At 66.8% G+C, this 57,178-nt stretch carries 47 protein-coding genes (1 of these 47 cut by a window edge); 22 read left to right on the forward strand and 25 right to left on the reverse strand.

Annotated features, from left to right (window positions below):
* The first annotated feature begins 53 nt into the window (after positions 1-53).
* Genes GKC28_RS17635 through GKC28_RS17645 form a run of 3 tightly spaced genes read left to right on the forward strand, consistent with a single transcriptional unit; the run spans position 54 to position 2,549 of the window.
* Positions 54-674 (forward strand): HAD family phosphatase, encoded by a 621-nt coding sequence (locus GKC28_RS17635; protein WP_174148310.1) that lies wholly within the window; start codon positions 54-56, stop codon positions 672-674.
* 31 nt (positions 675-705) lie between these two features.
* Positions 706-1,623, forward strand: coding sequence for an ornithine cyclodeaminase family protein (locus GKC28_RS17640; protein WP_174148311.1), 918 nt, complete (start codon positions 706-708; stop codon positions 1,621-1,623).
* Complete coding sequence (locus GKC28_RS17645; protein ID WP_174148312.1) at positions 1,620-2,549, forward strand: alpha/beta fold hydrolase; 930 nt, start codon at positions 1,620-1,622, stop codon at positions 2,547-2,549. Before GKC28_RS17640 ends, GKC28_RS17645 begins: the two co-directional genes overlap by 4 nt.
* Positions 2,550-2,647: 98 nt before the next feature.
* On the opposite strand, the gene GKC28_RS17650 is transcribed toward GKC28_RS17645, so the two are convergent.
* The 3 genes from GKC28_RS17650 to GKC28_RS17660 form a co-directional block, all read right to left on the reverse strand.
* Positions 2,648-3,901: an MFS transporter gene (locus GKC28_RS17650; RefSeq protein ID WP_174148313.1), complete on the reverse strand. Its 1,254-nt coding sequence runs from the start codon at positions 3,899-3,901 to the stop codon at positions 2,648-2,650.
* 157 nt (positions 3,902-4,058) lie between these two features.
* A complete protein-coding gene (locus GKC28_RS17655) occupies positions 4,059-4,556 on the reverse strand; it encodes a GNAT family N-acetyltransferase (RefSeq protein WP_174148314.1) in 498 nt (165 codons plus the stop codon).
* 7 nt (positions 4,557-4,563) lie between these two features.
* Positions 4,564-4,827: a YjhX family toxin gene (locus GKC28_RS17660; protein ID WP_174148384.1), complete on the reverse strand. Its 264-nt coding sequence runs from the start codon at positions 4,825-4,827 to the stop codon at positions 4,564-4,566.
* A 267-nt stretch (positions 4,828-5,094) separates the two neighbouring features.
* Here GKC28_RS17660 and zapE point away from each other — a divergent pair, with 267 nt between their 5' ends.
* On the forward strand, positions 5,095-6,171 hold the full coding sequence (gene zapE, locus GKC28_RS17665; protein WP_174148315.1) for a cell division protein ZapE: 1,077 nt from the start codon (positions 5,095-5,097) through the stop codon (positions 6,169-6,171).
* Entirely contained in the window at positions 6,168-7,073 is a 906-nt protein-coding gene (locus tag GKC28_RS17670) for a bestrophin family protein (RefSeq protein WP_174148316.1), read from the forward strand. Before zapE ends, GKC28_RS17670 begins: the two co-directional genes overlap by 4 nt.
* A 169-nt stretch (positions 7,074-7,242) precedes the next feature.
* On the opposite strand, the gene GKC28_RS17675 is transcribed toward GKC28_RS17670, so the two are convergent.
* From GKC28_RS17675 to GKC28_RS17685, 3 genes are all read right to left on the reverse strand, one after another.
* Entirely contained in the window at positions 7,243-8,511 is a 1,269-nt protein-coding gene (locus GKC28_RS17675) for a folylpolyglutamate synthase/dihydrofolate synthase family protein (RefSeq protein ID WP_174148317.1), read from the reverse strand.
* A gap of 142 nt (positions 8,512-8,653) precedes the next feature.
* Positions 8,654-9,604, reverse strand: coding sequence for an acetyl-CoA carboxylase, carboxyltransferase subunit beta (gene accD / locus GKC28_RS17680; protein ID WP_174148318.1), 951 nt, complete (start codon positions 9,602-9,604; stop codon positions 8,654-8,656).
* A gap of 63 nt (positions 9,605-9,667) precedes the next feature.
* A complete protein-coding gene (locus tag GKC28_RS17685) occupies positions 9,668-10,558 on the reverse strand; it encodes a CPBP family intramembrane glutamic endopeptidase (protein ID WP_174148319.1) in 891 nt (296 codons plus the stop codon).
* Positions 10,559-10,781: 223 nt separating this feature from the next.
* On the opposite strand from GKC28_RS17685, the gene GKC28_RS17690 reads away from it, so the two are divergent.
* The 3 genes from GKC28_RS17690 (at position 10,782) to GKC28_RS17700 (ending at position 12,784) form a co-directional block, all read left to right on the forward strand.
* Positions 10,782-11,552, forward strand: coding sequence for a hypothetical protein (locus GKC28_RS17690; RefSeq protein WP_174148320.1), 771 nt, complete (start codon positions 10,782-10,784; stop codon positions 11,550-11,552).
* Between the two features lie 82 nt (positions 11,553-11,634).
* On the forward strand, positions 11,635-12,396 hold the full coding sequence (locus GKC28_RS17695) for a DUF6478 family protein (protein ID WP_174148321.1): 762 nt from the start codon (positions 11,635-11,637) through the stop codon (positions 12,394-12,396).
* A gap of 10 nt (positions 12,397-12,406) precedes the next feature.
* Complete coding sequence (locus GKC28_RS17700; RefSeq protein WP_174148322.1) at positions 12,407-12,784, forward strand: hypothetical protein; 378 nt, start codon at positions 12,407-12,409, stop codon at positions 12,782-12,784.
* Positions 12,785-12,802: 18 nt separating this feature from the next.
* On the opposite strand, the gene GKC28_RS17705 is transcribed toward GKC28_RS17700, so the two are convergent.
* The 7 genes from GKC28_RS17705 to GKC28_RS17735 form a co-directional block, all read right to left on the reverse strand.
* Entirely contained in the window at positions 12,803-13,546 is a 744-nt protein-coding gene (locus GKC28_RS17705) for an isocitrate lyase/phosphoenolpyruvate mutase family protein (protein WP_174148323.1), read from the reverse strand.
* Entirely contained in the window at positions 13,543-14,607 is a 1,065-nt protein-coding gene (locus GKC28_RS17710; RefSeq protein WP_174148324.1) for a bifunctional transcriptional activator/DNA repair enzyme AdaA, read from the reverse strand. The genes GKC28_RS17705 and GKC28_RS17710 overlap by 4 nt, the downstream gene beginning before the upstream one ends.
* Positions 14,608-14,689: 82 nt before the next feature.
* Positions 14,690-15,331 (reverse strand): LysE family translocator, encoded by a 642-nt coding sequence (locus GKC28_RS17715; protein ID WP_174148325.1) that lies wholly within the window; start codon positions 15,329-15,331, stop codon positions 14,690-14,692.
* Between the two features lie 472 nt (positions 15,332-15,803).
* Positions 15,804-17,138 (reverse strand): S41 family peptidase, encoded by a 1,335-nt coding sequence (locus GKC28_RS17720; protein ID WP_174148327.1) that lies wholly within the window; start codon positions 17,136-17,138, stop codon positions 15,804-15,806.
* 7 nt (positions 17,139-17,145) lie between these two features.
* Positions 17,146-18,279 (reverse strand): murein hydrolase activator EnvC, encoded by a 1,134-nt coding sequence (locus GKC28_RS17725; protein ID WP_174148329.1) that lies wholly within the window; start codon positions 18,277-18,279, stop codon positions 17,146-17,148.
* A complete protein-coding gene (gene gpmI, locus GKC28_RS17730) occupies positions 18,276-19,793 on the reverse strand; it encodes a 2,3-bisphosphoglycerate-independent phosphoglycerate mutase (RefSeq protein ID WP_174148331.1) in 1,518 nt (505 codons plus the stop codon). Before gpmI ends, GKC28_RS17725 begins: the two co-directional genes overlap by 4 nt.
* Before the next feature lie 210 nt (positions 19,794-20,003).
* A complete protein-coding gene (locus GKC28_RS17735) occupies positions 20,004-22,931 on the reverse strand; it encodes an error-prone DNA polymerase (RefSeq protein ID WP_174148385.1) in 2,928 nt (975 codons plus the stop codon).
* Positions 22,932-23,154: 223 nt separating this feature from the next.
* On the opposite strand from GKC28_RS17735, the gene GKC28_RS17740 reads away from it, so the two are divergent.
* Together GKC28_RS17740 and GKC28_RS17745 are read left to right on the forward strand one after the other, a co-directional pair.
* Positions 23,155-23,619 carry a DUF1203 domain-containing protein gene (locus tag GKC28_RS17740; RefSeq protein WP_174148332.1) on the forward strand — a complete coding sequence of 155 codons (465 nt, stop codon included), beginning with the start codon at positions 23,155-23,157 and terminating at the stop codon, positions 23,617-23,619.
* Positions 23,620-23,902: 283 nt separating this feature from the next.
* Entirely contained in the window at positions 23,903-25,072 is a 1,170-nt protein-coding gene (locus GKC28_RS17745) for an aminotransferase class V-fold PLP-dependent enzyme (RefSeq protein ID WP_174148334.1), read from the forward strand.
* A gap of 81 nt (positions 25,073-25,153) precedes the next feature.
* Here GKC28_RS17745 and GKC28_RS17750 read toward each other — a convergent pair whose 3' ends face one another.
* Positions 25,154-26,083 carry an ABC transporter ATP-binding protein gene (locus tag GKC28_RS17750; protein WP_174148336.1) on the reverse strand — a complete coding sequence of 310 codons (930 nt, stop codon included), beginning with the start codon at positions 26,081-26,083 and terminating at the stop codon, positions 25,154-25,156.
* Positions 26,084-26,154: 71 nt separating this feature from the next.
* On the opposite strand from GKC28_RS17750, the gene GKC28_RS17755 reads away from it, so the two are divergent.
* Together GKC28_RS17755 and GKC28_RS17760 are read left to right on the forward strand one after the other, a co-directional pair.
* The gene (locus GKC28_RS17755) at positions 26,155-26,337 is read left to right on the forward strand and encodes a zinc-finger domain-containing protein (RefSeq protein ID WP_174148337.1); all 183 of its coding nucleotides are present in this window, start codon (positions 26,155-26,157) and stop codon (positions 26,335-26,337) included.
* A gap of 43 nt (positions 26,338-26,380) precedes the next feature.
* Positions 26,381-26,866, forward strand: a complete 486-nt coding sequence (locus tag GKC28_RS17760; protein ID WP_174148338.1) for a flavodoxin family protein — start codon at positions 26,381-26,383, stop codon at positions 26,864-26,866.
* Positions 26,867-26,911: 45 nt separating this feature from the next.
* Here the strand turns inward: GKC28_RS17760 and GKC28_RS17765 are convergent, their stop codons facing one another.
* Positions 26,912-27,349 (reverse strand): hypothetical protein, encoded by a 438-nt coding sequence (locus tag GKC28_RS17765; protein WP_174148340.1) that lies wholly within the window; start codon positions 27,347-27,349, stop codon positions 26,912-26,914.
* Between the two features lie 153 nt (positions 27,350-27,502).
* Here GKC28_RS17765 and polA point away from each other — a divergent pair, with 153 nt between their 5' ends.
* A complete protein-coding gene (gene polA, locus GKC28_RS17770) occupies positions 27,503-30,313 on the forward strand; it encodes a DNA polymerase I (RefSeq protein ID WP_174148342.1) in 2,811 nt (936 codons plus the stop codon).
* A 342-nt stretch (positions 30,314-30,655) separates the two neighbouring features.
* On the opposite strand, the gene GKC28_RS17775 is transcribed toward polA, so the two are convergent.
* From GKC28_RS17775 to GKC28_RS17785, 3 genes are all read right to left on the reverse strand, one after another.
* Complete coding sequence (locus GKC28_RS17775; RefSeq protein ID WP_174148344.1) at positions 30,656-30,892, reverse strand: DUF2798 domain-containing protein; 237 nt, start codon at positions 30,890-30,892, stop codon at positions 30,656-30,658.
* A 90-nt stretch (positions 30,893-30,982) separates the two neighbouring features.
* On the reverse strand, positions 30,983-31,219 hold the full coding sequence (locus tag GKC28_RS17780) for a DUF2798 domain-containing protein (protein ID WP_174148346.1): 237 nt from the start codon (positions 31,217-31,219) through the stop codon (positions 30,983-30,985).
* 111 nt (positions 31,220-31,330) lie between these two features.
* Positions 31,331-32,083 carry a hydroxypyruvate isomerase family protein gene (locus tag GKC28_RS17785; protein WP_174148347.1) on the reverse strand — a complete coding sequence of 251 codons (753 nt, stop codon included), beginning with the start codon at positions 32,081-32,083 and terminating at the stop codon, positions 31,331-31,333.
* A gap of 208 nt (positions 32,084-32,291) precedes the next feature.
* Between GKC28_RS17785 and GKC28_RS17790 the strand changes: the two genes are divergently transcribed.
* Positions 32,292-32,606, forward strand: coding sequence for a cupin domain-containing protein (locus tag GKC28_RS17790; protein WP_174148348.1), 315 nt, complete (start codon positions 32,292-32,294; stop codon positions 32,604-32,606).
* A gap of 4 nt (positions 32,607-32,610) precedes the next feature.
* On the opposite strand, the gene GKC28_RS17795 is transcribed toward GKC28_RS17790, so the two are convergent.
* Positions 32,611-33,195, reverse strand: a complete 585-nt coding sequence (locus GKC28_RS17795; protein WP_174148349.1) for a DUF1285 domain-containing protein — start codon at positions 33,193-33,195, stop codon at positions 32,611-32,613.
* A 64-nt stretch (positions 33,196-33,259) separates the two neighbouring features.
* On the opposite strand from GKC28_RS17795, the gene GKC28_RS17800 reads away from it, so the two are divergent.
* The 4 genes from GKC28_RS17800 to GKC28_RS17815 are packed head-to-tail and all read left to right on the forward strand — an operon-like array spanning position 33,260 to position 40,014.
* Positions 33,260-34,267, forward strand: a complete 1,008-nt coding sequence (locus tag GKC28_RS17800; protein ID WP_174148350.1) for a MoxR family ATPase — start codon at positions 33,260-33,262, stop codon at positions 34,265-34,267.
* Complete coding sequence (locus tag GKC28_RS17805) at positions 34,264-35,157, forward strand: DUF58 domain-containing protein (protein WP_174148351.1); 894 nt, start codon at positions 34,264-34,266, stop codon at positions 35,155-35,157. The genes GKC28_RS17800 and GKC28_RS17805 overlap by 4 nt, the downstream gene beginning before the upstream one ends.
* Entirely contained in the window at positions 35,154-37,961 is a 2,808-nt protein-coding gene (locus tag GKC28_RS17810; protein WP_174148352.1) for a DUF4159 domain-containing protein, read from the forward strand. The genes GKC28_RS17805 and GKC28_RS17810 overlap by 4 nt, the downstream gene beginning before the upstream one ends.
* Positions 37,962-37,971: 10 nt before the next feature.
* Positions 37,972-40,014, forward strand: a complete 2,043-nt coding sequence (locus GKC28_RS17815; RefSeq protein WP_174148354.1) for a hypothetical protein — start codon at positions 37,972-37,974, stop codon at positions 40,012-40,014.
* 149 nt (positions 40,015-40,163) lie between these two features.
* Here GKC28_RS17815 and GKC28_RS17820 read toward each other — a convergent pair whose 3' ends face one another.
* The 3 genes from GKC28_RS17820 to GKC28_RS17830 form a co-directional block, all read right to left on the reverse strand.
* Positions 40,164-41,012, reverse strand: a complete 849-nt coding sequence (locus GKC28_RS17820; RefSeq protein ID WP_174148356.1) for a 2-keto-4-pentenoate hydratase — start codon at positions 41,010-41,012, stop codon at positions 40,164-40,166.
* A 27-nt stretch (positions 41,013-41,039) separates the two neighbouring features.
* Positions 41,040-42,998 carry a penicillin-binding protein 1C gene (pbpC, locus tag GKC28_RS17825; RefSeq protein ID WP_174148386.1) on the reverse strand — a complete coding sequence of 653 codons (1,959 nt, stop codon included), beginning with the start codon at positions 42,996-42,998 and terminating at the stop codon, positions 41,040-41,042.
* Between the two features lie 209 nt (positions 42,999-43,207).
* Entirely contained in the window at positions 43,208-48,655 is a 5,448-nt protein-coding gene (locus GKC28_RS17830; protein WP_174148358.1) for an alpha-2-macroglobulin family protein, read from the reverse strand.
* 150 nt (positions 48,656-48,805) lie between these two features.
* Between GKC28_RS17830 and GKC28_RS17835 the strand changes: the two genes are divergently transcribed.
* Entirely contained in the window at positions 48,806-51,109 is a 2,304-nt protein-coding gene (locus tag GKC28_RS17835) for a response regulator (RefSeq protein ID WP_174148360.1), read from the forward strand.
* Between the two features lie 338 nt (positions 51,110-51,447).
* On the opposite strand, the gene yaaA is transcribed toward GKC28_RS17835, so the two are convergent.
* The 3 genes from yaaA to GKC28_RS17850 form a co-directional block, all read right to left on the reverse strand.
* Positions 51,448-52,212, reverse strand: a complete 765-nt coding sequence (yaaA, locus tag GKC28_RS17840) for a peroxide stress protein YaaA (protein ID WP_174148362.1) — start codon at positions 52,210-52,212, stop codon at positions 51,448-51,450.
* A gap of 41 nt (positions 52,213-52,253) precedes the next feature.
* Positions 52,254-54,311 carry a DNA helicase RecQ gene (gene recQ, locus GKC28_RS17845; protein WP_174148363.1) on the reverse strand — a complete coding sequence of 686 codons (2,058 nt, stop codon included), beginning with the start codon at positions 54,309-54,311 and terminating at the stop codon, positions 52,254-52,256.
* A gap of 189 nt (positions 54,312-54,500) precedes the next feature.
* Positions 54,501-54,788 (reverse strand): YggT family protein, encoded by a 288-nt coding sequence (locus GKC28_RS17850; RefSeq protein WP_174148365.1) that lies wholly within the window; start codon positions 54,786-54,788, stop codon positions 54,501-54,503.
* A 134-nt stretch (positions 54,789-54,922) separates the two neighbouring features.
* Here GKC28_RS17850 and GKC28_RS17855 point away from each other — a divergent pair, with 134 nt between their 5' ends.
* The 3 genes in view from GKC28_RS17855 to mepA are tightly spaced (at most 17 nt apart) and all read left to right on the forward strand, a layout consistent with a single transcriptional unit that may run on beyond the window.
* Positions 54,923-55,471 carry an acyl-CoA thioesterase gene (locus GKC28_RS17855; RefSeq protein ID WP_174148367.1) on the forward strand — a complete coding sequence of 183 codons (549 nt, stop codon included), beginning with the start codon at positions 54,923-54,925 and terminating at the stop codon, positions 55,469-55,471.
* Between the two features lie 17 nt (positions 55,472-55,488).
* On the forward strand, positions 55,489-56,886 hold the full coding sequence (locus GKC28_RS17860; protein WP_368041142.1) for an MFS transporter: 1,398 nt from the start codon (positions 55,489-55,491) through the stop codon (positions 56,884-56,886).
* A 14-nt stretch (positions 56,887-56,900) separates the two neighbouring features.
* Positions 56,901-57,178, forward strand: the beginning of a protein-coding gene (gene mepA, locus GKC28_RS17865; protein ID WP_368041143.1) for a penicillin-insensitive murein endopeptidase. 574 nt of this gene lie beyond the right edge of the window; the window shows 278 of its 852 coding nt (coding positions 1-278); its start codon is at positions 56,901-56,903; its stop codon lies off the right edge, out of view.

Below are 57,178 nucleotides of genomic sequence, written 5' to 3' on the forward strand. Positions count from 1 at the left end.
GGGTCTTATCCTTCTGCTCGCGGCCCCGCCCGCGAGCAGAAGGATAAGACCCCATGCCCATAGATGCCGTCGTCTTTGACATTGGCCGTGTGCTGATCGAGTGGGAGCCGGAGCGCTTCTACGACAGCCGCATCGGCACGGCCCGCCGCCAGCAGCTGTTCGAACAGGTGCCGCTGCACGAGATGAACCTGAATGTGGACCGCGGCCACCCCTTCCGCGACAGCGTCTATGCGCTGGCAGAGCAGCACCCGGAGTGGCGCGAGGAGATCCGCTGGTGGCACGACTGCTGGCTGCAGATGGTGCCGCAGGCCATCCCCCGTTCCGTCCGGCTGATGCAGATGCTGCAGGCCAAGGGCGTCCCGGTCTTTGCCCTCAGCAACTTCGGCACCGAGACGTTCGAGATCGCCTGCGGCGCCTACCCGGCCTTGCGTGGCTTTGACCGCACATTCGTCTCTGCACATCTGAAATGCATCAAGCCAGAGCCGGAGATCTATGCCATTCTCGAACGCGAAACCGGGGTGGCGCCGCAGTATCTGCTGTTCACCGACGACCGCCCCGAAAACATCGAGGCCGCGGCCGCGCGCGGCTGGCAGACCCACCTGTTCACCGCCCCCGCGCCATTCGCCGCGCGGCTGGTGCAGGCGGGGCTGCTGACCGAACAAGAAGCCGCCTGAGACGGCCCGCAGAAAGAAGGACAACAGGCCCATGACCATACCGTTCATCAGCTTTGAAGAAGGTGAAGCCCTGCTGGACTGGGTCAGCTTCACCCGCGCGCTGGCCGCCAGCCACGACCTGCCCAAGGCAGAGATCGGCGACACTTTCCTCTACCGCGATCCCGACACGCTCCTGAGCCGCTCCGCCTGGATTGACGGGCTGGGGCTGGCGGTGAAGACCGCCAATATCTTCCCGCGCAATCCCGATGCGGGCAAGCCGATGATCAACGGCTCGGTCTGCCTCTACTCGGACACCGACGGAACGCTGGAGGCACTGGTGGATTTTCACCTGGTGACCAAGTGGAAGACCGCCGGCGACAGCCTGCTGGGCGCGCTGCGGCTGGCCAACCCGGGCGCACAGGAAGTGCTGATCGTTGGCGCCGGCACCGTCGGCGCCTCCCTGATCGAGGCCTTCGGGGCCGGCTTCCCGCAGGCGCAGATCCGGGTCTGGAACCGCACCGGCGCCAAGGTAGAAGAGCTCTGCGCCCAATACCCCGGCACCATGCACGCAGCAGATCTGGAACCGGCGGTGCGCGCCGCCGACATCATCGTCACCTGCACCATGTCGTCCCAGCCGGTGATCAAGGGCGAGTGGCTCCGCCCCGGCCAGCACCTCAACATGATCGGGGCCTACCGCCCCGACATGCGCGAGGCCGACGACGAGGCCCTGAAGCGGGCGCAAATCTACTGCGACAGCTTCGACACCACCCTGGACCACATCGGCGAGTTCAAGATCCCGCTGGCCGCGGGCACCATCCAGCGCAGCGACGTGCTGGCGGATTATTACAGCCTTGGCAAATTCCCCTCCTATGACCCGGCGCAGATCACCCTGTTCAAGAACGGCGGCGGCGCCCATCTCGACCTGATGACCAGCCACCACATCCTGCAGAAGTGGAAGGCCCAGGCATGATCTGGCTGCTGGCCCTCGCCGTTCTGGCCATCGCCCTTGCGCCCTTCCTGCGCGAGCGGCTGCGCAAACCGATGGATGCCAAGGCCCGGCAAACCGCCCCCGGGGCGCTGGCGCAGCTGCCCGGCGGCTGCACCCATTACCGCTGGACCGGCCCCCTGCGCGGCCCCGTCGCGGTCTGCGTGCACGGCCTCACCACGCCGTCTTTCGTCTGGAACGGCATCGCCAAGGGGCTGGGCGCCATGGGCTACCGGGTGCTGACCTACGATCTCTACGGGCGCGGCTACTCGGACCGCCCCTCCGGCCCGCAGGACCGCGCCTTCTTCCTCACCCAGCTGGAGGAGCTGCTGGCGGATCAGGAGGTCGGCGACGATGTCACCCTGATCGGCTATTCCATGGGCGGCGCCATCGCCACCGCCTTTGCCGCTGCTCACCCGGAACGCCTGCGCGAGCTGATCCTGCTGGCGCCGGCCGGCTTCGGCCGCAGCCCGGACCACGTGACCTGGATCATCCGGCATGTTCCCCTGATCGGCGGCTGGCTGATGCACGCGATTTACCCCGCGCTGCACATCCGCGGCACCGAGGCGGAGCGCAGTCTGCCCTCCTCCGTTCCCGGCATTGCCGACCTGCAGCAGCAGGAACTGGGATACCGCGGCTTCATCCCCGCCGTGCTTGCCTCGCTGCGCGGCATCCTGAACGGGGATTTCACCGAAGAACTGCGCAGCCTGCACAAGAAAGGCGTGCCCGCTTTGGCGATCTGGGGCCGGGACGACGCGGTGATCCCGCCCAGCTCTGCCGGCCGCCTGGCCGAACGCGCCCGCTCCGTCCGGCAGGAGGAGATCGCCGGGGCCGGCCACGGGCTGCCCTATACCCACACCGAGGAGGTGCTGGAGATCATTGCGGCAAACCATCGCCGCGGGTTGCTCTGACACCCACGCTGGTGGCTGTTTGCTTCTTCTTTGAAAATTACTCCGGGGTCCGGGGCTGGCCCCGGCTCCTCAGCCCGCCACGCAGCACGCCGCCTGCGTTACGCCGCCACCGGAGCCGCCGCTGCCTGCCCCAGCGGGCGTTCCTTCACCGGCAGATGCACGATGGCGCTGAACGCCCCGACGCCGACCCCGATCCACCAGACCAAAGTGTAATCGCCATAGGCGTCATACATCCGCCCGCCCAGCCACACGCCCAGGAAGCTGCCCAGCTGGTGGCTGAAAAACACGATGCCGTATAGCGTGCCCATGTAGCGCAACCCGTAGATATGCGCGACCAGGCCGGAGGTCAGCGGCACCGTCGCCAGCCACAGCGAGCCCATGGCGACCGAGAAGATGATGACGCTGAGGGGCGTGATCGGGAACAGGATAAAGGCCGCCGCCGCGATCGTCCGCCCGGCATAGATCGCCGCCAGCAGGTATTTCTTGGAATAGCGCTTGCCCAGGTAGCCCGCCAGCAGCGTACCGCCCACATTAGCCGCTCCAATCAGTGAAATCGCCGCCGCGCCCAGCGCCGAGGTGGTGGTGATGCCGATCGAATGCAGCGCCCCGCCGGGCAGGATCGGCCCGCACATCTCGGTAATAAAGGCCGGAAAATGCGCGGTGACAAAAGCCAGCTGATAGCCGCAGCTGAAGAAGCCGAGGAAGATCAGCGTGTAGGACGGGTCCTTGAACGCCTTCCTCAGGATCGCCCCCATGCTCTCTTCCAGTTCCAGCTTCGATGCGGCCTCCGGCGCGCGCATCAGCGGCAGCAGCGCGATCAGCGCCAGCACCACACCGGCAAACAGCAGGAACACCGTCTGCCAGGGCAGGAAGCCCAGCATCCACTCCGCCGTCGGCGCGCCGAAAATCTGCCCGGCGGACCCGGCCGCGGTGACAATCGCCAGCGACATCGAGCGGTTCTCGTCGGAACTGGCGCGCCCGACCACCGCCAGCACCACGCCGAACCCGGTGCCCGCGATGCCAAAGCCCACCAGCCACTCATAGGCCTGCATCTCGAACGGGGTGGTAGACCAGGCGCTCAGCACCAGCCCGGCGGCATAGACAATCGCCCCCATGATGATCGCCTTGCGGTCGCCGATCTTCTCGGCAATGGCGCCGAAGATCGGCTGCCCGATGCCCCAGGCCAGATTCTGGATGGCAATCGCCAAGGAGAACTCCGCACGCAGCCAGCCGAACTCCTCGGCAATCGGGATTTGGAAGACACCAAAGGAGGCGCGCACCGCAAAGCTCGCCATGATGATGATGCAGCCCACGATCAGAACGGGGGTAAACAGCGGCGCGGAACGGTCCATGGGGTCTCTCCTGACAAGCTGCGAAATTTTCAGTGAAATTTGCCAGGTGGTCAAATCAGGATTTTTGCGCGCATCATTAAGAAAATTTGATGTGAAGGGGCCGCACAAACAAATCCGCCTGCTGCCCCGTTCCGACGGGGCAGCAGGCGAACTTCTCTCACGCGGCGTAGAAGGGGGGCGCGTAGGTCACCTCCCCAGACGGGACGCCCGCGGTGAACGCCAGCCTCAAAAAGTACTCCGGCGGCACCCCGGCAAAACGCATACGGTCATCTGCCGCAAAGCCGAACCGGCCGTAATAGGCCGGATCGCCCAGCACCACGCACCCCTTGGCCTGTAATGCCTTGAGACGTTGCAGCCCCTCGCCAATCAAAGCCTGGCCGATGCCCAGCCTCTGGCGGCCGGGCAGGACCGAAACCGGCCCCAGGCCAAACCAGCCCTGGTCCCGGCCTGCGATCAGCACCGGAGAGAAGGCCGCATGGCCGATGATGCTGCCATCGGCCACCGCCACCAGTGAAAGCGTCAGCCTGCCGCTCTCACGCAGCCCGTCTATGATTGCGCCTTCCGTGCCGGAACTATGCACTGCCACAGCAAAAGCGGCCTCAGTGACCCGCCGGATCAGAGCAATGTCTTCTTTTCTTTCCTTGCGGATATCCATGGGATCCTCACGCTGTGCGATTGTTGAGTTGAGGCCTGACAGACCGGCGGCCAAGAGCCGAGATCCGGTACGGGGCCGAATTGCGCGATTCAATCAGCCGTTTGCGGCGCAGTTTGGATACGACTTCCAGGCTGCAGTCTGCCAGCAGCATTCCGTCATGCGTACAGCAATCGACCTGCAACAGCTTGCCATTGGAACCGCGTTCAAAGCGGATCAGCCCGCCCTGAGCCAGCACGTGCAGCACGCGCTGTTCCAGTTTTGAGATATTCATTGATTTACCTGTTCGTGAAACACAGAAAAACCGGCGCCCGGCATTGGTTTGCCTTGGCCCGGTTTGTTGGATCACCCCGGCATACCGGCGATGATCAGTGTTTCAGAACAAGCTCCAACATCTACAATTCCTGCATCAGAGGATTGGCGAACATGTGCCAGATAGGAATTTTCCGCGGCTGGGTCAACGCCCCTCCGCTGCAGTATTCCGGCAGCCGCCTCTATGCCCCGCTTCCCATCCCCCGCGCCCCGCGCTATCCCTGTCCCCATGACCCATTTGAGTGCGCTTTACCGGCAGAAAATCGACGCGGGCGAATTGAAGCCCGACCCGGCCCAGGAAGCCGTGCTTCCGCATTTCGACCGCATCGCCCAAGGCCTGATGGCGCCGCCGGTGAAACGCGGCTTCTTCCGCAAGGCGGAGTTTGAACCGGTCCAGGGGCTCTACCTCTGGGGCGGGGTCGGACGCGGCAAGTCGATGCTGATGGACCTGTTCGTGGACAGCCTCGACGGCATCCCCTCGCGGCGGGTGCATTTCCATGCCTTCATGCAGGAAATCCACGCCAAAATGCATGAGGCCCGCCAGAACGGTGTCGAGGATGCGCTGGCGCCGGTGGCGGCTGAGGTGGCGGAGTCGGTGCGCCTGCTGGCCTTTGACGAGATGCAGATCACCGACATCACCGATGCGATGATCGTGGGCCGCCTGTTCGAGGCGCTGTTTGCCGCCGGCGTCACCGTGATCACCACCTCCAACCGGGTGCCGGGAGACCTCTACAAGAACGGCCTCAACCGGCAGCTGTTCCTGCCCTTCATCGATCTGATCAAGGCGCAGATGGAGGTGCATGAGATGGTCAGCCCCATCGACTACCGCCAGCACCGGCTGACCGGCGCGCAGGTCTATTTCGCCCCGGTGGACGCCGAGGCCCGCGCTCAGATCCGGGCGATCTGGCAGGATCTCACCGGCGGCGGCGATGCCCCGCCGCTGACGCTGGAGGTGAAGGGCCGCGAAGTGACCCTGCCCGCCTTCCGCAACGGGGTGGCGCGGGCCACCTTCTATGACCTCTGCGGCAAGATGCTGGGGCCGGGCGACTACCTCGCCATTGCCGGGGAGGTGAAGGTGCTGATCATGGAGGATATTCCCCGCCTCAGCCGCAACAACTTCAACGAGGCCAAGCGGTTCGTCACCCTGATCGACGCTTTGTATGAGGCCAAGGTGCGGCTGATCTGCTCCGCCGCGGCCCAGCCCGAGATGCTCTATGTCGAGGGCGAGGGCACCTTCGAGTTCGAACGCACCGCCTCCCGCCTGCGCGAGATGCAGGACAAGGACTGGGGAAGCGAAGCCCAATGATCGTCCGCGACACGCCCCGGCGGCGGGAGATCTTCCTGATCCTGAGCGGATCGGTGGTGCCGCGCATCCTGCCCAACATCATCGGCGCCGCGCTCTGGGCGCTGCTGGTGCTGGTGCTGGACCGCTATGTCATTGCGATGCCGCAGATTTCCATCGCCGCGATGGGGGTGTTCGGCCTGTCGCTGTCGCTGTTCCTCAGCTTCCGCAACAACGCCGCCTATGACCGCTGGTGGGAGGCGCGGCGGATCTGGGGCCGCATGGTCTCCGACGTGCGCAGCCTGGCGCAGGAGCTCAGGATCTTTGCGGGCAAGGGCCCGGACGAGGAGTTCATCCTCACCCGCATTCTCGCCTTCCACCACCTGCACCGCGCCCAGCTGCGCGGCGACGAGGTGGCGGAGACCGTCCGCCACTGGGTCGGCGCAGAGGCGGCAGAGGCACTGATGCAAAGGGAAAACAGCCCCAACGCCGCCCTGCGCGACATCGCCGCCCGGCTGAGGGAAATGGCCGAGGACGGCCGCATCGACGGCTTCGGCCAGCGCGCCCTGGCCGAACGGCTGGCCGCCTTCCCCGCCGCCCAGGCCGGGAACGAGCGGCTGCTGACCACGCCGCTGCCCTTCGTCTACTCATTGCTGGTCTGGCGCACCACCTATCTTTACTGCCTGCTGCTGCCCTTTGCCCTCCTGGACAGCGCCGGCTGGTTCGAGCCGCTGGTGGCTGCGGTGGTGGCCTATGTGTTCTTCGGCCTGGCTGAAGTGACGCATGAACTGGAGCACCCGTTCCGCAAACAGGCCAACGCGGTGCCGCTCAGCGCCATGTGCCGGGTGATGGAAATCTCGGTCTGCAACGCGCTGGGGCGCGAGGTGCCGCCCAAGCTGGAGCCGGTGAACTACGTTCTGGATTAGGGGCTGAACAGGTCAGGGGGCGCTGCCCCCTCGGCCCTTGGCCTCACCCCCGGAGTATTTCCGGAAAGATGAATAGCGGCCGCGCCGCGTCAGCGGCGCCTGGCCCAACGGGGTGAGACCGGCAGGTCGAAGCCGGGCGGGAGAACCTCCCCCGCCCATGCTGCAGGGTTCAGCCGTTTTCGCGCAGGATATGGCCCGCCAGATAGAGCGAACCGCAGATCAGAACCCGCGCCTGCGGGTCCTTGGCGGTGATCGCCTGCAGCGCCGCAAGGGTGCTGTCCGCCGTGCCGGCCTCGATGCCCACCGACTTGGCCGCGGCCTCGGTCTCTTCAGCGCTGAGTGTGTTGATCTCATCCGGGATCGAGATCGCGGTCAGGCTGGCCACATGCGGCGCCAGCGGCGCCATGTAGCCGCTCACGTCCTTGGTGTTCAGCATGCCGCAGATCAGATGCGTCGGGCGCTCCGGCAGCTTGGCCAGCACATCCGCCAGCGCCACTCCGGCCGCGGCGTTGTGGCCGCCGTCCAGCCACAGCTCTCCCTCCGGCGCGGCCTCGATCAGCGGGCCGGTTTTCAGCTTCTGCATCCGGGCGGGCCATTCGGCGTACAGCATGGCGGCCTCGCAGGCGGCCTCGTCGGCGCCCAGGTGGCGCAGCGCCGCCAGTGCGGCACCGGCGTTCTGGATCTGATGCGCACCCAGCAGGGCGGGCAGCGGCAGATCCAGCAGGCCGTTTTCATCCTGGAACACCAGCCGGCCGCGCTCCTCGTAGACGTGCCAGTGCTGGCCATAGGCGATCAGCAGCGCGCCAAGGCGGGCGGCGGTGGCCTCAATGACCTCCATCGCCTCTTCCGGCTGCGGGCCGACCACAACCGGCACGCCGCGCTTGATGATGCCCGCCTTCTCCGCAGCGATCTTGGCCAGCGTGTTGCCCAGGAACTGCTCATGGTCGATCGAGATCGGGGTGATCACCGACACCTCGGGGGTGATCACGTTGGTGGCGTCCAGACGCCCGCCCAGGCCGACCTCCAGCAGGGTGTAATCCGCGGGCGTGCGGGAAAACGCCAAGAGACCCGCCACCGTGGTGATCTCGAAATAGGTGATGTTCTCGCCGCCGTTCTTGGCATAGCACTCGTCCAGCACCTCAGTGAGATGCGGCTCGGAGATCAGCTCGCCCGCCAGCCGGATCCGCTCGTGAAAGCGCGCCAGATGCGGCGAGGTGTAGGCGTGAACGCTCTTGCCCATGCCCTCAAGCCCCGCCCGGATCATCGCCTGGGTCGAGCCCTTGCCGTTGGTGCCTGCCAGATGGATCACCGGCGGCAGCTTGTCCTGCGGGTTGTCCAGCGCCGCCAGCAGCCGCCAGACCCGGTCCAGCGTCAGGTCGATGATCTTGGGGTGCAGCGCCATCATGCGGGCGAGGATCGCGTCGGAGGTCTGAGTCATCAGCCTGGTCCTGTTCAGCCGGATTGCCTCAAACGCAAAGGGCAGCGCCCGTCCCGGCGGGGTGGAAGCGAAGCGCCCGCCCCGGTTGGGGCGGGACGGGCGCTGCCCGGCCTTGCGGCCAGGCGGGTCAATTTAAACCGGTTTACTCGGCAGCTTCTTCGCTGGGAGCGCCATCGGCCGGCGCATTTGCGGCTTTGGCGGCGTCTTCCTGCTCCGGCACCGGCAGGTCGCCCACCACCTGCGGCGGCAGGCCCATCAGCATGCGGATGATGGTGATCAGCTCTTCGCGCATCTCGGTGCGCGGGGTCACCCGGTCCAGCATGCCGTGATCCAGCAGGTACTCGGCGCGCTGGAAGCCGTCGGGCAGCTTCTCGCGGATGGTCTGCTCGATCACCCGCGGCCCGGCAAAGCAAATCAGCGCGTTGGGCTCGGCGATATGCACATCGCCCAGCATCGCGTAGGAGGCGGTCACACCGCCGGTGGTCGGATGGGTCAGCACCACGATATAGGGCAGGCCTGCCTCTTTCAGCATCTCCACCGCAACAGTGGTGCGCGGCATCTGCATCAGCGACAGAATGCCTTCCTGCATCCGGGCGCCGCCGGCCGCAGAGAACAGCACCAGCGGGCGCTTCAGCTTCACCGCTTCCTCGGCAGCCGCAATGATCGCATTGCCCACATACATGCCCATCGAGCCGCCCATGTAGGAGAAGTTCTGCGCGGCGGCGATGATCGGGGTGCGGCCGATTTCGCCGGCCGCCACCAGCATCGCGTCTTTCTCGCCGGTCTTCTTCTGCGCCGCCTTGATCCGCTCGGGGTATTTCTTCTGATCCTTGAACTTCAAGGGATCGGCCAGCGGCTCCGGCACCGCGACCTCGGTGAAGACACCGCCGTCGAACAGCGCGGTGAAACGGTCGCGCGGGGTGATGTTCATGTGATGGCCGCAGCTGGTGCAGACGTTCAGATTGTCGCTCAGCTCGCGGTGAAACAGCATGGTGCCGCATTCATCGCATTTCTGCCAAAGGTTCTCGGGCACTTCGCGGCGCGAAAAGATCGAATTGATCTTGGGCCGGACGTAGTTGGTGATCCAGTTCATATTGCTTGCCTCTCCGGGGGCGCGGTTTGTCCCCCAGATAAGCCGCATTTGCCGCAATTGCAATCAGCGGCGTATGGCAAGCCGCGCGCAAAGCCAGCTGACCAGCATCAGCAGGAAATCCACCGCCATCCAGGGCCGCAGCGCCTGCATGTCCGCCAGTTCGAAGGGGATCAGGTACAGCGCCAGCCCGTTCAGGCTGGTGGGAGAGCCGAACAGCAACAGCGCAGTGACGTTGTTGAAGAAATGCACCGCCATCGCAGGCCCCAGCGTGCCGGCCCGGGCGGTCAGATCCGCCATCAGCACCCCGAACAGCCCGGCCCAGGCGGTGATCACCAGCGCATTGTCCCCGGCTTCTGCCGGCAGGTAGTGGCCCAGCGCAAACAGCGCCGAGGGCACCAGCAGCCAGACCGCCGGGTGCCGGAACCGTGCCGCCAGCGCCTGCTGGATATAGCCGCGGAACAGGATCTCTTCCGATCCGGTCTGCACCAGCACCGCGGCAATGGACAGCGGCAGGATTCCCAGCCAGGTCCAGAACGGCAGGTTCCGGGTCATCGGCGGCCCCATGTCGTAGGGCGGCAGCGCCATCAGCAGCAGGCTGAGCCCCAGCAGATACAGGCTGACCCGTCCGAACTGGTGCGCCAGCGGGCGCAGATGGCCGGTCACGGTGGCAAAGCCGCGCTGGTGGAACAGCCGCGCTGCCATCGCCACCCCCAGCGACAGAAAGGCGAAACTGCCCAGCAGCACCAGCATCGCGCCGGGCGTGCTGCCGTCCGCCAGCCCCTGCTGCCAGTCGCCCGGAAACAACCCCGCCAGCATCACCTGCAGCGCTGCCGTCATCGCGAAGCTGACCGATGCCACCAGCACCAGCCCCAGCACCAGGCGCCACAGCGCCGGCCGGATGCGGGCGAACCGCACCAGCGCCTCATGCGCCCTGTAGCTGTGCAAGTCGTGCATAGGTCCTCCGCGCCGCATCAGGATCCGGCGGCAATCCGGCCCACGTTATGCATTGCTGCAACGCCAAGGCAAGGCAGGCACGCCTGCCGGCGGTTCAGTCTTGCCGCCCTGCCCCGCGCTCCGTAATGATTTCTTTAAAAAAACAAGACCGGCAGGACCAGCAGTGACCAGAACAAGCAACGGGAAACCCGTGCCTTTTGCCGCACCGGGCGGAAAGGCGCCCATGCGGCGCGGCGGCGCGGCGGCGGCGATTGTGCTCGCAGCCCTCGCCCTGGCGGGATGCAGCCCGTCTCCCCAGGGCATGCCCTTTGCCTCCCGTACCGCCAGCCAGGCACCGCAGAACGGGGTACAGGTGATGTCCTTCGGCGGCGGCGATGTGCTGCTGGCCGCCCCCGGCGCCTATTGTTTCGACCGCCGCAGCAGCCAGCCCGACAAGGACGGCGGCTTCGCCCTTCTGGCCCATTGCAGCCGCATGGGCCGCCAGAACTGGTTCGGCGCCCGCAATTCGGCTGTGCTCACCGCCTCTATCGGCCCCGCCAAAACTGCCGCCGCCGCACCGCAGGCCGCCGACATCGCCGCCATGTTCCCCGGCGCCACAGTGCTGGAAACCCGCGAGGACCAGCTCTTGCCGCTGGTCAAGCTGGAGTTCCCCGGCGCCGTCGCCGACAGCGCCAGCCCGGTGCACTGGCGCGGCGCCTTCGTGCTCGACCGCCACCTGATCGCGCTGGCGCTTTACGCGCCCGAGGGCAGCCGGGCGCTTGGCAGCCACGGCGCCGCCCTCCTGAACGAGATGACCCACCGCACACTCGAAGCGTCCACCCTGCCATCGCTGGAGACCGCGGCGGCAGCCCCGCACCCCGCTTCCGCGGCACCCGCACCGGGACTGCGCCCGCAGGCGCGTCCGGCTGAGCTGCAGGCACTTGCGGCAGACAGCACAGCCGAGGCAGGCAAAAAACGCGGGCTGCGCCAGCGGATTGCCGGTTTATTTCAATAGCCCCGCCCGGTTACACTGCCGCCAGCCCCGCAGCGGGGCACGACAGGCAAGCAAGACCTATTAACAGGCAAGAGAGAGCACGATGGGCAGGATCATGGACCGGTTGCTTCACCTGCGCAGCCTGCGCCGCTGGCGCGCCGCGGCAGAGGAATCCTCGCGCGCGCCGCTCTCCGAACTGCGCCGCCAGCGCAACCAGGCCCGCCAGCTGCGCACCCATCTGGACCGGCTGATCCACACCGCAGACGGCCGCCTGGCGCTGCCGCAGATCGGCTCTTCCTTCTTTCCGCGCCCGCATGGCACCGACTGGTCCTGGCGCCCTGAAATGTGGCGCGGCCCGCTGCCCGAACGCGGCCTCGCCTCGGTGCCGCCCAAGGCGCGGCTGGGCGATGAGGTGCAGCTGTTCCACGACTGTGCCTTTTCCGAACTGACCCTGCGCCAGCTCAGGAACACCCGCGAGGAGGACCTCGCCCCCTTCGGCCTGCGCATGGATGTGTTCAGGTTCGACGGCTCCTTCCTGTCGCTGGTGATCGACCTGCCGCCCGAGGCCGTGCAGGGCATCACCCGCCAGCACCTCCTGCGCATCGACAGCATCATCGAATCCGAGAAACCGATCGAAATCTTCGCCCGCCTCAACATCCAGCACGGCCCCAACACCGAACAGCTGGTGCGCGAGCTGCCCCAGGACGACAAGAACATCGTGGTGGAATTCGACCTGGCCTATTCCAAGCTGAACGAAAGGCGCATCGAGAAGATCTGGCTCGACCTGATCTTCGAGGCGCCGGACATGAACCAGGTGGTCCTGCGCGACCTGACCTTCTCGCGCCACCGCCGCGCGGCGATCTGAGGAGCCTGCCATGAGTAACCTGACACTGACCAAAATCCGTTTCCGCAACGGCATCTGGGAAGGCAAGATCAGTAATGCCCCCGCCACCGGCGCGCGGCCCGATATCACGGTGATGTTCCAGGATCAGCCGCTCAAGGAAGTGATCCTGACCGAGGGCCAGAAAGACGGCGACTGGCTGGTGGCCGTGCCTGTGCCGCCGGAGGCCGTGGCCGACGGGGTGCAGACCTTCGTGATTTTCGATGCCTCAGACAGCACCCGGCTGGGCGATTTCACCCTGATCGCCGGGGAGGCGGTGGCGGACGACCTGCGCGCCGAGGTCGAGCTGCTGCGCGCCGAGCTCGACATGCTGAAACGCGCCTTCCGCCGCCACTGCCTGGAAACGATGTAGGGGCCTGACCCTAAGTGCTTACTCCAGCGCCTGGAAATGCTCCGCCAGCACCTGCATCAGCCTTGCATGCGGGATCGGGCCGTAGCTGCAGCGCGCAACACCCGCCTGCCGCGCGGTCTCCAGCGTGATGCCGCGCATCATCGTGTTGACCGGCAGGGAAGAGCCCTCGCAGACCCGCGCAATCAGATCGGGATCGGTCAGCCCCGGCACAAAGAACCCGTTGCCGCCGGCCTCGGTATAAGCCGCCGCACGCTCCAGCGCCTCCGGCAGCAGGCCCGCGTGTTTTGAGGCATCTTTTTCCTTCAGAAACAGATCGGTGCGCGCGTTGACGAAGATATCCGCATGGGCCGCCCGCACCGCGGCCACACGGCGGGCCTGCTCTTCGATGCCGTAAAGGCCGTCACCGCCGACCACCTGGTCCTCGAAATTGAGCCCCACCGCGCCGGTCTCCGCCAGCCGGGTCACATTGGCACTCAGCTGTTCCGCCTCGCGGGCATAGCCGCCCTCGAAATCAATCGTCACCGGCAGCTCCGTCGCCGCCACGATGCGTTCCGCATTGCCCAGCACGAACTCCAGCGGCACCTGCTCGCCGTCCGGGAACCCCTGCGCCGCCGCCACCGGGAAGCTGCCGGTCGCCAATGCCGATGCCCCTGCCCCGGCAATCGCCCTGGCGCTGCCCGCGTCCCAGATGTTGTAGAGCACAACCGGGTTGCCCGGCTGGTGCAGCGCCGCAAACGCCTTGGCGCGGTCGGAATATGTCATGCAGAAATCCTCTGTCTGTAGCCTGTTTCAATTTCAATAAGCCGCTGCTTGCGCCAAAGGCCCCCGCCATAGCCGGTCAGCGCGCCGTCAGCTGCAATCACCCTATGGCAGGGCACTACCAGTGCCAGCTGATTTGCGCCGTTTGCGCGCGCAACTGCGCGCGTGGCCGAGGCGCGGCCCAGCTCCCGCGCGATCTGCGAATAGCTGCGCGTCTCGCCTGCCGGGATGGTCAGCAGGTAACGCCAGACCTCGCGCTCGAACCCGGTGCCGTGCAGCGCCAGCGGGGTCCGGAAATCCGCGCCTTCCCCGGCAAAGAAGTGGCGCAGCTCCTCCGCGATCTGCTCCGTCGGTGCCGGGCGGCCAAAGCCCAGCCCCCCGGGTTGCGCCTTTTGCAGCTTCGCCACCTCCCGCGGCAGCGCCTTGCGGTCGGCAAATTCCAACAGATGCAGCTGGTGGGCGCAGCTGATCGCAATCATCGCTCCCAGCGGCGTGTCGATCCAGTCCGCCAAGAGCAGCGCATCCTTGCGGAACGCCCCCGGCGCAATCCCCACCAGTTTGGCGAATGCCACGCGGAAGGCGCTGGCGCTTTCGAAACCGGCATCAATCTGCGCCGCGATCACCGGCTCGCCGGCCTTCAGCGCGGTGAACCCCTCGCGCAGGCGGCGCTGCCGCGCCATCTCCAAGAAGGTCATGCCGAAATGCCGCTTGAACGCGCGCCGCACGGTGGAGGCATCCAGCCCCAGCCGCAGCAGGTCGCCCTCGCCCCAGCGGTAGGCAGGCCGTTCCTCCAGCCGCGCCAGCAGGTCCTGCACCATCGGGTCATCGCCGGCCGCAGCCGCCAAAGGCTTGCAGCGCTTGCAGGCGCGGAACCCCGCCTCGATGCACTCGCCCGGCGTGGCATGGAACCGGCAGTTCTCGAACTTGGGTTTGCGCGCCGGGCAGGTCAGGCGGCAGAAAATGCCGGTGGAGGTCACACAGACATAGGCGCGCCCTTCATAAGCGGCGTCACGGTCTAGCAGCGCTTGATAAAGCGTGCGGGAATCAGGCAGGTCAAACATCATGGGCGGAGCATAGACCAGCCTGCCCCGTCAGTACGCCGGATATCGGGCGTTGATTTTCGAATCCCGTTGATCTGCCCGGACGTCACGCCCGGCGAACCACTGCCGTCGCCGCCTGTCCAAGGATGAAAACCCCGGCGCCGCCGATGATGGCACCTGCCAGCCGGTTCAGCTTTTGCAGGGCCTCAGCCCGCGTCATCATTGTCCGCGCGCCCGAGGCCAGCAGCGCATAGGGCAGCAGCGTCACGAACAGCACCGCAACGGTCAGCACGCTCAGCGCGGCCCATTGCGACAGGCCCACCGCCCCCAGGTCAATGACGGTGGGCAGCAGCGCGAGGTAGAAGATGATCGTCTTGGGGTTGCCCAGCGTCAGCGCAAAGCCCGACAGGAACGTCTTCAGCCCGCGGCGGCTGCCGGCCTTGCGCACATGGGTAAGGCCTGCCTCGTTGCGCCAGAATTTGCTGGCGAGGTAAACCAGATACAGGCCGCCCAGCACCTTGATCGCCAGCAGCGCGCCCGAGAACAGTTGCGCGATCGCGGCCAGGCCTGCAATCGCGATGGTCAGGTAAACCACATCGCCCAGCGCAATGCCTGCCAAAAAGAACAGCGACACCTGCAGGCCGTTACCAAGCGATTGCCCGACCAGGCCCGCCACCCCCGGACCGGGAATGACAGCCGCGATGGACAGAGCGACTGAATAGGCGATGAGCGGGGCTAATAGATCCATTAGAGCAATCCTGAATGCAAGTTCCGCGCGACACTACCAAGGCTTTTGCGTCTGACAAGCCGGAAAAGGCATGGCGGCAGAAATGGCTTTCGGCGGGCTGCCCCCGCGGGTGTTGCGCACCCACCGTACGCCCCCTTCACGCGATCCTCATTTCCATATGCCAGACTGCCCTCTGATCGATCCCCCGCCATGGCTCCGCGCATGGGCCATGTTACGAGGCGCAGGCATCTGTGGAGCTGCCTGCGCGACACCCCGGAGACCGGCCCTGATAAAAAGGGGGTCGTCCAGGATATCCTGTCCGAGCAGACCCCCCGTGGGGTCTGTCCACCTCCACCCGGCGGCGCCGCCCCCTTAACTGGGACACCGCGCTTAAACGGCACAGCAACCACCCCCGCCAGACCCGGCGGCACAGCAACAATGAAAAAGGCCGCCCAACCGGACGGCCCCTTCATGATGCGTGCGTGCGCGGGCCTTACTTCGGCCCGAGCGCCACCATGCCTTTCAGGATGTCGATGGCATAGGCCAGCTGGTAGTCCTGCTCGCGCAGTTCCGCGGCCTTCTCGGCCTTTTCGCGCTCTTCCTCGATCTGGCGGATTTCATCCTCGCTCAGGGAATCGTTGTTCAGGCTGCCGCGCAGGTCCGCTTCCGAACGCGACCGGCGGGCGGGCGAATCGTCCTCGTCATCAGCCGCCGCGGTCCGGCGGGGCTGCGCCACCACGATGTCGGGCGAAACTCCCAGCGCCTGGATCGAGCGCCCCGACGGCGTGTAATAGCGCGCGGTGGTCAGGCGCATCGCGCCCTCGCCCTTCAGCGGCATGACGGTCTGGACCGAGCCCTTGCCGAACGACTTGGTGCCCACCACGATGGCGCGGCGGTGGTCCTGCAAGGCGCCCGCGACGATTTCCGACGCCGACGCCGAGCCGCCGTTGATCAGCACCACGATCGGCTTGCCCTCTGCCAGATCACCCGGCGTCGCGTTGAACCGCTCGCCGTCTTCCGGATCGCGGCCGCGGGTGGAGACGATCTCACCCGACTCCAGGAAGCTGTCGGCCACCTTGATCGCCTGGGTCAGCAGCCCGCCCGGGTTGTTGCGCAGGTCCAGCACGATGCCGTTGACACTGTCCATGCCGCCGGCTTCCTCGATCTGCTTCTTCAGGTTTTCCTCGAGGTTCGGCGTGGTCTGGTCGTTGAAGGTGGTGATCCGCATCACCACGGTATCGCCTTCGGTGCGGGCCCGCACCGCGGTCAGCTTGATGGTGTCGCGGATGATCGAGACGTCGAACGGCTCTGCCTCGCCCTCGCGCACCACGGTGATCACGATCTCGGAGCCGACCGGCCCGCGCATCAGTTCCACCGCCTCGTCCAGCGACAGGCCCAGCACGCTTTCGCCATCGACATGGGTGATGAAATCGCCGGCTTCCATCCCGGCCTCATCCGCCGGGGTGCCGTCGATGGGGGAGACGACTTTGACAAAGCCCTCTTCCTGGGTGACCTCGATCCCCAGGCCGCCGAATTCGCCGCGGGTCTGCACCCGCATCTTGCTGGCATCATCCGGCGACAGGTAGCTGGAATGCGGGTCCAGGGACGCCAGCATGCCGCCGATGGCCGCCTCGATCAGCTCCTTCTCGTCGACTTCCTCGACATACTGCGCCCGGATGCGCTCGAAAATATCGCCGAACAGGTCCAGCTGCTCATAGACGTTTGCCTCGCGCACGCCCTCCTGCGCCAGCAAGGGGCCTGCCACATAGGTTGTCGCGACGATCCCTGCCAGCGTGCCGCCAATGGCGGCCATCGCAAATTTTTTCATCAAGCCTTCATCCACCTTTTCCAGTGCGGAACCATGTTTCCGGGTCCACCGGGCTGTTGTCCATTCTCACTTCTATATAGAGCGTTTCTGTCCGGTCAGTTCCACCCCCTTCACCGCTTGTTGACAGGATTGCGTCCGGTTTCGGGTTTTCTCCGCTCATCAATCCGACCGGCGTGCCCTCGGGGATCACCTGCCCCGCCTCGCCGAACACCTCGGCCAGGCCCGACAGCACAAACAGCGTGTCCGGCTGCGGCTCCAGAATCACCACATTGCCCAGATCCAGAAGCGGCCCGCGGTAGCGGATGGTGGCCGCCGTGGGCGATGTCACCAGCGCCCGGGGACGGGCGGCGACCAGCAGGCCCGGGCGGGCAATGCCCGCGGCATCGCGCTCGCCATAGCCGCGCAGCACCAGCCCCTCGACCGGCAAGGGCAGCGTGCCGCGCAATCCGCTGATGTCGGCCTCGCTGGCAGCAATCCCGCCGCCGGCGATCTCGGCCAGACCGTCGGCAAAGCCCGACAGCGTCTCGGTTGAGGAGATCAGGATGGCGGTGCGCACCGGGTCCTCGGTGAAGCGTTTCGGCAGGGTGGTGCGGTCGGCAATGGCGGTGGACAGCTGCACCCGCGCGCTTTGCACACCGGCCAGCCCCTCCTCCAGCGTCTTCGCCGCATTCTGCTGCAGCAGCCGCAGGCTCTGCACCTCGTCCAGATCCGCCTTCAGCATCTGCGCCCGCGCCTGCAGCGCCGGCGTCACTTCGGCCAGCATCATCGCAGACCGCGCAGCGCCCAACGGCCCGGAGGGATGCACCATCAGAACCGGCGGCGGCGAGGTTTCAATGGTCTGGATGACCCCCAAGAGGCCCGAGACTTCTTCCTGCCGCGCCGCCAGCTGGGCGCTCAGCTGCCCCTCGCGACGCGCCACCCGGCGCAGGCCGTCGCGCATGGCAGCCAGCCCCGCCTCATAGGCCTGCACGGTGGAGGTCAGCGCCTTCACCCGGTCGCGGGAGCTGTCAGCATCCTGCAGCTTGACAGAGGCCGCTTCCAGCTGCTCCGCCGCGTCGCGCGCGGCGTCCGCCGGGTCCGCCGCCGCCTGCAGCGGCGCGGCCAGCAGGGCCAGCAGCACAAGGCCCGCGCGCCGGATCATGACAGCAGGCTCTCCCCGGTCATCTCGGCCGGCTTCTCCAGCCCCATCAGTTCCAGGATGGTCGGTGCCAGATCAGCCAGGCGCCCATCGCGCAGTGTCGCACCTTCGGGTCCGCCGACCAATGCCACCGGCACCAGGTTCAGCGTATGCGCGGTGTGGGCGCCTCCGGACACCGGGTCCACCATCACCTCGCAGTTGCCGTGGTCGGCGGTGAAGATCATCGCGCCGCCCGCCTTCTCCAGCGCCGCCACCACCCGGGCCAGCCCCCGGTCCACCGCCTCGCAGGCGCGGATCGCCGCCTTCAGATCGCCGGTGTGGCCAACCATGTCGGGGTTGGCGTAATTGGTCACAATCAGGTCATAGCCCGCCTCGATCGCCTCGACGAATTTCTCCGTCACCTCCGGCGCGCTCATCTCCGGCTGCAAGTCATAAGTCGCCACGTTCGGCGACTTCGGCATATAGCGGTCCTCGCCCTCCTCCGGCTCTTCCTTGCCGCCGTTGAGGAAGAAGGTCACATGCGGGTATTTCTCGGTCTCGGCCAGACGGAACTGGGTCTTGCCGTGCTTGGCAACCCAGGCGCCCAGGGTGTTGACGATCGCCGCCTTGGGATAGGCGGTGGTCATGTAGTCATTGTGGCTGTCGGAATATTCCACCATGCCCAGGAGCGCCGCCAGTTTCGGGCGGGTGCCGGTGTCGAACTCAGCAAAGCCCGGCTCGCCGATGGCGCGCAGGATCTCCCGCGCCCGGTCGGCGCGGAAATTGAGGCAGAAGAACCCGTCGCCGTCCTTCACGCCCTCATAGCCTTGCAGCACGGTGGCGCCGATGAACTCGTCGGTTTCCGACTGGTTATAGGCATGGTCCACCGCGCCATGGGCGGTCTGCCCGGGGCGGCCCTTGGCGTGGATCATCGCGTCATAGGCCTCGCTGACCCGGCCCCAGCGGTTGTCGCGGTCCATCGCGAAATAGCGGCCGGTGACGGTGGCAATCCGCACGCCTTCGGGCAGCCGCTCCTCCAGCCGCCGGAAGTGGCGGAAGGCCGATTTCGGCGCCACGTCGCGGCCGTCGGTGATTGCATGCAGCCAGACCGGCACGCCGGCCTCATGGATCGCCTTCACCGCCGCCAGGATGTGGTTGATATGCCCGTGCACGCCGCCGTCCGAGACCAGCCCCATCAGATGCGCCGCGCCGCCGGTTTCCTTCAGCCGCTCGATGAAATCCAGAAGCGCCGCGTTTTCGAAGAACGACCCCTCCTCGATCGCCAGGTCGATCTGGCCCAGGTCCATCGCCACCACCCGGCCCGCGCCGATGTTGGTGTGGCCGACCTCGGAGTTGCCCATCTGCCCGGTCGGCAGCCCCACATCCGGCCCGTGGGTGATCAGTTTCGCTGCCGGCCCTTTGGCCATGATCGCATCAAAGGTTGGTGTCTGCGCCAGGTAGGGCGCGTTTGCCTTGCCAGGCTCGCCGCTGCCCCAGCCGTCAAGAATGCACAGGACAACGGGTTTGGGTGCGGTCATGGATCATCTCCGGGGCAAGGAAAGCTTCGCAAGCCTTCTAACGCCTTGCCGCGCCGGGGTGAACCGGCTTTCCTGCCACAGTTGGCGTTATCACGGCGCGGTACCCCAGCAACGCCGCTTCATCTTTCCCCAAATACTCATTTCCACGCTGCCCCTTGAGTCGCCGCCGATGTTCTGCGGCCCCTGCCCGCTTCTTCTTTGCCCAAATACTCAACTCCCCGGCCCGCCCTCCGCGCCGCCACTCCTGTTCTGCGGCGTCAGCAAATGCCGGATCAGCGCCACCGGATGGGCGCGCAGCGACAGGCGCATGGCGACGTAATCCTCCACCACCTCCTCGCCCAGGCCCATCTGCGGCAGGTCCGCCTCCGGCTCACAGATCGCCTCGCCGTCCAGTTCGCGGGCAAACAGCGGCAGGGGCTTGCGGGCGGTGATCGCCTTGGCCGCCCACAAGGCCTCGCGTCGGCTGAGCCCCAGCGCGGCAAAGGCATCCGCCTCGGCCAGCCGCTCGATCACCGGCGGTGCCAGCCCTGCCTTGCGCCAGACGTCCTCGACCTCGTGGTAGCCGTTGCCGCGCGCCGCCGTCAGCCAGGCGGCATCCTCGTCGCGCAGCCCCTTGATCTGGCGGAACCCCAGCCGCAGCGCCAGCCCGCCCTGGCCATCCGGCTCCATCACGTTGTCCCAGTAGGAGTTATTGATGCAGACCGGCCGCACCTCGACCCCATGCGCGCGGGCATCCCGCACGATCTGGGCGGGCGCGTAGAACCCCATCGGCTGCGAGTTCAAAAGCGCGCAGGCAAAGATGCCCGGATGGTGGCATTTGATCCAAGCGGAGGCATAGACCAAGAGCGCGAAACTGGCGGCGTGGCTTTCCGGGAAGCCGTATGAGCCAAAACCCTCGATCTGGGAAAAACAGCGCTCGGAGAACTCCGTGTCATAGCCGTTCTTTGCCATGCCGCGCAGAAACAGGCTGCGGAATTCACTGACGCTGCCGTGTTTCTTGAACGTCGCGAGCGAGCGCCGCAGCCGGTCGGCCTGCTCGGGCGAAAACCCGGCGCCGACGATGGCGATCTGCATCGCCTGCTCCTGGAACAGCGGCACGCCAAGGGTCTTGCCCAGCACCTCGCCCAGCGCGTCGGAGGGGAAATGCACCGGCTCCTCCTTGTTGCGGCGGCGGATGTAGGGGTGCACCATGTCGCCCTGGATCGGGCCGGGGCGGACGATGGCCACCTCGATCACCAGGTCATAGAAACAGCGCGGCCGCATCCTGGGCAGGAAGTTCATCTGCGCCCGGCTTTCGACCTGGAACACCCCGATGCTGTCGGCGCGGCACAGCATGTTGTAGACCTCGGGGTCCTCTGGCGGCAGGGTGGCGAGGCTGTAGTCCAGCTGGTGGTGCTGCTGCATCAGGTCAAACGCCTTGCGGATGCAGGTGAGCATGCCCAGGGACAGCACATCGACCTTGAGAATGCCCAGCGTGTCGATGTCGTCCTTGTCCCAGCAGATCACCGTGCGCCCCTCCATGGTGGCATTCTCGATCGGGACCAGTTCATCCAAACGGCCTTGGGTGATGATAAAGCCGCCCACATGCTGTGACAGATGCCGGGGGAAGCCGATGATCTGCTCCACCAGCTGCAGGGTCAGCTGCAGGCGGCGGCTGTTCGGGTCCAGCCCGATCTCGCGCATCCGCTCGGCCTCCACCCCCTTGGCACTGAAGAAGCCCCAGAGCTGCGAGGACATCGCCGAGATCGTGTCCTCGGTCAGGCCCATGGCGCGGCCCACCTCGCGGATGGCCCGCTTGCCGCGGTAGTGGATCACCGTGGCGCAGAGGCCCGCGCGGTGGCGGCCGTAGCGCTCGTAGATCCACTGAATCACCTCCTCGCGCCGCTCGTGCTCGAAATCGACGTCGATGTCGGGCGGCTCGTCGCGGGCTTCGCTGACGAAACGCTCGAACACCATGGTGCCCAGTTCCGGGCTGACGGAGGTGACGCCCAGGCAGTAGCAGACCACCGAATTGGCAGCGGACCCCCGCCCCTGGCACAGGATGCCGCGGGAGCGGGCAAAGGCGACGATGTCGCGCACGGTGAGGAAATAGGGATCGTACTTCAGCTTGGCGATCAGGGCGAGCTCATGCTCCAAGAGCGTCCGCACCCGCTGCGGCGCGCCGCCGGGGTAGCGCCAGCTGAGACCCTCCTCGGCGAGCCTGCGCAGGCGCTGCGGCGGGGTTTCCTGCGCGCTGCCCTCGTCCGGGTAGTCATAGCGCAGCTCATCCAGTGAGAAGGTGAGCTGGTCCGCCAGCCGGGCGGCATTGTCGACGGCTTCCTCGTGGCCGCGGAACAGGCGGCGCATTTCGCGTTCCGAGCGCAGCCGCTGCTCGCCGTTGGCCATGGCGGCGCGGCCCAGGGTTTCGACCTTGCGGCGCAGGCGGATCGCAGTCAGCACATCGCCCAGGCGGCGGCGGCTGCCGTGGTGCATCCGCGGCGCGGCGCTGGCCAAGGGGGGCAGGTTCAGCTGTTTTGCCAGCTCCGCCAGCTGCGCAAAGCGCGCCCGGTCGCCGCCGTCATAGGCGGGCGCCATCAGCAGGTGCATGCGGGGGCCAAAGCGGCGCGTCAGCGCGTCCATATGCGGTGCCCATCCATCCGCGCCGCGCGGGTCCTGTCCCGCCTGCGGCAGCAGGAGCAGGTGGAGGCCGTCCGCAAACTCCAGAAGGTCGGCGAGGTGCAGAATGCAGCTGCCCTTCTCCGCCCTCAGCCGCCCGGTGGACAGCAGCCGGGTCAGGCTGCCCCAGCCGGTGCGGTTCACGGGCAGCGCGATCACCTCCGGCGCGTCGGTGAATATCAGCTTTGCCGCCGGGATCAGCCGCACGGTGTCATAGACCGGGAAAGAGGCGGGCTGCGGAATATCTGCGGGGCGCGGCGGGCCGATCGGCGTGTGCGTGCGGTCCCAGGCCAGCCGCTCGCGCACCCGGCGGGCAATGTCGCGGCATTCCGCATGGGCGCGCACGATGCCCGCCACCGAGTTTTCATCGGCAATGGCGACCGCCGCGATCCCCAGCTCCAGCGCACGGGCCGCATACTCCTCGGGATGGGAGGCCCCGGTGAGGAAGGTGAAGTTCGAGAGGCAGGCGAATTCGGCGAACATGAGTCGCATGATATTCCCGTTTTGTTCCCATGTGGAGTCCTGCGGGATTGCGGTGCTGCGCCGTGCGCCAGCGCGGCGCCACGCCCAACCGCCGCAGGGCATTTTCAATGCCTGCACGGCGGGCGGGAGGGCTTTGTTTCGAGCCCTCTGCGGGATGCGCACGATCCGGGTCGATTGCGGCGGAACGGATCGGGCAGGGTGCTGGCAGCAAAGGAGAAACCCCATGACCAAGATCACCGCCCTGCCCACAGATATTGCCCGCGCCCTGCAGGATGGCGGCGCCGACGCCCACGGCCAGATGCCGGAGCGCTCGGTCTCGGACGGCGGCAAGAACCCCTGCCGCCACTGCCTGCACTACATCCCCGTAGGCAAGGGCATGCTGATCCTGGCCCACCGCCCCTTCCCCGAGGCGCAGCCCTATGCCGAGACCGGGCCGATCTTCCTGTGCGCGGATCATTGCGCGCGGCATGACGGCGAGGCGGTGCCGGAGGCCCTGAAAGGCTCCCCCGATTACCTGATCAAGGGCTACAGCGCCGATCACCGGATCGTTTACGGCACCGGCATCGTGATCCCGCAGGCGGAGATGATGGGGCAGGCGGAAGCGATTTTCGGGGATGAGCGGGTCAGCTACATCCACATCCGGTCGTCGCGCAACAACTGCTACCAGGCGCGGATCGACCGGGGGTAGAACCAGAGGATTGGCTTCAGACTGAAAGCCCCCAGCCGCAGACGGCTCCGTTAATACCCCGCCAGCCTAACGGACCGCAGGCACATTCAAAATCGCCTATGACCCTCCTTGCAGTACAATCCCATATTGCAAGGACGGCGGCACCACACAGAAAGCAGACATGCATCCAGTATGCAGCGGACGGCTGCTCCGAGCCTGAAGCGGACAGGCTTGTTGACCGGAAGTACAGTGCAGTTGTAGCAATCATTTCGGAAGCGGCAGCGGGCAGATAGTGACTCAAAGAATGGATATCGAACAGGTTCGAAGCGAAACACCCGGTATTGCAAACAGTGTTCATCTGCTGGCCTCGGGTTCCGCATTGATGCCACGGCCGGTTGTCGACGCTGTCATGAATCATACGCTTCTGGAAGCGCAGATCGGCGGTTATGAGGCGCAGGCGAAAAGGGCGGACGCCCTAGACGGTGTCTATCAGTCTGTCGCCCAGCACATTGGCTCAAAAACCCGCGAAATTGCGCTTATGGAGAATGCAACCGTCGCATGGTGTCATGCGTTTTACGCGCTTCCGTTGAAAGCGAAAACGCGCATTCTGACCTGCGAGGCCGAGTATGCGGCAAACTACGTTGCTTTTCTCCAGCGGGCAAAAAGGGACGACCTGACGATCGAAGTTGTCCCGTCGGACGAAACGGGCGCGTTGGATCTCGACGCATTGGAAGCGGCCATGGATGAGGATGTCGGGTTGATTGCCATCACCTGGGTTCCCACCAATGGGGGTCTGGTCAACCCGGCAGCCGATGTCGGCAGGATTGCGAAAAAATACGGTGTCCCTTTCCTGTTGGACGCCTGCCAGGCAGCTGGCCAAATGCGGATTGATGTCAATGAGCTGGGCTGCGATTTCCTGTCAGCAACCGGTCGCAAGTTCCTGCGAGGGCCGCGTGGAACGGGGTTCCTGTATGTCCGTGAACAATGGCTGGAAACGCTGGAACCGGCGATGATCGACCACTTCGGCGCTCCTTGGGTCGCAATTGACGAATACGCGCTGCGCGATGACGCGCGCCGTTTCGAGACATGGGAGAACTCCTACGCATTGCGCGCGGGGCTTGGTGCCGCTTTCGACTACGCGGAATCCGTTGGCATTGAGGCCATCGAAGCCCGTGTCGCCAGTCTCTCCAAACGCTGCCGCACGCTGCTCAACGCAAATCCGTCCATCCAGTTGCGCGACATCGGCCTGCATCAAAGCGGTATTGTCAGCTTCACAGTGGATGGGGCGGAGCCTGAAAAAATCGTCCGCATGATGGTAGAGGCCGGTTTTGTCATCGGCTCTTCTCCGGCTTCCAGTACCCGTATAGATGCGGAGCGGCGGAACCTACCCACTGTTCTGCGTATAGCCCCGCACTACTACAACACTGAAGAGGAGATTGACCGGGCGATCGGGCAACTGGAGTCATTCCTGTAAGACTGACGCGTTTCAATAGCATTCGCCTTTTCGGATGCCGTCTTTGTCCCGCATCAGTCACCGGGCAGAGGTGCCTCCCCCTCACCCCGCCTTGGTCAGTGCCAGGAACACATCCTCCAGATCCGCCTCTTCGGTCTTCACATCGCGGATCGAAATTCCAGCGGCGTGGACCGCGGCCAGCACGTCTTCGGCGCTGGTGGCCTGGCTGCGGTAGCGCAGGGCGACGGCGCCGTCTTCGCGCAGTTCGGCCTCGATGCCCGCGCCCTGCGGCAGTGCTGTGACCGGCACCGCAGGCTGCACCACCATCGTCTTGGCATCGAGCCGCCCCAGCAGGCTGGCCTTGCTGTCCCGCGCCACCACCTCGCCCTGATTGATGATGGCGATCTCGTCGCACATCTCCTCGGCCTCCTCCAGGTAATGGGTGGTGAGGATAATGGTCATGCCCTGCGCGTTCAGCTTGCGGATGTTCTCCCACAGCATCTGGCGCAGCTCGATGTCGACGCCCGCGGTGGGTTCGTCCAGCACCAGGACGCTCGGGCGGTGGACCAGCGCCTTGCCCAGAAGAAGCCGCCGGCGCATGCCGCCGCTCAGCGTCCGCGCATAGGCCTCCGCCTTGTCCGTGAGCCCGATCATCCGCAGGATCTCGTCGCTGTGGCGCTCGTGCTTGGGCACGCCGTAGAGGCCCGCCTGCACCTCCAGAGCGCCGCGCGGGGTGAAGAAGGGATCCAGGTTCAGCTCCTGCGGCATCACCCCGATGGCGGCCCGGCTCTGGCGCGGGTTTTCATCCTGGTCGAAGCCCCAGATCGACACCTTGCCGGAGGTCTTGCGCACCAGCCCTGCCAGGATGTTGATCATCGTCGACTTGCCCGCGCCGTTCGGCCCCAAGAGGCCGAAGACCGAGCCGCGCGGCACCGTCAGGTCGACACCCTTCAGCGCGTGTTTCTCAGGCTGCCCCCCGTGGCCGCCATAGATTTTCCGCAAAGCCTCGATACGGATTGCATCGCCTGTCATCGCCGCTCTTGCCCCCGGTTTTTCCTTGGCTCATAAAAGCGCCTAGCCGAAAAGTGAAAGGACTGCCAGCCATGACCATCGAAGCGCCGGAAACCAGGACCGTGAACAGCCGCAAGGTGGCCTGCGACGGCAGCGAGGGCGCGCTGGGGCATCCGCGGGTCTATCTGCAGATCCCGGAAGGGCAGGATTGGGTCGAATGCCCCTATTGCGACTGCAAGTTCATCTACGAGGACGCGGCCAAGGCGGCGGAGTGATCCAGGCTTCTGGCCTCTGTGCCGGCGGCATGGGCTGCGGCTGATGGCACAGCTTCTGATCGTCTATCACTCGCGCACCGGCGGCAGCCGCCAGATGGCGGAGGCCGCGTTTGACGCCGCGCGGGCTGAGACGGACACCATTCTGAAACGAGCTGAGGACACCGGGCCGGAGGATCTGCTGGCGGCGGACGGCTATGTCTTCTGCGCGCCGGAAAACCTGGCGGCGCTGTCCGGCCAGATGAAGGAATTCTTCGACCGCTGCTATTACCCGGTTCTGGGGCGCCTCAACGGGCGGCCCTATGCGCAGATGGTCTGCGCCGGCTCGGACGGCGAGAACGCGGCGCGGCAGTGCGCCCGGATTGCCACCGGCTGGCGGCTGAAGGAGGTGCAGGTGCCGCTGATTATCTGCACCCATGCGCAGACGCCGGAGGCGATCCTGGCGGAGAAGGTGATCCCGGAGGAGGAGCTGGAGGTCTGCCGCGAGCTGGGGCAAGCCCTGGGCGCGGGGCTGGCGATGGGGGTGTTTTGAACGGAGCACACTTACCTTTGGCTGTGGCCGACAGCGAGACCGTGATCAGCCGTAGATCCGGGGATCCTGCAAATAGACCGCATCAAAGATTGCAAATGCGATCGCGGCCATCTCGGTTCCAACCACGTTTTCACGATCAAAAGCGCTGGCAGCCAATCCACTTTTTGCAGACGGGCGGCTGCCTGCATCGATAACCATAACACCCGGGCCGTCTTCATTCTCAAAATGCATCAGAGAAACGATAACGCGGTCAGCAGGGGATGCGCCCTCCCCCCAAGGTCCGATGATGAAGTCATAGTTGGCGGGGTGGCTATCAAGCCCGACGCCAGTCGTCCAATGCACATAATAGCTGGCCACCGTGCCTGCCGGTGAATGAACAAAACCCCAAGCCAAACGGGTTTCCTTGCCGCAACAACTGCAGTCTCCGCTGCTTTGGCCCAGCGGCTCCACTTCGTATTCAGTTTTCCCATCGGCGTCCTGCATAAACCTCCTCTACCTGTGGCTGAGCTGTGCGTCCAGTTTCTCTTGTGCGCACAGCTCCGCCCCCGCCCCAAACTCCAATTGCCCTTCCCTGCCGGATCACCGATAACCGGGAAACAGAACACGAACGGATTTCCAACGGGAGCGCGGCGCACAATGAGCGGGACAACATTCGGCAAGGGCTGCCATTTGCATCTGATCGACGGCTCGGCCTTCATCTTCCGCGCCTATCACGCGCTGCCGCCGCTCACCCGCAAATCCGACGGGCTGCCCATCGGTGCGGTGGCGGGCTTCTGCAACATGCTGTTCAAGCAGGTCGAGGACAACAAGGGCCCGGATGCGCCGACCCATGTGGCGGTGATTTTCGACTATTCCGGCAAGTCGTTCCGCAACGAGATGTATGATCTCTACAAGGCCAACCGCCCGCCGGCGCCGGAGGATCTGGTGCCGCAGTTCCCGCTGACCCGCGAGGCGACAAAGGCGTTCAACATCGCCTGCAAGGAGATCGAGGGGTTTGAGGCCGATGACATCATCGCAACGCTGGCGCATCAGGCGCGCGATGCCGGCGGGCGGGTGACCATCATCTCCTCCGACAAGGACCTGATGCAGCTGGTCGGCGGCGGCGTCGAGATGCTGGACGCAATGAAGAACAAGCGCATCGACAGCGACGGCGTGGTGGAGAAATTCGGCGTCGGCCCCGACCGGGTGGTGGATGTGCAGGCGCTGGCGGGCGACAGCGTCGACAACGTGCCGGGGGCGCCGGGGATCGGGATCAAGACCGCCGCCCTGCTGATCAACGAATATGGCTCGCTGGAGGAGCTGCTGGACCGGGCGGAAGAGATCAAACAGCCCAAGCGCCGCCAGACCCTGATCGAGAAGCGGGACCAGATCGAGCTCAGCAAGAAGCTGGTGCAGCTGGACTGCAACATGGAGCTGGACTTCACCCTGGATGATCTGGAGGTGAGGGAGCCGGATGCGGAGACCCTGCTGACCTTCCTGAGCGAAATGGAATTCCGCACCCTGTCGAAGCGCATGGCCGACCGGCTGGGCATGGAGGCGCCTGCGATCCCGGAAGAGCCGGAAGCGGCAGCGGTGTCCGCGGCGGCGGAGGCGCCGGAAGCGGTGCCGTTCGACAAGGAAAAATACGAATGCGTCCGCGATGCCGCGGCGCTGCAGATCTGGATCGACCGCATCCGGAACCGCGGCTGGGTGGCGGTGGATACCGAGACCACCGGCCTCGATGAAATGGTCGTCGACCTGGTCGGCATCTCGCTGTGCGTCGAGGCGGGCGAGGCCTGCTATATCCCGCTGGCGCACAAGGCCGGGGGCGATGATCTGTTTGGCGGCGAGGGCCTGTCCGAGGGGCAGATGCCGCTGGACGAGGCGGTCGCGATGCTGAAGCCGGTTCTGGAAGATCCGGCGATCATGAAAATCGGTCAGAACATGAAATACGACGCCAAGATCCTGCACCGCTACGGGGTGGATGTGGCGCCGATCGACGACACCATGCTGATGTCCTATGCGCTGCACGCAGGCATGCACGGGCATGGCATGGACACGCTGTCGGAACGCTACCTCGACCACACGCCGATCCCGATCAAGCCGCTGCTGGGCTCCGGCAAATCGGCGATCACCTTTGACAAGGTCGCGATTGACGACGCGGTGCCTTATGCCGCCGAAGACGCCGACATCACCCTGCGCCTGTGGCAGAAGTTCAAGCCGCAGCTGCATCTGGAGCGGGTCACCACGGTCTATGAATCGCTGGAGCGGCCGCTGGTGCCGGTGCTGGCGGATATGGAGCGCAACGGCATCAAGGTGGACCGCGATACCCTCTCGCGCATGTCCAATGCCTTTGCCCAAAAGATGGCGGGGCTGGAAGCCGAGATTCACGAGCTGGCGGGGGAAACGTTCAACGTCGGCTCGCCCAAGCAGCTGGGTGAGATCCTGTTCGACAAGATGGGATTGGAAGGCGGCAAGAAGGGCAAGACCGGCGCCTATGCCACCGGGGCGGATATTCTGGAGGATCTGGCGACCGAGCATGACCTGCCGGCCCGGGTGCTGGACTGGCGGCAGCTGTCCAAGCTGAAGTCGACCTATACGGACGCGCTGCAGGACCATATCAACGCAGAGACAGGCCGGGTGCATACGTCTTATGCCCAGACCGGTGCCAGCACCGGCCGCATGGCCTCCACCGATCCGAACCTGCAGAACATCCCTGTGCGCACCGAGGAAGGCCGCCGCATCCGCGAGGCGTTTGTGGCGGAAGAGGGCAATGTCTTGCTGTCGCTCGACTACAGCCAGATCGAGCTGCGGATCCTGGCCCACATGGCCGGGATCGACACGCTGAAACAGGCCTTTGCCGAAGGGCAGGACATCCACGCGATGACCGCCTCGGAGATGTTCGAGGTGCCGCTGGAGCAGATGACGCCGGAAATCCGCCGCCAGGCCAAGGCGATCAACTTCGGTGTGATCTACGGCATTTCCGGCTTTGGCCTGGCACGCAACCTGCGCATTCCGCGCAAGAACGCGCAGGGCTTCATCGACCGGTATTTCGAGCGCTTCCCGGGCATCCGAAAATACATGGATTCGACTGTCGAGTTCGCCAAGGAGCACGGCTATGTGCAAACCCTGTTCGGGCGCAAGATCCACACCGCGGAGATCAACGCCAAGGGGCCGAAGGCGGGCTTTGCCAAACGCGCGGCGATCAACGCGCCGATCCAGGGCACAGCAGCGGATGTGATCCGCCGGGCGATGATCCGGATGCCGGACGCCATCGCCCATCTGCCCGCGCGGATGCTGCTGCAGGTGCATGACGAACTGCTGTTCGAAGTGCCGGAAGCGGCGGTGGAGGAAACCATCGCCGCCGCCCGCCAGGTGATGGAGAACGCCGCCGACCCGGCGGTGCATCTGGACGTGAAACTGGTGGTGGACGCAGGCCGCGGTTTGAACTGGGCCGAGGCGCACTAAGGCGCGCTCTGCGGTGCCGGCGGGGGTACTCTCCCGCCCGGCTTCGATCTTGCGATCTCATCGCGTTGGGCGTGGCGCCGCTGGCGCGGCGCGGAATTTGCCGCGCCCTCCCCTCACCGGGTCAAGGGAGGCGCCAGCCTCCGCGCACCCAGCGCGGCTTGCCCTTGACGCGGCCCGCCCTGAAAACAATCGGAAACGCCCCTCAAGGGAAGACCTGCCCTTAGGGGCTTCTCAGCAAACCCCTTTAGCCGCGCCAGCGGCGCCGCGCCCAACGGCTGCTGCTGCATCTTTGATGCAGCTTGCAGCGGGCGGGAGCACCCCCTGCCTGAATTGCGCCCCTCCTCAGCCGCCTGCCGGCTGTTTGACCAGTTTCGCGACCAGCCTCCGCACCAGCGGCGCAGCGGTGAAGGCGACGGCAAAGGCGATCGGCCAGCTGAGCGTCCAGGCCTGCATCCAGGCGCCGCCGAAACCTGTGCCGAAGCCCAGCACCTTCCAGGTGGCGACGCCGGTGACGATGAAGGACATCATCCCCGACAGGATCAAGCTGAACAACACGGGCGCAAAACGGGCGGGGAGCATTGGCGGGGTCCTTTTACTGTTGCGGCAGCTTATGCCGTACCGGAAAACACATTTCAATTCACGAATGTGTATTCCGGCCTGCCGCGGGCATCATGCCGCATCCGGCGGGCGGATGGCGATAGCCACAATCCGGCGCACCAGCGGCGCCACCAGCAGCACAACCGGCAAGGCCACCGGCCAGCTGTAGGCCCAGGCGGTCAGCCAGGCGGCGGCAAAGCCCCCATCCGCGCCAGTGACCCGAAGGGTGGAGATGCCCGACACGATCGAGGACATCATCAACGACATCAGGAAGCCGGACAGAAGCGGGGCGAAACGGGCGGGGATCATGGCTGTCTCCTTGGCGGCGGCGGTGGCCGGGGGCTGCAGGAGATATGCGGTGCCTGGAATGCGGAACAATCTGCGCCGCTGCACAGGTATCTGCGCAGAGCGGCCTGGCGGTCAGCCCATCCAGCCAAGGCTGTCCTCGGTGCGCCGGGTCGAGGGGGTGTATTCGGCGCTGACCCAGCCGTCATAGCCGCTGGCGTCGATGGCGGCGAACAGCTCCTGGAAATCCACCGGCCCGGTGCCCGGCTCGCAGCGGCCGGGGGCGGCGCCGATCTGCACATGCACGGCGCGGGGGCCGAAGGTCTCCCAGACCTTGAGCGCGTCGCCGTGGATCATCTGCGCGTGGTAGGCGTCATACTGCAGGCCGACGTTGGGCCGGTCCACCGCATCCAGCACCTCTGCCGCCAGGGTGTAGTCATCGAGGAAATAGCCGGGCTGGTCGCCGCTGTTCAGCGGTTCGATGGTGAATTGCTGCTCCGGCGCGCGGTCGGCGGCCCATTGCAGGTTCTCGATGAAGGTCCTTTGGGCGTCCGCCCCCTTGGCATAGCCCGCCATCACGTGGATCTTGCCCGCCTTCAGCGCCTCTGCGTAGCGCAGCACCCGGCGGATGTCGCGCTGGAAGCGGTCGGTGCCTTCCGGCACCGCCGCATAGCCGGGCATGCCGCCGGTGTAGTTGGGGGGCGGCGCGTTGATCAGCAAGAGCTGCAGCCCGTTGGACATCAGCGCGCGCTGGGTTTCCTTGGCGGCGATTTCATAAGGAAAGAGGATCTCCACCGCCTCAAACCCTGCCGCGGCGGCGGCCTGGAACCGGTCGAGATAGGGCAGCTCTGCAAACAGCAGCGAGATATTGGCCGCGAAGCGGGGCATAGGATTCTCCTTGTTGACTGCTGGTCTAGCGCCGCTCCGGCGGGCCGCCAAGGCGTCAAAAGTGCAGAATTTTCCTATTAAACTCTCGTTAACCGAAGGCGGGCTGGTTTTTGCCGTCTGCAAGCAACTGGCTGCATTGGTGCAGGAAAGTGGAGATAATACCTGTGCCCGGTACCGGCCTAGGCTGGCGCCATCAAAGGAGGAAGCCATGTGTGATGCAAAAAGATCTGCCAAACCGTGCATCAGATTAGATAACAGCCGGGTCCGCGTAACCGAATGGCGCTTTGCCAAACGCGGCGACAACACAGGCTGGCACCGGCATGAATTCGACTATGTCGTGGTGCCTCTGTTTGACGGGGTGCTGGAGATCGCACATCCCGACGGGTCACGAACCGAAGCTGTGATGCGGCACGGAGTGCCTTACTTCCGCCAGGCCGGAGTCGAACACGATGTGATCAACGGCAACGATTTTGCATGTGCCTTTGTCGAAACCGAGCTGCTGGAGGATGCTCCCGCCAGCTAGGAGTTCAGGTCTCGTCCAGCTCAGCGGACGGAATCAGCGGGAAGAACGTGCCGCCGGACCACACGCCGAACCAGTCTCCGTGGTGCTCGCCCAGCTCCGCCAGCCGGTAAAAGCTCTTGCGGTCGATCAGCGCCTCCAGCCCGGCGCGGATCATGACGTAAGGCGACGGCTCGCCGGTCTCCGTGTCGCGCTCCACCCGGATCACATGCTCCGGGCCGGCTGCGGCGGTGTCGCCGATATTGGTGGTGAAGGTAATCACCTGGTCGCGGCCCTGCCCGGCCGCATCGAAATCCACCGCCACAAATGGCGCGTCCTCGACAGTGATGCCGACCTTCTCGACCGGGGTCACCAGGTAGTACTTGCCCTCCTCCAGCTTGAGGATCGAGGCAAACAGCTTGACCAGTTCGAAGCGGGTGAACGGCGTGCCGAGGTAGTGCCAGCTGCCGTCGCGGGTGATGCGGATGTCCAGATCGCCGCAGAACGGCGGGTTCCACAGGTGGACGGGCGGCAATCCCTTGCCTTTGCCGGCCGCTTTCGCCGCAACGGCGATACCCTCGGCATCGGGGGTCACGGGTTTTTGTCCGCTCATTGCTTTTGCCATTTCCAGTCAGCGCGATAGAGTAACAGCATATATCCGGGAAACGAGGAATGTCATGCCTGAAACGGACGATCTGCTGGGTGATATCGAAGCGCTGGAAGCCAAGCTGCAAGAGGCGCGCGTATCGATCACCAAACGCTTTATCGGACAGGAGCGGGCGGTGGACCTCACCCTCTCGGTGCTGCTGTGCGGCGGCCACGGGCTGCTGATTGGCCTGCCCGGCCTGGGCAAGACCCGGCTGGTGGAAACCCTCAGCACGGTGATGGGGCTGGACGGCAACCGCATCCAGTTCACCCCCGATCTGATGCCCGCCGATATTCTGGGCTCGGAGGTGCTGGACACCGCCGCCGACGGCCACCGCTCGTTCCGGTTCGTGCCGGGGCCGGTGTTCTGCCAGCTGTTGATGGCCGATGAGATCAACCGCGCCAGCCCGCGCACCCAGTCGGCGCTGTTGCAGGCGATGCAGGAGCGGATGGTGACGGTGGCGGGCGAGGACCGCAGCCTTGGCGCGCCGTTCCACGTGCTGGCAACCCAGAACCCGATCGAGCAGGAGGGCACCTATCCGCTGCCGGAGGCGCAGCTGGACCGGTTCCTGCTGCAGATCGACGTGAAATACCCGGACCGCGCGACCGAGCGGGACATCCTGCTGGCCACCACCGGCGCCGAGGAGGCACAGGCCTATCAGGTGTTTACCCCGGCTGAGCTGATCGCAGCGCAGACCCTGCTGCGGCGGATGCCGGTGGGCGAATCGGTGGTGGAGATGATCCTGGACCTGGTCCGTGCGTTCCGCCCCGAGGAGCCGGGCGTGTCCGATCACGTGGCGCAGACCGTGGCCTGGGGGCCGGGCCCGCGGGCGGCGCAGGCGCTGATGCTGGCGGTCAGGGCGCGGGCGCTGCTGGAGGGGCGGCTGGCGCCCAATGCCGAGGACGTGCTGGACATGGCGAAGCCGGTGCTGAGCCACCGGATGCAGCTGAACTTTGCCGCGCGGGCGCGCGGTGAGAGCCTGGCGGCGCTGATCGAGGAAACCGCGAGCCAACTGGCCCGGACCGGGGCCGCCGCGTGACCAGGCCTGCCGCCTCTCAGGCTGCGGTTGGACTGCGGCACCGGGCAGAGGCCGAGGCCAGCACCCTGCCGCCCCTCTTGGTGCAGGCGCGGCATCTGGCCGGGTCCGTCCTGATGGGCGAGCATGGCCGCCGCCGGGCTGGCACCGGCGATGATTTCTGGCAGTACCGCCCGGCCCAGGCCGGCGACAGCCGTCGGATGATCGACCACCGGCGCTCTGCCATGGGCGACATCCAGTATGTGCGCGAACAGGAGTGGCATATCTCGCAGACGGTGCATCTGTGGGTGGACACTGGTGCGTCGATGCGGTTTGCGTCCTCGCCCAAGCTGCCGCAGAAGATTGATCAGGCCCGGCTCCTGGGCCTTGCCGCGTCGGTGCTGATGGTCCACGGCGGCGAGCGGGTGGGCCTCACTGGCGGCAGCCTGCCGCCCCGGCGCGGCAATGTGCAGATCCTGCGGCTGGCGGAGGCGCTGTCGGATGACCAAGAGGAAGACTACGCCCCGCCCAACGGCCGCGCCCTGATCCCGCACGCCCGCGCCCTGTTCATCTCGGACTTCCTGGGGCCCTATGAGCCGGTGGAGCAGGCGCTGTCCAAGGCCGCCGCACGCGGCGTCCGGGGGGTGCTGCTGCAGGTGCTGGACCCGGCGGAGGAGGCGTTTCCCTTTTCCGGGCGCACATTGTTCGAGAGCATCGCGGGCGGTGTCACACATGAAACACTGAAGGCCTCTGCCCTGCAGGAGCGCTATCTGGAGCGGCTGGCTGAGCGGCGCGCGGCCCTGGAGCGGCTCTGCCACGAGGCGGGATGGCGGTTCGGGCAGCATCACACTGGCGACTCAGCACAAAACGCGCTGATGTGGCTCTATCACGCTTTGGAGCGGACCGCGCCATGACAATGATTGCGGGCATCGGCTTTACCGCGCCCTGGCTTTTGCTGGGGCTGCTGGCGTTGCCGGTGCTGTGGCTGCTGCTGCGGGCGATTCCGCCCGCGCCGAAGCGCCAGCCGTTCCCGGCGGTGACGCTGCTGCTGGGCCTGAAGGACGACGAGAGCCTGTCGGACCGCACGCCCTGGTGGCTCTTGCTGCTGCGGCTCTTGGCAGTGGCGGCGGCGATCATCGGCTTGGCCGGGCCGGTGCTGAATCCCTCCACCGAGGACGCGGGCGGCAGCGGGCCGCTGCTCATTGTAATGGACGCCAGTTGGGGCGGCGCGGCGGGCTGGAAGCAAACCAGCGCCCAGGCCGCGGTGCAGCTGGACGAGGCCGGGCGGGCGGAACGCCCGGTAGCGGTGCTGCGGCTGAGCGCACCGGAGGCCTTGCAGTTCCGTGCCGCCAGCGACTGGCAGCGGCAATTGGCCGGGCTGGCGCCTCTGCCCTGGCAGCCAGGGCCGGAGCAATTGCAGCAGGCCTTGGCAGCGATTGGCGGCGCCGAGGGCGGATTTGACACCGTTTGGTTCAGCGACGGGCTGGACTATCCGGGCCGCGGGGCATTGGTCGAGGCGCTGGGGCAGCGCGGCGAGATCGAGGTTTTCGAACAGCCGCTGCCGGTTCTGGGCCTGCTGCCCGCCAGCTATACCGGCGGGGCGATCGAACTGACGGTGCAGCGCAGCCGCGCGGGACCCGCGCAGGAAATCACGGTGGTGGCGCAGGGCAAGGATCCGGGCGGCACCGAGCGCAGCCTGGCCTCGCTGCCGCTGCGGTTTGCAGATGGGGCGCGGGCGGCTTCGGCTGAACTGTCGCTGCCCGCGGAGCTGCGCGCGCGGCTGTCGCGGTTTGAAATCCGCGGCGTGAAGTCTGCGGGCGCGGTGGCGCTGACCGATGACAGCCTGCGGCGGCGCGAGGTGGCGCTGGTGTCCTCCGAAAGCGCAGATGAGGGTCTGGCGCTGCTGTCGCCGCTGCACTACCTGCGCCAGGCGCTGGCGCCCTCGGCGGAGCTGCTGGAAGGGGCGCTGCGGGACCTGCTGCCGGCCAACCCGGATGTGATCGTGCTGGCCGACGTGGCGCGGCTGGCGCCGGCGCAGGAAGAGGCGGTGATCGAATGGGTGGAAAACGGCGGGCTTCTGCTGCGCTTTGCCGGGCCGCGGCTGGCGGCCAGCGATACCGCGCGCGCGGGTGAAGAACCGCTGATGCCGGTGCGCCTGCGCATTGGCGGCCGCAGCATCGGCGGCGCCATGAGCTGGGGAGAGCCGAAGACGCTGGCGCCCTTTGCCGAGAGCTCACCCTTCTACGGGCTGGCGGTGCCTAATGAGGTCTCGATCAGCTCGCAGGTGGTGGCGCAGCCGGACCCGGAGCTGGCGCAGCGGGTGATTGCAGAACTGGCGGACGGCACGCCCCTGGTGACGCGCAAGACGCTGGGCCAGGGCCAGGTGGTGCTGTTCCACGTGACCGCCAATGCGGAGTGGAGCAGCCTGCCGCTGTCGGGCCTGTTCGTGTCGATGCTGGAGCGGCTCGCGGTGTCCTCCTCCGCCGCGGCGCCCAAGGCCGGCGACCTGGAAGGCACCACCTGGACACCGGTGGCGGTGCTGGACGGTTTTGGCCGGCTGGAGGCGGCAGAGACGCTGCCCGGCGTGGCAGGCCCGGATCTGGTGGCGGCGCCCGCGGGGCCGGAGCTGCGGCCCGGGGTCTATGACGGCGGGCGGCGGATGCTGGCGCGCAACGTGCTGCGCCCGGGCGATGAATTGATGGCGGCGCGCTGGCCGGCCTCGGTGGCGGTGAGCGGCTACGGCGCGCCGCAGGAGCTGCCGCTGGGCGGCGCGCTGCTGACGCTGGCGTTGGGACTTCTGGCGCTGGATGTGCTGGGCACGCTGGCGGTCTCCGGCCTGCTGGGCCGCGCCCGCACTGCGGCACTGGCGGCGGCGCTGGGTCTGGCGGCGCTGGTACCGGCGCAGGAGTTGCGGGCGCAGGACACCGCCCTGCCCGCCCCCTCGCAAGCACAATCCGAAGACGATCTGCGGGCGGCGGCCATTGCCTCGGAGCTGGTGCTGGCCCACGTGCTGACCGGCAACGCGCAGGTGGACCGGGTCGCCGCGGCGGGGCTGCGCGGGCTGACGGACACGCTGTTCTTCCGCACTTCGGTCGAGCCCGCCGCGCCGGCGGGTGTCGATCTGGAGCGCGATGAGCTGGCGTTTTATCCGCTGCTTTACTGGCCCGTCACACGCGACCAGCCGCTGCCCTCGCCGGAGGCTTACGGCAAGCTCAACACCTATTTGCGGGCGGGCGGGATGATCCTGTTTGACACCCGCGATGCGGATCTGACGGCCTCCGGCGCCACCAGCCCGGCGGCGCGGCGGCTGCAGCAGATTGCGCTGCCGCTGGACATTCCGCCGCTGGAGGTGGTGCCGCAGGACCATGTGCTGACCCGCGCGTTCTATCTGCTGCAGGATTTCCCCGGCCGCCACAGCCGCGGCCCGGTCTGGGTCGAGGCGGCACCGCCGGATGCGGAACAGGCCGAGGGCATCCCCTTCCGCAATCTGAACGACGGGGTGACGCCGGTGGTGATCGGCGGCAACGACTGGGCCGCGGCCTGGGCGGTGGATGAAAACGGCCGGCCCTTGCTGCCGGTCGGGCGCGGCTATGCCGGCGAGCGGCAGCGGGAGCTGGCGTTCCGCTTTGGCGTCAACCTGGTGATGCATGTGCTGACCGGCAATTACAAATCCGACCAAGTGCATGTGCCGGCCCTCTTAGACCGGCTGGGGCAATGAGGGTGGCGGCATGACGCAGACGATCCTGTTCGACCCGCTGGTGCCCTGGCCCGTGATCTGGGCCGCGGGGGCAGTGACCCTGGCGGCGCTGCTGCTGGGGCTGTGGAAGGGTTTGTCGGGCTGGGCCTTGCGCGCCCTGGCCGCGCTGGTGCTGCTGGCTGCTCTCAGCGGGCCGGTGCATCAAAGCGAGGACCGCGCGCCGCTCAGCGACATCGTGATCGTGGCTGAGGACCAGACCGCCAGCCAGCGGCTGCGGTATCGCCCCGAGCAGATGGCGCGGGCGCGCAGCCAGTTGAAGGCGGCGCTGGCGGACCGGCCCGGCACCGATGTGCGCTGGGTCACGGTGCCGGATGGCGAAGGCGACGAGGGCACAAGGCTGATGGCGGCGGTGGCCCAGGCGCTGGCGGATGAGCCGCGGGCGCGGGTGGCGGGAATCATCGCCCTGAGCGACGGGCAGGTGCATGACGCCGGGCAGCCCGTGAACCTGCCCGCGCCGATGCATCTGCTGCTGACGGGGCGCGAAGACGACTGGGACCGGCGCCTGATTGTGAAGAACGCGCCCGGCTTTGCCATCATCGGCGAGCCGGTGAAGCTGACGCTGCGGATCGAGGATCAGGGCGCAGTGCCGGTGCAGGGCGGCTTTGCCGATCTGGATATCTCGGTCGGCGGCGATGCGCCGCAGCGGTTCACCCTGCCGGTCGGTGTCGATTTCGAGCTGCCGGTGGTGCTGCAGCACGGCGGCCGCAACGTGATCCAGTTCAGCGTGCCGGAAGAGCCGGGCGAGCTGACCGCGCGCAACAACGCGGCGCTGGTGCAGATCAACGGGGTGCGCGACCGGCTGCGGGTGCTGCTGGTTTCGGGCGAGCCGCATGCGGGCGGGCGCACCTGGCGCAACCTCTTGAAGTCCGACAGCGCGGTGGATCTCGTGCATTTCACCATCCTGCGGCCGCCGGAGAAGCAGGACGGGGTGCCGGTGGAGGAGCTGTCGCTGATCGCCTTCCCGACCCGCGAGCTGTTCCTGGAAAAGATCGAGGATTTCGACCTGATCATCTTTGACCGCTACAAGCGGCGCGGCATCCTGCCGGCGGTCTATCTGGACAATGTCGCCAATTACGCGATGGGCGGCGGCGCGGTGCTGGTGGCGGCCGGCCCCGATTTTGCCAGTGCCGACAGTATCTACCGCTCGCCGCTGTCGCTGATCCTGCCTGCGGAACCCTCGGCGCGGGTGCTGGAGGAGGCCTACCGCCCGGAAGTCACCGATCTGGGCAAGCAGCATCCCGTGACCTCGGGGCTGGAGGGCGCGGCGGACTGGGGCCGCTGGCTGCGCCAGATCGAGCTGAGGACGCCGGAGGGCCATGTGCTGATGAGCGGCGCGGGCGAGCGGCCACTCTTGGTGCTGAACCGGGTGGGTGAAGGCCGGGTGGCGCTGCTGGCCTCGGACCACGCCTGGCTGTGGAGCCGCGGCTATGAGGGCGGCGGGCCGCAGCTGGAGCTGCTGCGGCGGCTGGCGCATTGGATGATGAAGGAGCCGGAGCTGGAGGAGGAGGCGCTGTGGGCCGAAGTGACGGGCCAGCGGATGCGCATCCTGCGCCGCACGCTGGCGGGTCAGGCGGGGCCGGTGACGGTGACTGCGCCGGATGGCTCGGCGGTGGTGCTGGAGCTGCGCCGGACCGCACCGGGCCAGTGGGAAACCCGCTATGAGGGGCCGGAGCCGGGATTGTACCGGCTGGAAGAAGGCGGCGAGACCACCGTGGTGGGGCTTGGCCCTGCCGCGCCGAAGGAGTTCGAGGAAACCATTGCCACCGGATCAGTGCTGGCGCCGATGCTGGAGCCCCTGCGCGGTGGCGTCTTGCGGCTGGAGGACGGGATGCCCGCTTTGCGCAGCGTGCGGGCCGGGCGGCCTGCGGCGGGGCGCGGCTGGATCGGCCTGACCCCGCGGGAGGCTTATGAGACGCTCTCGGTCAGCCAGGGCCCGCTGCTGCCCGGCTGGCTGGCGCTGCTGCTGGCGTCCTTCTTCATCGTTGCGGGCTGGCTGCGCGAAGGGCGGCGGTAGGCAGTTCAGCAAAAAACCGGGGCGCTCCCGCCCATTCCTGGCTTCCTTGCGGAATCCATTCTGGTTGGGCCAAGCGCCGCGCCGCACGCGCGGCGCGGGTCGCTTCGGGCTTTGCCCGAAGCGAAATGCCTCTTAAAGGCGGTGGCGGATTATTCTTTGAACTGCACCTGCACCACCGGATCGCCCGGCAGCCCCTGATAGGTGACGCTGACCCCGCCCTTGCCCGCGCGCGGCGGGAACAGCGGGCCGAAAGAGCCGACGGAAATCAGGTCGCCCGCTTTGAACTCCACCCCCTTGGAGCGCAGCCACAGCGCGGCGTTGACCGGGTTGCCCAGCACCGCCCGGCCTGGTGCCTGCACCAGCACCCCGTCGGCCGCGTCGCGCATCGTGACGGACATCTCCTCCAGCATCCGGGACATCTCTGCCGGGTCCTCTACCCTCACTGGCGCGCCGAGGACGCCGAGCCGGGTGCCGACACCCATCGCGGTGATGGTTTCCGGGGTAAAGGGTTGGCCCTTGGCGAGCGTCAGGTCGGGCAGTTCGATGAAGGGGCGGATGGCAGAGATATGGGCCAGGACCTCCGCAGGCGTTGTTGCCCTGTTGATGCCCGCATCTGCGACCACCAGCACCAGGTCTGCCTCCACCATCGGGATCGCGCCCCAGCGGGCGTTCAGCGTGGTGCCGTCCTCCAGCATCATGCGTTCATAGAGCACACCCTGCACCGGCTCGAAGGCGCCGAAGCGCTCCTGCGCGGGTTTGCTGGTGAGGCCGGCCTTGTAGCCGATCACCGGCCCCGAATGCGGCTCCAGCGCGGCGGCGAGTTTGGCCTGGGAGCAGAGCGCGTCCTGCATGCTGCCGCCGGGGGAGAGCGCCTGGGCCGGGGTTTTGGCCCTGTAGCTTTCGACAAAGGCGGCAATTTCAGCGTCCGTGGCGCAGGCGGCCCAGGCCGCGGGGGCAATTAGGCAAAGGGTGCAGGCGGCGAGGAGCGGATTCAGCATGGAAAGGGCCTTGGGATAAATCAGGGGTCAATCGATCCGCAGATTAACCCGGTCCGAGCGGCCGGCGCCATCAACAATCACCAGTGAGGAAAAGCCCGGGCCGGGGCTAGGCAAGGAAAACTCGCGGCGGCGCTGGCCCGAGAGCACCGGCTGGCCGTTTGCCAGCACCAGGAAAGGCGCGGTGCCGCCGCGGAGTTTCAGTGTGAGGCCCGCGCCGTCCAGTGCCAGCCGGGCGCCTTCGGGCGGGAAGATCAGCTCCGGCGCGTCTGCGGGGGCCGAGAAGGCCGCATCGCGCGGACGGAAGCGCTGCAGCGGCTGGGGCAGCTCGGCGGAGCTGACGATCAGCGTCGCGGGCGGTGGCGGCGGCAGCGGGTCGAGCGCGGGTTTCAGGCGGCCGAAGGCCTCAAACAGCACCGGCGCGGCGAGGTCGCCGCCGAAGATGCCCGGCACCGGTGTGCCGTCGGCGCGGCCCATCCAGACGCCGATCACATGGCGCCCGTCCCAACCGATCGCCCAGGCATCGCGGTGTCCGTAAGAGGTGCCGGTCTTGTAGGCGAGGGTTCCGGCGCGCGCGCCCGCGGGCGCCGGAAGGCCGCGCAGGATGTCTGCGACCTGCCAGGCGGCCTCGGGTGAGGTGAGGCGGCCTGCGGGCTGCGGCGCCTCGCCCTGCATCACGCGCAGGCGCGGCCCGTGCCCGCCTGCCGCCAGCCCGGCATAGAGCTGCACCATGTCCTGCAGGCTAATGCCAAGGCCGCCGAGCGACAGCGCCAGCCCCGGGGCGCCGCCGGGCAGTTCCGGATTGGCGCCGCTGGCGCGCAAGGACGCCATCACGCGGGCCGGGCCAAGCTCCTGCGTCAGTTTCACCACGGGAATGTTGAGGGACAGTTGCAGAGCCTCGCGCACCGTTATGTCACCGCGGAATTCGCCGTCAAAATTCTGCGGCGCGTAGCCTGCGAAATTGACCGGACCGTCGTGGATCAGGGTCTCCGGGTGCGCCAATCCCTGGTCGAAGGCGAGGCCGTAGATCAGCGGTTTCAGGGTGGAGCCGGGGGAGCGGATGGCTTGGGTCATGTCGACGAAGCCGCGTCGGGTAGCGTCAGAGTAGCCGGGGGAGCCGACCAGAGCCAGCACCTCACTGGTCTGATGGTCGGCAGCGATAAGGGCGGCGGAGAGGCGGGGGCTGCTGCGGACGGCCTCTGCCAGCAGCTGCTGCATCCGCGATTGCATCGCGCCGTCGAGGGTCAGGCGCAGCTGGCGTTTGCCGGGGTGCTGATCTGTCACCCGGTCGGCCAGATGCGGCGCGTGTCGCGGGAAGGCAGCCATCTGGTGCGGCAGCGGGGTGCGGCGGGCGGCTTCAGTCTGTTCTGCGCTGAGGATGCCTTGGCGTTCCATGCGCTCCAGCACCCGGTCGCGGGCGTCACTGGCGGCCTTAGGGAAGCGGTCCGGGCGGCGGCGTTCGGGCGATTGCGGCAGGGCGACCAGAAGCGCGGCCTCAGCCGGTGTCAGGCGTGTCGGCTCCTTGCCGAACCAGCTGTAGGTTGCGGCGCGAATGCCCTCTGCCGCGCCGCCATAGGGGGCGTGGGTCAGGTAGAGGGTGAGGATCTCGTCCTTGCTGAGGCGGCGTTCCAGTGCCAGCGCCACCCGCATCTGGCGCAGCTTTCCCGCCCAGCGCCCGGTGGTGCCGTCCTCCAGCAGGCGCGCGACCTGCATGGTGAGGGTGGAGCCGCCGGACACCGTTCTGCCGTTCCGCAGCGCCTGACCTGCGGCGCGCAGGAGGGCGATCGGGTCGACTCCGGCGTGGGAGCGGAAGCGCTTGTCCTCATAGCGCAGGAGCATGTCGAGGAAGCGCGGGTCGACGTCCGCGGACCGGACGGCGAGGCGCCAGAGGCCGTCGCCGACCGGGTAGGCGCGCAGGAGCTTGCCGTTGCGGTCGAGGACTTCGGTGGAAGTTTCGGTGAGGGTGAGGGGGAGATCTGTGCGGTCAATCCAAGCGTCGAAGGCCCGGTAGGCCGAGAAGGCAGCGACAAGACCAAGCGCTAGAACAGCAGCACCCCATTTCCACCCCCTGCCTGGCCTATAGGCCTGGCAGCGCCCGTCCGCCCCCGTCACGCCAGAGGCGTGCTTGCAGCACGACGGCGGGCGCTTCGCGTCCACCCGCGGACGGACGCTGCCCTTAGTTCTGTTGAACAGGCGTCTCACCTGACTTCCACACGCCCCGTGCCGGTGCGGGCGCGGTAGGCGGGGCGGTACATGTCTTCGACCGAGGCCGCGGGATGGTGGAACACGCCGGGCGTCACCGCGCGGACCACGTAGGCCAGCGTCACAGGCGAGGCACCGCGCACATTCACCGCCGCCAGGAAGCGGTCGCTGCGGAATTCGGCGTGTTCGGCCTCTGCCGGGTTCAGCCAGTCGAGATCGCGCAGGTCGCCGGAGCGCAGGAGGTTGGGATTGTCGATCTCGAACCCCGCGGGCAGCGGGTCGTTGATCATCAGCCGGGCGCCGGCCTTCTCATGCGGCTTCACCCGCAGGACCGCGACGAAGCGCGCGCCGGCAGAGACGGACTGCACCTTCAGCGGCTGGCCCTCCAGCGTGTAATAGCTGCGCTCGATGGTGTAGCCGAAGCCCCCTGCCGCGGGCGGGACTTCTGGCACGCCAAGCGTGGTGAGAGTTATCTCCGCGGAGCGCCCGCTGGCAGCGGAGAGCGCCAGTTCCGGGATATCCTGCCCGTCGGCGGCCTGCACAAACGGACCCGGCACAGGCTGGCCATTGACCAGAAGACCGGAGTCTTCGGGGTTCCGGGCCAGGGCATGGGCGGCCATCAGGGTCCACGCGGATTCTTGTGTGGAGCGGATACCGCTGGCGTTCGAGAGCCGCGCCGACAGGCTGGCGCGGTCCACCGCTTCCGATCCGGCCTCCGCCGCGAGCGCCAGAACGCCGGCGGTGTCGCGCAACCTTGTGCCGAAGTCGGCGCGCCAGAGGCGGGCTTCATTCCGCGTCTCATTGCCGATCATCTGCGCGGCGCGGGCAAACATCCGGTCGGCGCGGCGCTGGTCGCCATAAGCCGCAAGGGCTGCGCCCAGCTGGGCGGCGGAGAGTGGCGTGGCAAAGGCGTCGCCCTTCACATCAGCGTAATAGCGCAGGTCGCCCATCTGGGCGGCGCCTTCGCGGGCCAGCACCAGGAGGGCATAGGCGATCTCCTCGCCGCCCCTGTCGAAGTCGGCGGCATAGTTGATGCGGTTGCGCAGGTTGTCCATGGCCTGCGCGAAGGCCTGCTGCGGCACCGCGTAGCCTTGGGCGCGAGCGCGGCTCAGGAAGTCACTTGCATAGGCATCGAGCCAGAACTCACCGCTGTCGGCTCGCCAGAGGCCGAAGGCGCCGGAGGGGGCCTGGCGGGTCAGCACCTGGCGGATGGCGGCGTTGATGCGCGCGTCCACCGCCGGGCCACTGCCCAAACCCGCGGCCTGCGCGACGCTGCTGAGGTAGAGGAGCGGCAGCGCCTTCGACGTCACCTGTTCGGTGCAGCCGTAGGGGTACTGATCCAGTTCCGCCAAGAGGCCCGGCACGTCGAATTTCGCCAGCGGGCCAGAGGAGATGGTGGCCCGGGCGGTGCCGGGGCGGAGGCCCGCGAAGACGTCCTTGCTGAAAAGGAAGGTGTCGCCGCCCGCCAAGGTGAAGCGGCGGGTTTCCGAAGTCACCGGATCATTGACGCGGACCGGCATGCGCAGGGTTTGTCGCAGGTCCTGCCCGTTTGGCGTGGTGAGGGTGAGGGTCAGCTCATTGTCGCCCACGGTTTCTGCCGTGACCGGGAGGTCCAGCACCGCCTTGCCCTGCTCCGCCAGAGTGACGGAGACTGGCAGGCTGCCGAGCGTCAGGCCGCCTGCGGTGCGGGCGCTGAGGGCCATCTGACCGGCGGGGCCGTCGGCGTGGACGATTTCGATGCGGGCGCGGCTTTGATCGCCCGGCGCCAGGAAGCGCGGCAGCGAGGCGGTGACCACCACCGGGTCGCGCACCAGCATGTCGGCCTCTGCCTGTCCCACGGCCTTGCCCGACCAGGCGACGGCCATCAGCCGCACGGTGCCGTTGAAGGCGGGCAGGGTCATCGGGAATTCGGCCTCGCCACTCGCGTCTACTTTCAGCGGGCCGGAGAAAAGGGCCACAAGGTCCTGCGTAGGGGGTGGCGATTGCATCTTCATACCGCTGTCCGCGTCACCGCCGGAGCGAATTAGGCCCAGGGCGCCGTTGCCGGGGTCGATCAGGCGGCCATAGACGTCACGCAGTTCCATCCCCAGGCGGCGCTGGCCGTAGTAATGCGCGCTGGGGTCGGGGCTGGTGAAGCCGGTGAGGTTGAGGATGCCGAGGTCCACGGCGGCGACGGTGAGCCAGACCTCCTCGCCCTCCGCCGCACCATCCACGCGGATTTTCGCAACTTGGGTGCCGCGCGGGCGGGTGACTTCGGGGACGTCAATGGCGACCTGCAGCTGCTGGCCGGGCTGGGTAACGGCGGCGTGGGCCAGACCCAGGGCGCGCAGCGGGGTGCGGCCCCTGTCGCCTGCTACAGGCTGGATCACGGTGGCGGTCACATAGGCGCCGCTGCCCCAATCCTGCGTCACCTCCAGCGGGATCACGGTTTCGCCGGCCGGGACCTCCACCGCGATGCGGTGGATCAGATGGTTTGAGACGACCGAGACCAGCGCCGTGCCGGCTGCTTGCGGCACGATGCGGAGGCGGGCCGTGTCGCCGGGGACATAGCTTTCGCTATCCAGCGACAGGTCCAGCCGGGCGGGAGTCTCGGTGCTGCCTTCGGGCGCGTACCAGCCGGCGTAGAAGTCAAAAGCGGCTGACGCATATTCGCCGTCGAGGCGTTCCACCACCAGCTCATAGCGGCCCCAGCCGACGGGCTGCGACAGCGGCAGCGAATCACTGCCCAGCTGTGCCTCGCCGGTGGCGATGCGGGTGCGGCGGGTCACCGGTTCCCAGTTCCAGTTGCCGTAGAGCTGATACCATTGGTAGCGGGTCTCGACCCGGTTCAGGGTCCATTTGACCCGCATCGGCATGGGTGTCAGGTCCGGGGCCAAGGCGATGAGTTCGAAGCCTGCCGCAGAGCCCTCTGCCGCCACCTCGTCAAACTGCGGCTTGATGCCGAGGACCGGACCGGCGGGGCGCACGGGCAGTTCCAGCACGCGCTCCACCGGACGGGCGGATCCATCGGCGACGCGGGTGGTGAGGGTCGCGATCAGCGGCTTGCCCTCTGCCGGGGTGGCGGCAGGGAGGCTGGCCGCGAAAACCGCACCGCCATCGGCGCCGGTTTCCTCACCGCCGAAGTACTCAGTCTGGGCTGAGGAAGCCTCGTCATAGCGGCCGAAGCGGAAGCCGGGCCATTGCTCCAGTGTGTTTGCCGCGGTGAGGCGGACGCTGCCCTCCACCTTCAGGCCTGCGCCCGGCGCGCCGAACAGGTAATCGGCCTGCAGCGCGATCTGCGCAGCGCTGCCGGGCAGGAGGGCATCTGCATTCGTGACCTGCTGCGAAAAATCGATGCGCTCGGGCAGGAAATCCTCGACCAGGATCTGGCGGCTGGCGAGCGCGGGGGCCTTGAGGTCGCTCTTGATCTCGATCCGCCAGGTGCCGCGCGGGGCGGCGGGGCCGGTGGCGAGCGCAAAGACATGGCCGCCCTGATGGCCGGAAGCGGAGGTCTGGCGGGTGTATTCGACCCCGTCGGGGCGCAAGAGGATCGCGGTGAGCGGCAGGCCGACAATCGCCTGCGCCTGGCTGTCACGCGCCAGCGCGGTCACATGCACGGTCTCGCCGGCGCGGAAGGCGCCGCGGGTGGTGGCGAGGAAGACATCCACCGGCCCCGGCGCGGGGCGGCCGGCAACGCCGCGGTCCGACAGGTCAAAGGCCGCGTCATTCAGAGGCAGGAAGGTGAAGTCGCCCTCACCTGCCCGCGCGGTGATCAGCGCGGGCGCTGCGCCGCCGGAACCGCGGCTGAGGCCGGGGGCAAACTGCACATAACCGCTTGAGTCGCTGGTTGCGGTCGCCAAAACCTCATTGGCGGCGGAGATCAGGCTGACCTCGGCGCCCTCATGCGGTTTGGCATCCGCCAGGGCTTGCACCTGCACATGGAGGCCGTCGCTGCCGGACATGGTGGAAAGGCCGAGGCCGGTCAGCACGAACCACTGGGTGGCGCCGACATCGTCATAGGGATCAGCACCCGGCACCCGGGCGGTCAGCGCGTAAAGCCCCGGCTTTTGCCCATTTAGAGCCTCATCCAGAGGCAGGCGGCTGGTCATGGCCTGGTTGAGCGCGGTGTTCACTTCAGCACTGCCGGTCCAGATTTCCTCGGCGATATCCGCGGCGAAATGCTCATCCTCCCACTGGGACAGCGGCTTGGCAAAGTACCCCTCCTGCAGGGTGCGCAGCACGTTGCGGCTGCTGACCCGGCGCAGGCGCAGGTCCAGTTGCGTCAGGTTCACGGTTTCCACCGGCAGCGCCGCCGCACCGCCTGCGGGCAGCACATAGGCGCGGCCCGGGAAGCGGACCTGCGGGGCGCGGTCGCGCACGTAATGGGTCAGCTCCACGTCTTTGTAGAGCTGCTCGCCGCTGACCGCGGGCAGGCCGCGGCGCAGGGTGATGCGGTAGCGCTTGCCGTGCTCCGCCCCGTCGAGGCACAGCTGGCGGCCCTGGGCGGTGACGGCGAGGCTGCCTTCGGGCAGGCGGACGTAGTTTTCGTAGTCGGTTCCGGCCTGTTCCAGGTCTTCCGAGAACTCGGCGCAGATGCGCGGGGCGGCGCTGTCGCTTTCCACCGTGCTGGAGGTGACGCGGAAGCCGTATTTGGCAATGGCATCCTCCAGCTGCGCGGCGCGGGCGGCATCCGGCGCAATGTCCTGCGCCAGCCGCAGCAGAGGCAGCATGGCGCGGCCCCTGCCCTGCAGCTGCTGTGCATCAGCGGCCGCTGACAGCGCCTCAGCCTGGCTGTCCGGGGCACTGGCCCGCAAGTAGCCGTTCAGCGCGGCGGAATACGCCTGCGCGCGGTAGCGGCGCTGCTGGCTGCGGCTGCTGCTGTCCTTGGCAGCACGCAGCAAATATGCTGAAAATTGCGTCCAGTCCGCAGCCTCATCACTCAGCACAACAGCCTGCGCCATCCAGCGCAGGGCGGCAAGGGGCTCACCGCTCCGCAGCAGGGAGCGGGCCGCGGCGCGGGCCTCGCCTGCGTCATTGGTGGAAAGCGGGTAGTCCAGCCCCAGGATGCGGGCCTGCACGGCGGCGGTCTGCAAGTCCTGCTGCGGCAGGAAATCCAGCCGCGCGGCACGCGATGCCGCCGCCGCTTCCAGCCCGGGCGCTGCGGGCTGTTTCACCGCGGAAAGGGCGCCGGCATAGGGGTTGGACTGCTCCAGAGCCAATTTCGGAAAGCAGGCATTTGCCCTTTGATTGAAGACGAAGCCTGCGCAGTCGGCCTGCGCCGAGCAGGCCCGGGCACAGGAGGCAGTGTCAGTATCAAACAGCGGCTGCAAATCAGAGCCGAAGAAATCAGTATCCGCGTAGACACGGTAACTGAATGCAGGAACCGCCTGCTGCGCACTGGCAGCCGGAAGAAACGCAAGAAAAGCAATAAAATAAAGAAAAGCAGAAGCAAACAGACGCGGCATGGCACCCTCCAATACTGAAGGCAGGCTGGCACGGGCTTAACGTCATAGCAAGATTCCTCCGCGTAACAAAAAGGGAGAGCAGCGCGGCTGCCCTGCGCGCAGAAATTGCTGCGCGCCTTTTTGTGGTGATGAATGGCGGAGTTCGCAGGGATGAGCCTTGCTGACAAACTGGCGGAGGAACGGCGGGCGCGGCTCGCTGCTGAACGGCTGCTTGAGCTGAAGCAGGCCGAGCTGTCCGCTGCCAACCGCAAGCTGGGCCGCCACGCGCTGGCGCTGACCAAGCAGATCGGCCAGACCCAGGCCGAGGTTGCCACCGTGCGCGATGAAAACGCCAAAGTGAAATCCGACCTCCACACCGCCAACGAGAAGATTGAAACTGCCGAGCGGCGGCTGTGGCATTCGATCCAGGCGTTTCAGGACGGGTTCGCCTTCTTTGACGCCGCGGGCCACCTGATCGGCGCCAACACCGCTTACCTCAACATCTTCGACGGGCTGGAGGAGGTCACTCCCGGCATCACCTACGAGCGGATCCTCGAGCTGATGACCGACGAGGGGCTGATCAACACCGGCAGCATGAAGGCCGGGGAATGGCATGCGATGATGTCGGAGCGCTGGCAGTCCGATTCCCCGGAACCGGTGGTGGTCCAGCTCTGGGACGAGCGGTACCTGCGGCTGATTGATCAGCGCGGCCACGGCGGCGACGTGGTGACGCTGGCGCTCGATATCACCTCAACCGTGCGCTACGAGCAGGAGCTGCAGGACGCCCGCGCCCGGGCCGAGGCCGCGAACCGCGCCAAGTCCGCTTTCCTCGCCAATATGAGCCACGAGATCCGCACCCCGATGAACGGCGTGGTCGGCATGGCTGAACTGCTTAACGATACCGATCTGGACGACGAGCAGCGGCTTTATGCCAAGACCATCAAGAACTCGGGCGAGGCGCTGCTGGTCATCATCAATGACGTCCTGGATTACTCCAAGATCGAGGCCGACAAGCTGGAGCTGCACCCGCAGGAGTTCGATCTGGAGCGCAGCCTGCATGAGGTGGTGATGCTGCTGCAGCCCACCGCCCGCGACAAGGGGCTGGCGCTCTTGGTGGACTATGACCTGTTTCTGCCGACCCGTTTCACTGGCGACCCCGGCCGGATCCGGCAGGTGCTGACGAACCTGGCCGGAAATGCGGTCAAATTCACCAGGCAGGGCCATGTGACCCTGCGGGTCACCGGAATCACCTCCCCGGAAGACGGCCAGTGCGCGGTGCATGTCACAATTGAGGACACCGGGATCGGCATCCCGGCGGAAAAACTGGAGCATGTGTTCGGCGAGTTCAACCAGGTCGAGGATGAACGCAACCGCAAGTTCGAAGGAACCGGGCTGGGGCTGGCGATCTCCAAGCGGCTGATCGAGATGATGGGCGGCGAGATCTGGGTCGACAGCGAAGAGGGCAAGGGCTCCTGCTTCGGCTTCCGGCTGCCGCTGCCGGTGGCAGGCGCGTCAGAGCAGACGCTGCCGAAAATGCCCGGCAGCCTGCGCCATGTGCTGCTGGTGGATGACGTGCCGCTGAACTGCGAGATCCTGCAGAACCACCTGCAGATGCTGGGCCTCCAGGTGACCACGGCCGGCACCGCGGCGGAGGCGCTGGCGGCCATGCAGGGCGGTATCAGCCTGGTGCTGAGCGGCCATAACCTGCCGGGTCTGGACGGCCTGCAGCTGGCCCGCGACCTCAGGTCCTACGGCTGGACAGGGGTGCCGGTCCTGCTGCTGAACTCCAGCCCGCATGCCGCCATCGGCTCCGACATGCGGCAGCTGGTCAGCGGTGTGCTGCAAAGCCCGGCCCCGCGCGGTGACCTGTTCAGCCAGCTGGCGCGGCTGGGCAGCGAAACCGCAGGCCCGGATGCGTCCGGCGCGGCCGCCGCTCCTGTTGCAGCGGCGCCTGCGCCGCCGCCGGCGGTGCCACCCGTGCCAGCCGCCGCGGTTCCGACGGCACCCGCAACTCCCGCCGCCGCCGCGGACGCACCGGCCCGCAAGATGCGGGTGCTGGCGGCGGAGGACAACAAGACCAACCAGCTGGTGTTCCGCAAGATCGTGAAGGAGCTGAACATCGAGCTGCAGTTTGCCGGCAACGGGCTGGAGGCGGTGGAGGCCTACCAGACTTTCCGCCCCGATCTGATCTTCATGGACATCTCGATGCCGATGATGGACGGCAAGGAAGCCACGATGGAGATCCGCAGGCTGGAGGCAGGGACCGGCAGCCATGTGCCGGTGGTGGCGCTGACCGCGCACGCGATGTCGGGAGATTCCGAGGGCATTCTGGCCGCCGGGCTGGACCATTACCTGACCAAACCGCTGCGCAAGGCGATGATCCACGATCAGATCCGCAGCCACGCGCCTGCGGGCATCCAGCCGGTTGAGGCGGACGAGACGTCCGCCAAGGCTGCATCCGGAGGCGCGCACTGAGCGGCGAGCCCTTTCGCGCAGCGCCCGCTGCGGCTAGCGCGCTCCGGAACCTCGGGAGAAAAGCCGGTCCCGCTTCTCGATCAAAAAACGCGCCGGTGTCAGGATGTGGCCGCGCATGCCAGAACGCGCATCCCGGTTCCCCGCCTGAGAAGTCTCCACTGTTGCGGTTCCCCGGCATGCAGCCGAACCCGGGGCTCTCCCGCGCCCGCAGGCGCACCGGATACGCCCTCCGTGCGGCCTTGGGTCCGGCAGCGCGTTCCGCGCGCTGCCGGACCCAACCGGGATGGTGCATTCCCTGGAATGTGCCGGGGCGGGCGGGAGCCGCCCCCTGCCGCGGCTCAGGCCTTGCGCAGGAAGACGGGCTTGTCCGGCTCGGACATCTGCGGCTGATAGGCGTATCCGCCGGCGTCGAAATCCAGCAGGCTTTGTGCATCTGTCAGCCGGTGCTGGATGATATACCGCGCCATCGCGCCGCGGGCGCGTTTGGCGTAGAAGCTCACCACCTTGGGGGTACCGTTCTTGTCTTCCATGAAGACCGGCGTGACCACCCGCAGCTTCAGCGCCGCCAGATCCACCGCGCCAAAGTATTCCTGGCTGGCGCAGTTCACCAGCACCTCAGCGCCCGCGGCTTCTCCTTGCGCGTTCAGCGCGTCTGATACCTTGCGGCCCCAGAATTCATAGAGGTTCTTGCCGCGCGGGTTTTTCAGGCGGGAGCCCATCTCCAGCCGGTAGGGCTGCATCGCATCCAGCGGCCGCAGCACCCCATAAAGGCCCGACAGGATGCGGAAATGCTCCTGCGCCCAGGCCATTTCGCCGGCGTCCAGCGAGGCGGCTTCCAGACCCTGGTAGGTGTCGCCGGCAAAGGCCAGCGCCGCCGGGCGGGTGGCGTCCGTTTTCGGGTCGGCGGCAAAGTCCTGGAAGCGGGCATGGTTCAGCTTGGCCAGATCCTCGCTGATGTGCATCAGCTTCATCAGGTCTGCCACCGATTGTTCGCGCGCCACATCCGCCAGTTCCACCGCATCGTCATGCAGCGCGGGCCAGGTCATCTCCTGCTCCCGTTCCGCCCAGTCCAGCTTCTTGGCCGGAGAGGTCACTACCAGCATATCTGCCCCCTTTGGTGCCTTGCCCGTTTCTTGGCGCGACCCTAGCCCGCGCCGCGCAGGACGTCCAGAAACGCCGCCGCGAAACGTTCGGCGCGGCGCTCCCCCAGCAGCCTTGCAAGGCCGTCCTCGTCGTCCTCGCGCAGCTGCGCCACCTTGGCCAGCAGCGACGCCGAGCAAGTGAGCGGTTTCAGGGTGCCGCATTCACCGCGCGCCAGCTGCGCCTGCACTTCCAGAAGCATGTCGTAGACCGAGCCCGCCCCGCGCCCCGCCAGCTTGCGCCGTGCCGGGTGCAGCCCTTGCACCGCGCCGGTGATCACGCCCAGGAAATCATCGCCGTAGCGTTCCAGCTTCTTGGCGCCGACCCCGCTGATGCGGGCCATCTGGTCGAGGGTCTCCGGGCGCACCTCGGCCATCTCAATGAGGGTGCGGTCAGGGAAGATCACATAGGCCGGCACTTTCTGCGCCTCCGCCAGCGCCCGGCGCTTGGCCTTCAGCGCGGACAACAGCGGCGCGTCCTCCTCGGAAACCAGCGCCTTCACTGCCGGGCGGCGGTCCGCGGATTTGATGGTGTCTCGGCGCAGCTCGATGGACTGCTCGCCGCGCAGGATCGGCAGCGCAGCCTCGGTAAACCGCAGGGCGCCGTGGCGGTCCGGGTCGGGGCGCAGCAGGTCGTGGCCCATCATCTGCCGGAACACCGCCTGCCACTGGCGCTTGCCGAATTCCTTGCCGCAGCCGTAGACCGACAGCTCGTCATGGCGCTTGGCACGGATCCGCTCGTTATCGGCACCCAGCAGGATGTCGATCAGGTGGCCGGAGCCGAACCATTCTTCTGTCCGCAAAACAGCCGACAGCGCCTTGCGCACCACGGTGGTGCCGTCGAACACATCGGCGGGCGTGTCGCAGAGGTCGCAATTGCCGCAAGGCTCTGCCTCTTCGCCGAAGTAGCCCAGCAGTTTCTGGCGGCGGCAGTGCAGTGCCTCGGCGAGGCCCAGCAAAGCATTCAGGCGGGCATGATCCGCGGCGCGGCGTTCGGGCGGGGCCAGCCCCTCGTCAATCTGGGAGCGGCGCAAGCGGATGTCGTCGGGGCCGAACAGGGTCAGGGTTTCCGCAGGCGCGGCGTCACGGCCGGCGCGGCCGATTTCCTGGTAATAGGCCTCGATCGATTTCGGCAGGTCGGCATGGGCGACCCAGCGGATATCGGGTTTGTCGATGCCCATGCCAAAGGCCACGGTAGCGACCACGATCAGACCGTCCTCGCGCGCAAAGCGGGTCTCGACGATGCGGCGGTCCTCGGCCTCCATGCCGCCGTGGTAGAAGCAGGCGGAATGGCCCGCCTCGCGCAGCGCGGCGGAGAGCGCTTCGGTTTTGGCGCGGGTGCCGCAGTAGACGATGCCGGACTGGCCCTTGCGGGCGGCGGCGAACTCCAGGATCTGGCGGCGCGGGCTGTCCTTGGCGCCAAAGGCGAGGTGGATATTGGGCCGGTCAAAGCCGCGCAGGAAGCTGCGGGGGGCCTCGCCGTCGAACAGTTTCTGGACGATCTCCTCGCGGGTTTCCTGGTCGGCGGTTGCGGTGAAGGCCGCCAGCGGAACGTCAAGGGCGCGGCGCAGTTCGCCGATGCGCAGGTAATCGGGGCGGAAGTCATGACCCCACTGGCTGACGCAATGGGCCTCATCCACCGCGATCAGGCTGACGCCGATGCGGCGCAGCATGCCCATGGCGGTGCCGGAGGCAAGCCGTTCGGGGGCCATGTAGAGGAGCTTGAGCCGCCCGGCCTCGATCGCCTCCCAGACCATTTCGGTCTCTTCGTCGGTGTTGCCGGAGGTGAGGGCGCCTGCATTCACGCCGGCCTCCTGCAACGCGCGGACCTGGTCGCGCATCAAGGCGATGAGGGGGGAGATCACCACGGTGATGCCGTCGCGCAGCAGCGCGGGCAGCTGGTAGCATAGCGACTTGCCGCCGCCGGTGGGCATGATCGCCAGCACGTTTTCCCCGGCGGTCACGGCGTCGACGATTTCCTCCTGCCCCGGGCGGAAGGCGTCAAAGCCGAAAATCTCGCGCAGAATGGGAGTCGCGCCGGTCAGGGCGGTCATTTCCGTCATGGGGGCGGAGGGCCTCGTGGTCAGTGCTGCTCTTGCTTTGCAGGCACAATCCCACAGGAGGCATGGGGCAGCAAGAGGCGGAGGCGCCTATTCTCCCACATACCGAAACGCCACAAAGGGCAGCGCCCGCCCGCGGGGACGGACGGGCGCTGCCCGGCCTGCCGCCGGGCGGAACTTTTCAGGCTGGGTTCAGTAGAACGCCGAGACGTTGTTCACCAGGACGATGCGCAGCGCGTAGACCGCAACCAGCACCACCAGCGGCGCCAGATCGATGCCGCCCATGTTGGGCATGAACCGGCGCACCGGCGCATAGAGCGGTTCCAGAATCCGGTTCAGACCGTACCAGATCTGCCCCACCAGCTGCTGGTGCAGGTTCAGGACCTGGAAATTGATCAGCCAGCTCATGATCACATGGGCAATGATGAAGAACCAGACAATGTCCAGGATCAGCATCAGGATTTGGAACAGCGAGACCATCTCTTATTTCCCTCTTTCGAACAGCCTCACAGGTAAGCAGACGCAGCGAAATGCGCAAGGCTTCCGCGAGGTTGCGGTTGACGCGCTGTAAACGGGTGGCATCACGGGCACATGCGAAACAGGAGCGCCGTGCGATGTACCCCATTGTCCGATTGATCAAGGATACCGTTCTGGCCAGCCGGATGGAGCCTCTGCCGATCACCGGCATGCATGTGTCCAGCCATATCTGCTGGCCCTGGGATCTGGATATGTGGATGGAACTGAACAACGGCCGCACCATGACGCTCTATGACCTGGGGCGCACCATGCTGGCGCAGCGGGTGGGGCTGATCCGCTGCCTGCGGCAGCGGCGCTGGGGGCTGACGGTGGCGGGGTCCTCGGTGCGCTACCGCCGGCGCATCCGCGGGTTCGAGAAATTCGAAATGCGCAGCCGGACTGCGGGCTGGGATGAAAAATTCATCTATGTCGAGCAGTCGATGTGGAGGAAGAACGGCGATTGCGCCAGCCATGTGATGCTGCGCACCGCGGTAACCGACCGGAACGGCATCGTGCCGCCGCAAAAGGTGCTGGAGGCGCTGGGGCAGGACACTGAAGCCTCGCCCGAGCTGCCGGGCTGGATCAGGGACTGGTGCCAAGCGGACAGCGGCCGGCCCTGGCCGCCGATGCAGGACAGGCTTGCCTAGGCCCCTGCCCGCCTGCCATACCTGAAGGCAACAATAACAAGAGGGCGGGCATGCAGCAGGTATCCATGCGCAAGCGCATCTGGGGGTGGTGGTTTTTCGACTGGGCCAGCCAGCCTTATCACACGCTTCTGGTCACCTTTGTTTTCAGCCCGTTTTTTGCCGCTGTGGCGGCTGAGCATTTCATGGGCCAGGGATTGGGCGATGAGGACGCCAAGGCGCAGGCCCAGACCGTATGGTCGCTGTGCCTGACGGTGACCGGGCTGATCATCGGCTTCGGCGCGCCCTTCATGGGGGCGCTGGCCGATATCTCCGGCCGGCGGCGGCCCTGGATCATGATGTTCTCGGTGATGTATATGCTGGGCGCCTGGGGGCTGTGGTTCATGGACCCGGGCGGCAGCAACCTGTGGTGGATGCTGATCAGTTTCGGCTTCGGCTTCATCGGCGCGGAGTTCGCGCTGATCTTCGTCAATGCGCAGCTGCCGTCCTTAGCCGGCAGGGAGGACGTCGGCGATGTCTCCGGCTCCGGCTTTGCCTTTGGCTACCTCGGCGGGGTGATTTCGCTGTTCATCATGCTTTTGCTGTTTGTCGAGCAAGCCAGCGGCAAGACCCTGATCGGACTCAGCCCGCTGCTGGGCCTGGATGCCGGGGCGCGCGAGGGCACCCGCGCGGTTGGGCCCTTCACTGCGCTGTGGTTCGCCGTCTTCATGATCCCCTATTTCCTGTGGGTGCGCGAGGGACGCGCCACCGGCCAGCGCGGCACAGTGGGCCAGGCGGTGGCGCTGGTGGTGCAATCGGTGAAGAACCTGCGCAGCCGGGTGAGTCTAGCCAGCTACCTTGGCTCCTCGATGCTGTACCGGGACGCGCTGAACGGGCTTTACGGGTTTGGCGGGGTTTACGCCAAGCTGGTGCTGGGCTGGCAGATCACCCTCATTGGCGTCTTCGGTATCGTGGCGGCGCTTGCGGCCACGATCTTCTGCTGGGCCGGCGGCAAGGCGGACCGGAAGTACGGACCGAAGCCGGTGATCATCCTCTCTATTCTGGTGCTGAGCCTGGTCTGCCTGACCATCGTCAGCATGTCCCGCGAGCAGATTTTTGGCATCACCCTGCCCGAAGGGTCGAAACTGCCGGATGCCGTGTTCTTTGGCTGCGGCGTGCTGATCGGCGGTTTTGGCGGCATCCTGCAGTCGGCCAGCCGCAGCCTGATGGTGCGCCACACCGACCCGGCCAAGGCGACCGAGAGTTTCGGCCTTTACGGCCTTTCGGGCCGCGCCACCGCGTTTCTGGCGCCGATGCTGATCGGCGTCGCAACAACTGTCACCGGCAGCGCCCGGCTGGGGATCACCCCGGTCATCGGCCTGTTTCTGATCGGATTGGTACTGTTATTCTGGGTTCATGGAGAAGGAGATCAGAGTTGAGACTGTTACTAGCCATCTGTCTGGCGGTGGCGGGGCTTTCTGTTCCGGCAAGCGCGCAGACCCCCGCAAAGGCGCTGTTCGGGGCCAAGCCCAGCGCTTCGCAGCAGAAACCCGCACCGTTCGGCTCCTACGCCAAGGGCTGCGTGGCCGGCGCCGAGCAGCTGCCGGAGACCGGCCCCACCTGGCAGGCGATGCGGCTGAGCCGCAACCGCAACTGGGGGCATCCGGCAGCGATCGATTTCGTCAAGGACCTGAGCCGCATGGCGGCGAAACAGCGCGGCTGGAAGGGGCT

It is taken from the genome of Leisingera sp. ANG59 (genome assembly GCF_013317235.1).
GTDB lineage: Bacteria > Pseudomonadota > Alphaproteobacteria > Rhodobacterales > Rhodobacteraceae > Leisingera.

Excerpts from the sequence above, each read along its gene's own strand:
- GKC28_RS17640 (WP_174148311.1), top strand. The coding sequence starts at position 706 with ATGACCATACCGTTCATCAGCTTTGAAGAAGGTGAAGCCCTGCTGGAC.
- yaaA (WP_174148362.1), bottom strand. The coding sequence starts at position 52,212 with ATGCTGGTAGTGACCTCTCCGGCCAAGAAGCTGGACTGGGCGGAACGG.
- GKC28_RS17670 (WP_174148316.1), top strand. The coding sequence starts at position 6,168 with ATGATCGTCCGCGACACGCCCCGGCGGCGGGAGATCTTCCTGATCCTG.
- GKC28_RS17785 (WP_174148347.1), bottom strand. The coding sequence starts at position 32,083 with ATGCCCCGCTTCGCGGCCAATATCTCGCTGCTGTTTGCAGAGCTGCCC.
- accD (WP_174148318.1), bottom strand. The coding sequence starts at position 9,604 with ATGAACTGGATCACCAACTACGTCCGGCCCAAGATCAATTCGATCTTT.
- GKC28_RS17765 (WP_174148340.1), bottom strand. The coding sequence starts at position 27,349 with ATGCAGGACGCCGATGGGAAAACTGAATACGAAGTGGAGCCGCTGGGC.
- GKC28_RS17720 (WP_174148327.1), bottom strand. The coding sequence starts at position 17,138 with ATGAAAAAATTTGCGATGGCCGCCATTGGCGGCACGCTGGCAGGGATC.
- GKC28_RS17745 (WP_174148334.1), top strand. The coding sequence starts at position 23,903 with ATGGATATCGAACAGGTTCGAAGCGAAACACCCGGTATTGCAAACAGT.
- GKC28_RS17725 (WP_174148329.1), bottom strand. The coding sequence starts at position 18,279 with ATGATCCGGCGCGCGGGCCTTGTGCTGCTGGCCCTGCTGGCCGCGCCG.
- GKC28_RS17650 (WP_174148313.1), bottom strand. The coding sequence starts at position 3,901 with ATGGACCGTTCCGCGCCGCTGTTTACCCCCGTTCTGATCGTGGGCTGC.
- GKC28_RS17655 (WP_174148314.1), bottom strand. The coding sequence starts at position 4,556 with ATGGATATCCGCAAGGAAAGAAAAGAAGACATTGCTCTGATCCGGCGG.
- GKC28_RS17695 (WP_174148321.1), top strand. The coding sequence starts at position 11,635 with ATGGGCAGGATCATGGACCGGTTGCTTCACCTGCGCAGCCTGCGCCGC.
- GKC28_RS17815 (WP_174148354.1), top strand. The coding sequence starts at position 37,972 with ATGACGCAGACGATCCTGTTCGACCCGCTGGTGCCCTGGCCCGTGATC.
- GKC28_RS17750 (WP_174148336.1), bottom strand. The coding sequence starts at position 26,083 with ATGACAGGCGATGCAATCCGTATCGAGGCTTTGCGGAAAATCTATGGC.
- GKC28_RS17850 (WP_174148365.1), bottom strand. The coding sequence starts at position 54,788 with ATGGTCTCGCTGTTCCAAATCCTGATGCTGATCCTGGACATTGTCTGG.
- GKC28_RS17800 (WP_174148350.1), top strand. The coding sequence starts at position 33,260 with ATGCCTGAAACGGACGATCTGCTGGGTGATATCGAAGCGCTGGAAGCC.
- recQ (WP_174148363.1), bottom strand. The coding sequence starts at position 54,311 with ATGACGGAAATGACCGCCCTGACCGGCGCGACTCCCATTCTGCGCGAG.
- GKC28_RS17675 (WP_174148317.1), bottom strand. The coding sequence starts at position 8,511 with ATGACTCAGACCTCCGACGCGATCCTCGCCCGCATGATGGCGCTGCAC.
- GKC28_RS17795 (WP_174148349.1), bottom strand. The coding sequence starts at position 33,195 with ATGAGCGGACAAAAACCCGTGACCCCCGATGCCGAGGGTATCGCCGTT.
- gpmI (WP_174148331.1), bottom strand. The coding sequence starts at position 19,793 with ATGACCGCACCCAAACCCGTTGTCCTGTGCATTCTTGACGGCTGGGGC.
- GKC28_RS17760 (WP_174148338.1), top strand. The coding sequence starts at position 26,381 with ATGGCACAGCTTCTGATCGTCTATCACTCGCGCACCGGCGGCAGCCGC.
- zapE (WP_174148315.1), top strand. The coding sequence starts at position 5,095 with ATGACCCATTTGAGTGCGCTTTACCGGCAGAAAATCGACGCGGGCGAA.
- GKC28_RS17660 (WP_174148384.1), bottom strand. The coding sequence starts at position 4,827 with ATGAATATCTCAAAACTGGAACAGCGCGTGCTGCACGTGCTGGCTCAG.
- GKC28_RS17685 (WP_174148319.1), bottom strand. The coding sequence starts at position 10,558 with ATGCACGACTTGCACAGCTACAGGGCGCATGAGGCGCTGGTGCGGTTC.
- GKC28_RS17645 (WP_174148312.1), top strand. The coding sequence starts at position 1,620 with ATGATCTGGCTGCTGGCCCTCGCCGTTCTGGCCATCGCCCTTGCGCCC.
- GKC28_RS17690 (WP_174148320.1), top strand. The coding sequence starts at position 10,782 with ATGCGGCGCGGCGGCGCGGCGGCGGCGATTGTGCTCGCAGCCCTCGCC.
- GKC28_RS17820 (WP_174148356.1), bottom strand. The coding sequence starts at position 41,012 with ATGCTGAATCCGCTCCTCGCCGCCTGCACCCTTTGCCTAATTGCCCCC.
- GKC28_RS17700 (WP_174148322.1), top strand. The coding sequence starts at position 12,407 with ATGAGTAACCTGACACTGACCAAAATCCGTTTCCGCAACGGCATCTGG.
- GKC28_RS17780 (WP_174148346.1), bottom strand. The coding sequence starts at position 31,219 with ATGATCCCCGCCCGTTTCGCCCCGCTTCTGTCCGGCTTCCTGATGTCG.
- GKC28_RS17790 (WP_174148348.1), top strand. The coding sequence starts at position 32,292 with ATGTGTGATGCAAAAAGATCTGCCAAACCGTGCATCAGATTAGATAAC.
- polA (WP_174148342.1), top strand. The coding sequence starts at position 27,503 with ATGAGCGGGACAACATTCGGCAAGGGCTGCCATTTGCATCTGATCGAC.
- GKC28_RS17635 (WP_174148310.1), top strand. The coding sequence starts at position 54 with ATGCCCATAGATGCCGTCGTCTTTGACATTGGCCGTGTGCTGATCGAG.
- GKC28_RS17740 (WP_174148332.1), top strand. The coding sequence starts at position 23,155 with ATGACCAAGATCACCGCCCTGCCCACAGATATTGCCCGCGCCCTGCAG.
- GKC28_RS17715 (WP_174148325.1), bottom strand. The coding sequence starts at position 15,331 with ATGGATCTATTAGCCCCGCTCATCGCCTATTCAGTCGCTCTGTCCATC.
- GKC28_RS17705 (WP_174148323.1), bottom strand. The coding sequence starts at position 13,546 with ATGACATATTCCGACCGCGCCAAGGCGTTTGCGGCGCTGCACCAGCCG.
- GKC28_RS17830 (WP_174148358.1), bottom strand. The coding sequence starts at position 48,655 with ATGCCGCGTCTGTTTGCTTCTGCTTTTCTTTATTTTATTGCTTTTCTT.
- GKC28_RS17835 (WP_174148360.1), top strand. The coding sequence starts at position 48,806 with ATGAGCCTTGCTGACAAACTGGCGGAGGAACGGCGGGCGCGGCTCGCT.
- GKC28_RS17855 (WP_174148367.1), top strand. The coding sequence starts at position 54,923 with ATGTACCCCATTGTCCGATTGATCAAGGATACCGTTCTGGCCAGCCGG.
- GKC28_RS17775 (WP_174148344.1), bottom strand. The coding sequence starts at position 30,892 with ATGCTCCCCGCCCGTTTTGCGCCCGTGTTGTTCAGCTTGATCCTGTCG.
- GKC28_RS17810 (WP_174148352.1), top strand. The coding sequence starts at position 35,154 with ATGACAATGATTGCGGGCATCGGCTTTACCGCGCCCTGGCTTTTGCTG.
- GKC28_RS17710 (WP_174148324.1), bottom strand. The coding sequence starts at position 14,607 with ATGATGTTTGACCTGCCTGATTCCCGCACGCTTTATCAAGCGCTGCTA.
- GKC28_RS17735 (WP_174148385.1), bottom strand. The coding sequence starts at position 22,931 with ATGTTCGCCGAATTCGCCTGCCTCTCGAACTTCACCTTCCTCACCGGG.
- GKC28_RS17755 (WP_174148337.1), top strand. The coding sequence starts at position 26,155 with ATGACCATCGAAGCGCCGGAAACCAGGACCGTGAACAGCCGCAAGGTG.